The sequence below is a fragment of the Bradyrhizobium sp. WSM2793 genome, from assembly GCF_000379585.1.
Taxonomy (GTDB): domain Bacteria; phylum Pseudomonadota; class Alphaproteobacteria; order Rhizobiales; family Xanthobacteraceae; genus Bradyrhizobium.
Genome location: NZ_KB902802.1, coordinates 56479 through 111260, shown reverse-complemented (window position 1 = coordinate 111260; position 54782 = coordinate 56479). Strand labels below are relative to the sequence as shown.

At 64.8% G+C, this 54782-nt stretch carries 58 protein-coding genes and 2 tRNA genes (2 of these 60 only partly in view); 16 read left to right on the top strand and 44 right to left on the bottom strand.

All coding sequences use genetic code 11. The features are described from left to right. Positions 1-520, bottom strand: partial view of a DUF1326 domain-containing protein gene (locus A3AS_RS0130425; protein ID WP_018321273.1) — the 5' portion only. Its footprint begins 113 nt before the window's first position; only the first 520 of its 633 coding nucleotides appear in the window; the start codon lies at positions 518-520; its stop codon lies off the left edge, out of view. Between the two features lie 490 nt (positions 521-1010). Between A3AS_RS0130425 and A3AS_RS0130420 the strand changes: the two genes are divergently transcribed. Further along, positions 1011-5840, top strand: coding sequence for an NAD-glutamate dehydrogenase (locus A3AS_RS0130420; RefSeq protein WP_018321272.1), 4830 nt, complete (start codon positions 1011-1013; stop codon positions 5838-5840). A gap of 109 nt (positions 5841-5949) precedes the next feature. On the opposite strand, the gene A3AS_RS44040 is transcribed toward A3AS_RS0130420, so the two are convergent. From A3AS_RS44040 to A3AS_RS0130365, 10 genes are all read right to left on the bottom strand, one after another. Next, positions 5950-6444, bottom strand: coding sequence for a hypothetical protein (locus tag A3AS_RS44040; protein WP_018321271.1), 495 nt, complete (start codon positions 6442-6444; stop codon positions 5950-5952). A gap of 382 nt (positions 6445-6826) precedes the next feature. Next, positions 6827-6902 (bottom strand) — tRNA-Phe (locus tag A3AS_RS0130405). 175 nt (positions 6903-7077) lie between these two features. After that, the gene (gene yacG, locus A3AS_RS0130400) at positions 7078-7260 is read right to left on the bottom strand and encodes a DNA gyrase inhibitor YacG (protein WP_026202520.1); all 183 of its coding nucleotides are present in this window, start codon (positions 7258-7260) and stop codon (positions 7078-7080) included. 145 nt (positions 7261-7405) lie between these two features. After that, positions 7406-8035 carry a Maf-like protein gene (locus A3AS_RS0130395; protein WP_018321268.1) on the bottom strand — a complete coding sequence of 210 codons (630 nt, stop codon included), beginning with the start codon at positions 8033-8035 and terminating at the stop codon, positions 7406-7408. Between the two features lie 153 nt (positions 8036-8188). After that, on the bottom strand, positions 8189-8656 hold the full coding sequence (locus A3AS_RS0130390; protein ID WP_018321267.1) for a low molecular weight phosphatase family protein: 468 nt from the start codon (positions 8654-8656) through the stop codon (positions 8189-8191). A gap of 5 nt (positions 8657-8661) precedes the next feature. Beyond that, entirely contained in the window at positions 8662-9159 is a 498-nt protein-coding gene (locus A3AS_RS0130385) for a UPF0262 family protein (protein WP_018321266.1), read from the bottom strand. Further along, positions 9156-10451, bottom strand: coding sequence for a histidinol dehydrogenase (hisD, locus tag A3AS_RS0130380; RefSeq protein ID WP_018321265.1), 1296 nt, complete (start codon positions 10449-10451; stop codon positions 9156-9158). Before hisD ends, A3AS_RS0130385 begins: the two co-directional genes overlap by 4 nt. A 145-nt stretch (positions 10452-10596) precedes the next feature. Further along, complete coding sequence (locus A3AS_RS0130375; RefSeq protein ID WP_018321264.1) at positions 10597-11046, bottom strand: DUF2948 family protein; 450 nt, start codon at positions 11044-11046, stop codon at positions 10597-10599. 82 nt (positions 11047-11128) lie between these two features. Then, entirely contained in the window at positions 11129-11788 is a 660-nt protein-coding gene (locus A3AS_RS0130370) for an epimerase (RefSeq protein ID WP_026202519.1), read from the bottom strand. A gap of 26 nt (positions 11789-11814) precedes the next feature. Beyond that, positions 11815-12753, bottom strand: coding sequence for an SDR family oxidoreductase (locus tag A3AS_RS0130365; RefSeq protein WP_018321262.1), 939 nt, complete (start codon positions 12751-12753; stop codon positions 11815-11817). A gap of 84 nt (positions 12754-12837) precedes the next feature. On the opposite strand from A3AS_RS0130365, the gene A3AS_RS0130360 reads away from it, so the two are divergent. Beyond that, positions 12838-13479, top strand: coding sequence for a TetR/AcrR family transcriptional regulator (locus tag A3AS_RS0130360; protein ID WP_018321261.1), 642 nt, complete (start codon positions 12838-12840; stop codon positions 13477-13479). A 216-nt stretch (positions 13480-13695) separates the two neighbouring features. Here A3AS_RS0130360 and A3AS_RS0130355 read toward each other — a convergent pair whose 3' ends face one another. The 5 genes from A3AS_RS0130355 to A3AS_RS0130325 all read right to left on the bottom strand — a co-directional run bounded on the left by A3AS_RS0130355 (position 13696) and on the right by A3AS_RS0130325 (position 17824). Further along, on the bottom strand, positions 13696-14520 hold the full coding sequence (locus A3AS_RS0130355; RefSeq protein ID WP_018321260.1) for an alpha/beta fold hydrolase: 825 nt from the start codon (positions 14518-14520) through the stop codon (positions 13696-13698). Positions 14521-14650: 130 nt separating this feature from the next. After that, positions 14651-15160 carry a hypothetical protein gene (locus A3AS_RS0130345; protein WP_018321258.1) on the bottom strand — a complete coding sequence of 170 codons (510 nt, stop codon included), beginning with the start codon at positions 15158-15160 and terminating at the stop codon, positions 14651-14653. Between the two features lie 306 nt (positions 15161-15466). Beyond that, positions 15467-15775, bottom strand: coding sequence for an EthD family reductase (locus A3AS_RS0130340; protein WP_026202518.1), 309 nt, complete (start codon positions 15773-15775; stop codon positions 15467-15469). Positions 15776-15902: 127 nt separating this feature from the next. Further along, positions 15903-17609 carry a cyclic nucleotide-binding domain-containing thioredoxin-disulfide reductase gene (locus tag A3AS_RS0130330; protein WP_026202517.1) on the bottom strand — a complete coding sequence of 569 codons (1707 nt, stop codon included), beginning with the start codon at positions 17607-17609 and terminating at the stop codon, positions 15903-15905. A 26-nt stretch (positions 17610-17635) separates the two neighbouring features. Beyond that, on the bottom strand, positions 17636-17824 hold the full coding sequence (locus A3AS_RS0130325) for a hypothetical protein (RefSeq protein ID WP_018321256.1): 189 nt from the start codon (positions 17822-17824) through the stop codon (positions 17636-17638). 316 nt (positions 17825-18140) lie between these two features. Here A3AS_RS0130325 and A3AS_RS0130310 point away from each other — a divergent pair. The 4 genes from A3AS_RS0130310 (at position 18141) to A3AS_RS0130285 (ending at position 22127) form a co-directional block, all read left to right on the top strand. Beyond that, a tRNA-Thr gene (locus A3AS_RS0130310) sits at positions 18141-18215 on the top strand. A gap of 44 nt (positions 18216-18259) precedes the next feature. Then, positions 18260-18610 carry a RidA family protein gene (locus A3AS_RS0130305; RefSeq protein WP_018321254.1) on the top strand — a complete coding sequence of 117 codons (351 nt, stop codon included), beginning with the start codon at positions 18260-18262 and terminating at the stop codon, positions 18608-18610. Positions 18611-19407: 797 nt separating this feature from the next. Further along, positions 19408-19875, top strand: coding sequence for a nuclear transport factor 2 family protein (locus A3AS_RS0130300; protein WP_018321253.1), 468 nt, complete (start codon positions 19408-19410; stop codon positions 19873-19875). Between the two features lie 1043 nt (positions 19876-20918). Then, positions 20919-22127, top strand: coding sequence for a DUF418 domain-containing protein (locus A3AS_RS0130285; protein ID WP_018321250.1), 1209 nt, complete (start codon positions 20919-20921; stop codon positions 22125-22127). Between the two features lie 133 nt (positions 22128-22260). Here the strand turns inward: A3AS_RS0130285 and A3AS_RS0130280 are convergent, their stop codons facing one another. The 3 genes from A3AS_RS0130280 to A3AS_RS0130270 all read right to left on the bottom strand — a co-directional run bounded on the left by A3AS_RS0130280 (position 22261) and on the right by A3AS_RS0130270 (position 23962). After that, positions 22261-22737 carry a cyclic nucleotide-binding domain-containing protein gene (locus A3AS_RS0130280; RefSeq protein WP_018321249.1) on the bottom strand — a complete coding sequence of 159 codons (477 nt, stop codon included), beginning with the start codon at positions 22735-22737 and terminating at the stop codon, positions 22261-22263. Between the two features lie 61 nt (positions 22738-22798). Then, a complete protein-coding gene (locus A3AS_RS0130275; RefSeq protein ID WP_018321248.1) occupies positions 22799-23461 on the bottom strand; it encodes a ferric reductase-like transmembrane domain-containing protein in 663 nt (220 codons plus the stop codon). Positions 23462-23473: 12 nt separating this feature from the next. After that, on the bottom strand, positions 23474-23962 hold the full coding sequence (locus tag A3AS_RS0130270; RefSeq protein ID WP_018321247.1) for a twin-arginine translocation pathway signal: 489 nt from the start codon (positions 23960-23962) through the stop codon (positions 23474-23476). Between the two features lie 425 nt (positions 23963-24387). On the opposite strand from A3AS_RS0130270, the gene A3AS_RS0130265 reads away from it, so the two are divergent. After that, positions 24388-25395, top strand: coding sequence for an LLM class flavin-dependent oxidoreductase (locus tag A3AS_RS0130265; RefSeq protein ID WP_018321246.1), 1008 nt, complete (start codon positions 24388-24390; stop codon positions 25393-25395). A 29-nt stretch (positions 25396-25424) separates the two neighbouring features. On the opposite strand, the gene A3AS_RS0130260 is transcribed toward A3AS_RS0130265, so the two are convergent. The 7 genes from A3AS_RS0130260 to A3AS_RS0130230 all read right to left on the bottom strand — a co-directional run bounded on the left by A3AS_RS0130260 (position 25425) and on the right by A3AS_RS0130230 (position 31741). Beyond that, on the bottom strand, positions 25425-26948 hold the full coding sequence (locus A3AS_RS0130260) for a tannase/feruloyl esterase family alpha/beta hydrolase (protein ID WP_245283317.1): 1524 nt from the start codon (positions 26946-26948) through the stop codon (positions 25425-25427). Between the two features lie 183 nt (positions 26949-27131). Next, on the bottom strand, positions 27132-28007 hold the full coding sequence (locus A3AS_RS0130255; RefSeq protein ID WP_018321244.1) for an amidohydrolase: 876 nt from the start codon (positions 28005-28007) through the stop codon (positions 27132-27134). 14 nt (positions 28008-28021) lie between these two features. Further along, positions 28022-28417 carry a RidA family protein gene (locus tag A3AS_RS0130250; RefSeq protein ID WP_018321243.1) on the bottom strand — a complete coding sequence of 132 codons (396 nt, stop codon included), beginning with the start codon at positions 28415-28417 and terminating at the stop codon, positions 28022-28024. A gap of 25 nt (positions 28418-28442) precedes the next feature. Beyond that, positions 28443-29246, bottom strand: coding sequence for a 2-oxo-hept-4-ene-1,7-dioate hydratase (gene hpaH / locus A3AS_RS0130245; RefSeq protein ID WP_018321242.1), 804 nt, complete (start codon positions 29244-29246; stop codon positions 28443-28445). 3 nt (positions 29247-29249) lie between these two features. After that, on the bottom strand, positions 29250-30110 hold the full coding sequence (locus A3AS_RS0130240) for a fumarylacetoacetate hydrolase family protein (protein WP_018321241.1): 861 nt from the start codon (positions 30108-30110) through the stop codon (positions 29250-29252). A 44-nt stretch (positions 30111-30154) separates the two neighbouring features. Next, complete coding sequence (locus tag A3AS_RS0130235) at positions 30155-30772, bottom strand: flavin reductase family protein (protein ID WP_018321240.1); 618 nt, start codon at positions 30770-30772, stop codon at positions 30155-30157. A gap of 3 nt (positions 30773-30775) precedes the next feature. Then, on the bottom strand, positions 30776-31741 hold the full coding sequence (locus A3AS_RS0130230) for a tripartite tricarboxylate transporter substrate binding protein (protein WP_018321239.1): 966 nt from the start codon (positions 31739-31741) through the stop codon (positions 30776-30778). Between the two features lie 127 nt (positions 31742-31868). On the opposite strand from A3AS_RS0130230, the gene A3AS_RS0130225 reads away from it, so the two are divergent. The 4 genes from A3AS_RS0130225 to A3AS_RS0130210 all read left to right on the top strand — a co-directional run bounded on the left by A3AS_RS0130225 (position 31869) and on the right by A3AS_RS0130210 (position 35571). Next, positions 31869-32660: an IclR family transcriptional regulator gene (locus A3AS_RS0130225; RefSeq protein ID WP_018321238.1), complete on the top strand. Its 792-nt coding sequence runs from the start codon at positions 31869-31871 to the stop codon at positions 32658-32660. 257 nt (positions 32661-32917) lie between these two features. Then, on the top strand, positions 32918-34213 hold the full coding sequence (locus tag A3AS_RS0130220; RefSeq protein ID WP_018321237.1) for an O-acetylhomoserine aminocarboxypropyltransferase: 1296 nt from the start codon (positions 32918-32920) through the stop codon (positions 34211-34213). Between the two features lie 4 nt (positions 34214-34217). Further along, positions 34218-35000, top strand: coding sequence for an alpha/beta fold hydrolase (locus A3AS_RS0130215; protein ID WP_018321236.1), 783 nt, complete (start codon positions 34218-34220; stop codon positions 34998-35000). Positions 35001-35067: 67 nt separating this feature from the next. After that, entirely contained in the window at positions 35068-35571 is a 504-nt protein-coding gene (locus A3AS_RS0130210) for a DUF6496 domain-containing protein (RefSeq protein ID WP_026202515.1), read from the top strand. Here A3AS_RS0130210 and A3AS_RS0130205 read toward each other — a convergent pair whose 3' ends face one another. Next, a complete protein-coding gene (locus tag A3AS_RS0130205; RefSeq protein WP_018321234.1) occupies positions 35572-35775 on the bottom strand; it encodes a hypothetical protein in 204 nt (67 codons plus the stop codon). On the opposite strand from A3AS_RS0130205, the gene A3AS_RS47760 reads away from it, so the two are divergent. Next, positions 35774-35917 (top strand): hypothetical protein, encoded by a 144-nt coding sequence (locus tag A3AS_RS47760; RefSeq protein ID WP_157644432.1) that lies wholly within the window; start codon positions 35774-35776, stop codon positions 35915-35917. The two genes, A3AS_RS0130205 and A3AS_RS47760, sit on opposite strands and share 2 nt — an antisense overlap. Positions 35918-36260: 343 nt before the next feature. On the opposite strand, the gene A3AS_RS0130195 is transcribed toward A3AS_RS47760, so the two are convergent. The 9 genes from A3AS_RS0130195 to phnG are packed head-to-tail and all read right to left on the bottom strand — an operon-like array spanning position 36261 to position 43246. Further along, complete coding sequence (locus tag A3AS_RS0130195) at positions 36261-36872, bottom strand: pyridoxamine 5'-phosphate oxidase family protein (RefSeq protein ID WP_018321232.1); 612 nt, start codon at positions 36870-36872, stop codon at positions 36261-36263. Positions 36873-36894: 22 nt separating this feature from the next. After that, on the bottom strand, positions 36895-37491 hold the full coding sequence (phnN, locus tag A3AS_RS0130190) for a phosphonate metabolism protein/1,5-bisphosphokinase (PRPP-forming) PhnN (RefSeq protein ID WP_018321231.1): 597 nt from the start codon (positions 37489-37491) through the stop codon (positions 36895-36897). Continuing rightward, complete coding sequence (locus tag A3AS_RS0130185; RefSeq protein WP_026202514.1) at positions 37488-38645, bottom strand: alpha-D-ribose 1-methylphosphonate 5-triphosphate diphosphatase; 1158 nt, start codon at positions 38643-38645, stop codon at positions 37488-37490. Before A3AS_RS0130185 ends, phnN begins: the two co-directional genes overlap by 4 nt. An 11-nt stretch (positions 38646-38656) precedes the next feature. After that, positions 38657-39355, bottom strand: a complete 699-nt coding sequence (phnL, locus tag A3AS_RS0130180; protein WP_020508766.1) for a phosphonate C-P lyase system protein PhnL — start codon at positions 39353-39355, stop codon at positions 38657-38659. Between the two features lie 22 nt (positions 39356-39377). Further along, on the bottom strand, positions 39378-40175 hold the full coding sequence (phnK, locus tag A3AS_RS0130175) for a phosphonate C-P lyase system protein PhnK (RefSeq protein ID WP_018321228.1): 798 nt from the start codon (positions 40173-40175) through the stop codon (positions 39378-39380). Beyond that, complete coding sequence (locus tag A3AS_RS0130170) at positions 40168-41064, bottom strand: alpha-D-ribose 1-methylphosphonate 5-phosphate C-P-lyase PhnJ (RefSeq protein ID WP_018321227.1); 897 nt, start codon at positions 41062-41064, stop codon at positions 40168-40170. The genes phnK and A3AS_RS0130170 overlap by 8 nt, the downstream gene beginning before the upstream one ends. Then, positions 41061-42164 carry a carbon-phosphorus lyase complex subunit PhnI gene (locus A3AS_RS0130165; RefSeq protein ID WP_018321226.1) on the bottom strand — a complete coding sequence of 368 codons (1104 nt, stop codon included), beginning with the start codon at positions 42162-42164 and terminating at the stop codon, positions 41061-41063. The genes A3AS_RS0130170 and A3AS_RS0130165 overlap by 4 nt, the downstream gene beginning before the upstream one ends. A 4-nt stretch (positions 42165-42168) precedes the next feature. Further along, a complete protein-coding gene (gene phnH / locus A3AS_RS0130160) occupies positions 42169-42777 on the bottom strand; it encodes a phosphonate C-P lyase system protein PhnH (protein ID WP_018321225.1) in 609 nt (202 codons plus the stop codon). A 4-nt stretch (positions 42778-42781) separates the two neighbouring features. Continuing rightward, positions 42782-43246, bottom strand: coding sequence for a phosphonate C-P lyase system protein PhnG (gene phnG / locus A3AS_RS0130155; RefSeq protein WP_018321224.1), 465 nt, complete (start codon positions 43244-43246; stop codon positions 42782-42784). A gap of 119 nt (positions 43247-43365) precedes the next feature. On the opposite strand from phnG, the gene phnF reads away from it, so the two are divergent. Next, a complete protein-coding gene (phnF, locus tag A3AS_RS0130150; RefSeq protein WP_018321223.1) occupies positions 43366-44094 on the top strand; it encodes a phosphonate metabolism transcriptional regulator PhnF in 729 nt (242 codons plus the stop codon). 125 nt (positions 44095-44219) lie between these two features. Here the strand turns inward: phnF and phnE (A3AS_RS0130145) are convergent, their stop codons facing one another. The 4 genes from phnE (A3AS_RS0130145) to phnC all read right to left on the bottom strand — a co-directional run bounded on the left by phnE (A3AS_RS0130145) (position 44220) and on the right by phnC (position 47829). Beyond that, positions 44220-45068 (bottom strand): phosphonate ABC transporter, permease protein PhnE, encoded by an 849-nt coding sequence (gene phnE, locus A3AS_RS0130145; protein ID WP_018321222.1) that lies wholly within the window; start codon positions 45066-45068, stop codon positions 44220-44222. Next, entirely contained in the window at positions 45065-45949 is an 885-nt protein-coding gene (gene phnE, locus A3AS_RS0130140) for a phosphonate ABC transporter, permease protein PhnE (protein WP_018321221.1), read from the bottom strand. Before phnE (A3AS_RS0130140) ends, phnE (A3AS_RS0130145) begins: the two co-directional genes overlap by 4 nt. A 71-nt stretch (positions 45950-46020) precedes the next feature. After that, positions 46021-46956: a phosphonate ABC transporter substrate-binding protein gene (gene phnD / locus A3AS_RS0130135; protein WP_018321220.1), complete on the bottom strand. Its 936-nt coding sequence runs from the start codon at positions 46954-46956 to the stop codon at positions 46021-46023. Positions 46957-47019: 63 nt separating this feature from the next. After that, complete coding sequence (gene phnC, locus A3AS_RS0130130) at positions 47020-47829, bottom strand: phosphonate ABC transporter ATP-binding protein (protein ID WP_018321219.1); 810 nt, start codon at positions 47827-47829, stop codon at positions 47020-47022. A gap of 173 nt (positions 47830-48002) precedes the next feature. Between phnC and A3AS_RS0130125 the strand changes: the two genes are divergently transcribed. The 3 genes from A3AS_RS0130125 to A3AS_RS0130115 are packed head-to-tail and all read left to right on the top strand — an operon-like array spanning position 48003 to position 50581. Then, the gene (locus A3AS_RS0130125; protein ID WP_026202513.1) at positions 48003-48674 is read left to right on the top strand and encodes a chloramphenicol acetyltransferase; all 672 of its coding nucleotides are present in this window, start codon (positions 48003-48005) and stop codon (positions 48672-48674) included. After that, positions 48671-49864, top strand: coding sequence for an alpha-D-ribose 1-methylphosphonate 5-triphosphate diphosphatase (locus tag A3AS_RS0130120; protein WP_018321217.1), 1194 nt, complete (start codon positions 48671-48673; stop codon positions 49862-49864). Before A3AS_RS0130125 ends, A3AS_RS0130120 begins: the two co-directional genes overlap by 4 nt. Positions 49865-49882: 18 nt before the next feature. Continuing rightward, positions 49883-50581, top strand: coding sequence for a DUF1045 domain-containing protein (locus A3AS_RS0130115; RefSeq protein WP_018321216.1), 699 nt, complete (start codon positions 49883-49885; stop codon positions 50579-50581). A gap of 3 nt (positions 50582-50584) precedes the next feature. Here the strand turns inward: A3AS_RS0130115 and A3AS_RS0130110 are convergent, their stop codons facing one another. The 4 genes from A3AS_RS0130110 to A3AS_RS0130095 form a co-directional block, all read right to left on the bottom strand. Continuing rightward, positions 50585-51193 carry a hypothetical protein gene (locus A3AS_RS0130110; RefSeq protein ID WP_018321215.1) on the bottom strand — a complete coding sequence of 203 codons (609 nt, stop codon included), beginning with the start codon at positions 51191-51193 and terminating at the stop codon, positions 50585-50587. An 83-nt stretch (positions 51194-51276) separates the two neighbouring features. Beyond that, the gene (locus tag A3AS_RS0130105) at positions 51277-52677 is read right to left on the bottom strand and encodes a selenium-binding protein SBP56-related protein (protein WP_018321214.1); all 1401 of its coding nucleotides are present in this window, start codon (positions 52675-52677) and stop codon (positions 51277-51279) included. Between the two features lie 375 nt (positions 52678-53052). Next, positions 53053-53991 (bottom strand): dihydrodipicolinate synthase family protein, encoded by a 939-nt coding sequence (locus tag A3AS_RS0130100; protein WP_026202511.1) that lies wholly within the window; start codon positions 53989-53991, stop codon positions 53053-53055. A gap of 129 nt (positions 53992-54120) precedes the next feature. Beyond that, positions 54121-54782 carry the final stretch of a methyl-accepting chemotaxis protein gene (locus A3AS_RS0130095; RefSeq protein ID WP_018321212.1) on the bottom strand. 1420 nt of this gene lie beyond the right edge of the window, so 662 of the gene's 2082 nt are visible here — the last part of the coding sequence; its start codon lies off the right edge, out of view; the stop codon is at positions 54121-54123.

The following is a 54782-nucleotide window of genomic DNA, read 5'->3' as shown; positions in this document are numbered from 1 at the left end:
CCGCCCGATGTTCGAACCCCTCGGGCATGACCACCTGGATGCGGTGCGGATCACCGGTCACCGGATTCTTGATCGGCTCGACATCGGTCTCGAGCACGCCCCTGGCGACGAGTTTTGCGACGCGTCCTTCTTTGTCGAAGGAAAACTCGAACGGCGCAAACACCGGATCGTGGATCTTGGTCACGATCATGCTGACGATCTGAAAAAGCGTGCCTTCGGCCGAATGCTTGCCGGAAAAGATATCGAACAACGCCTGCCGCTGCTCCGCCGTGGCGCGTTCGTCGATGATGGGCTGGATTGTCCCGTTGCCCTCATGAAGTGGCCCAGGGAAATCGACCGTGATCGCAAAGCAGAGACCATCGAGCCTGGTCCCTTCGAAATGTCCGTTGGCGATCCGCATGGCGACCATTCCCTTGCAATAGCCTTGGGTCGGCCGTGCGTTGAAATCGCAGGGGCAGCCAAACGCGCAGGTGCAGTTCTTCATCCATTCGCCTTCGAGACGCCAGTCCGATGCAGCCATGGCACATCTCCCAATGTGAGCGGGGACGGGGCAGCCGTTGACGAATTTGTTCAGCGTTATGTCGAAGCGAAACGTAGAGCCGCGAGCGGGATCGAAATCCGATCAGAAGGCCGGCCTCGCAAAAAAGTCGGCTGGCGAGCTGCCGTTCACCCAATGGCGAAAAGCATACCAGCTGTGGCCCTACGCGTACAGCGAACGCATGCGGCGAAGCTAGGGGGCGTCCGAAACTGAGAGGGATGGTGCGCCACTCCGAACAAAACTGAGAACTCGTATGCCATTGAATACACTTATGATTTCTCGTGGCATCTGCGACCCGGCCGTGTCGTAGGCCTTTTTGCCGCGGTTCCGCGCGCCTTGGCCGCCGGAGTGGTAAGATCAGGTGCCGAGGGCAGATTTCGCGGCGCCGGATCTCGATCAAGATAACGGCGCTCGAAGCGATGAACTCCAGAAGCAAACTGATGATCGCGGTTGCGATCGGACGATGCGAGAGATGGAGGACGTTATGGAAGCGTGGCGTGACGACAAGGCCCGGTCGACCCTGATTCGCAATGCTGCGGCCAACGTGCAGCTAGGCAACGCGCCCCGGACTTTTGCCGAACTCCTGTTCGGCCACACCAATAGCGAGGATCTCGCCAACCACGACGCCGCTTCGCTGGCCTTCCTGGCCGAGCAGGCCTGGGAACATGTACAGCGGCGCACGGCGGGGCACGCCGATATCCGCATCGTCAATCCGACGATGCCGGATGGCCGCGAGATCTCCGTGCTCGAAATTCTCAACGACAATATGCCCTTCCTGTTCGATTCCACTTTGGCCGAGCTAGCCGAGCAGGGCATCGAGGTCGCCCTGGTCGCCCATCCGATCATCGCCGTGGAGCGCGACGAGCAAGGCAAGCTGATGCGCTTCCATGGCGAAACCCTGCCGGCGGGAGCAAGGGGCACGCGCGAAAGCCTCATCCATCTCCACATCGCCCGCATGGACGTCGACGCCGACCGCCAAAAGCTGGTCGATGGGTTGACCATGACGTTGAACGACGCGCGTGCCTGCGTCACCGACTGGAAGCCCATGCGCGCCCGCATCGAGGAGGCGATCAAGATCTTCTCCACCAATCCGCCGCCGCTGCCGATCGACGAGATCGCCGAAGCCAGCCAGTTCCTGCATTGGCTATGCCTGGACAATTTCACCTTCCTGGGCGTGCGCGAATATCGCTTCTCCCCCGACGGCGATGCGTCGGATGACATCACGACCGGCGAGGGCCTCGGCATCCTGCGCGATCCCGAGGTGAAGGTCCTGCGCCGCGGTCGCGAAATGGTGGTGATGACGTCGGAAATTCGCGAGTTCATGCGGGAGCCGAGCCTTCTCATCGTGATCAAGGCCAACGTGTCCAGCCGCGTTCATCGCCGCATCCGGATGGATTATGTGGGCATCAAGCTCTATAGCCCCGACGGCCGGCTCGAAGGAGAATTGCGCCTCGTCGGTCTGTTCACGTCCGGCGCCTATACCCGATCGGTCAAGCAAATCCCTTATGCCCGCCACAAGGTGGCGCAGGTGCTACAGCGCGCCGGCTTCGACCCGAACAGCCATTCGGGCAAGGCGCTGACGCATATTCTCGAAGATTATCCGCGCGACGATCTGTTCCAGATCGACGTCGACACGCTCTACAATTTCGTCATGGAGATCCTGATCCTCTATGAGCGCCCCCGGGTCCGGGCGCTGGCACGCGTGGACAAGTTCGATCGCTTCGTCTCCATCCTCTGCTTCATTCCGCGCGACAAATACGATACCGACGTGCGCACGCGCGTCGGCGCCTTCCTCTCGCAGGTCTACAAGGGGACCCTGTCGGCCTCCTACGTGTCCTTCCCCGAAGGATCACTGGCGCGCGTCCACTACATCATCGGACGATATGAAGGTAAGACCCCGGTCGTCGAGCGCGAGACACTCGAAGCCGGGATCAGCGCCATTGCCGAGACCTGGGCCGACAAGTTGAAGGTCGCGCTCGCAGCGTCTGCCGACGGCATGCGGGCGCGCATGCTCGCAAGCCGCTATGCCCAGGCCTTTTCCGGCGGCTACACCGAGATATTCAGCGCCGAACAGGCGATCGCCGACATCACCACCATCGAAAAGCTCACCTCAGCCCGACCGGTGACGATTTCGGTTTACCGCCTCGCGGGGGACGACGATCCCAGACGATTCGGCCTGAAGGTCTTCTCGGATGCCGCACCGCTGTCGCTATCCTATCGCGTACCGGTGATTGAAAATCACGGTTTGGACGTGGTCAACGAACGCACCTATCAGATCGTGCCGCGCACCAGTCAGGCGCCGGTATGGCTGCACGATATGACAATCGAGACCAGCGACGGCAAGCCGATCGCAATCAGCCGTGAATTCAACCACCGTCTGGAAGCCTCGATCATGGCGGTGGTCCACGATCGCGCCGAATCCGACGGGTTCAACGCACTGATCCTGCGCACAGCCCTGAGTTGGCGGGAAGTATCGACGATCCGCGCGTTGTCGCGCTACCTCCATCAGATCCGCGCTCCGTTCACCCAGGACTATATGTGGGAGACCCTGCGCAGGAACGCCGCGATTACCGCCAACGTCGTCGCCCTGTTCCAGGGCCGCCTCGATCCGCGCCTTGGACTCACGATTGCGGAGCGCTCGGCGCGCGAGATGGCTCTCGTCGCCGAGATCGAGGAGCAGCTCAAATCCGTCGCCTCGCTCGATGAAGATCGCATCCTACGCCGCTTCACCAATCTCGTGCAGGCAACCATCCGCACCAATTTGTGGCAGGTCGGTCAGGATGGACATCCGCATCCGGTGATCTCCTTCAAGTTCGACGCCCGCAAGATCGAGGCCCTGCCGGCACCGCGACCACTGTACGAGATTTTCGTCTACTCGCCCCGCGTCGAAGGCATTCATCTGCGCTTTGGCAAGGTCGCGCGCGGCGGTCTGCGCTGGTCCGACCGGCCGCAGGATTTCCGTACCGAGATCCTGGGCCTCGTGAAGGCACAACAGGTGAAGAATGCCGTGATCGTGCCGGTCGGCGCGAAGGGCGGCTTCGTGCCCAAGCGCCTGCCGTCACCCTCGGGTCGCGACCACTTCATGGCGGAAGGCACCGAAGCCTATCGTATCTTCGTTCGCACGCTGCTCGAACTCACCGACAATCTCGACGGCGACACCATCGTGCCGCCCGACTCGACTGTGCGGCATGACGGCGACGACCCCTACCTGGTCGTCGCCGCCGACAAGGGCACCGCCACCTTCTCCGACATCGCTAATGCGATCTCGGCCGAGAAGCACCATTGGCTCGCCGATGCCTTCGCCTCCGGCGGCAGTCAGGGCTATGACCACAAGAAGATGGGGATCACGGCGCGAGGCGCCTGGGAGGCGGTCAAGCGTCACTTCCGCGAGCTTGGCGCCGACATCCAGACCAAGCCGTTCACGGTTGCCGGCGTAGGCGATATGTCGGGCGATGTCTTCGGCAACGGCATGCTGCTATCGCCGGCGACGAAGCTCGTCGCGGCGTTCGATCACCGCGACATCTTCATCGATCCCTCGCCTGATCCGGCGGTCAGCCTCGCCGAACGCAAGCGCCTGTTCAGCCTGTCGCGATCGAGCTGGCAGGACTACGACAAGTCCCTGATCTCGCAAGGCGGCGGCGTGTTCTCGCGCTCGCTCAAGGCGATCCCGCTTGCGCCGGAAGTGCGCACACTGCTTGATCTCGACAAGCCGCAGGCCACGCCTTTCGAGGTGATGACAGCGATCCTCAAGGCCCGCGTGGACCTCCTGTGGTTTGGCGGCATCGGCACGTATATCCGCTCGTCCTCGGAAAGCGATGATCAGGCCGGCGATCGCGCCAACGATCCGATCCGCATCACAGGCGCCGATGTCCGCGCCCGGGTGATCGGCGAAGGCGCCAATCTCGGCGTCACCCAGCGCGGCCGTATCGAGGCGGCACAGAAGGGCGTGAAGCTCAACACCGACGCCATCGACAATTCGGCCGGCGTGAACACGTCCGACGTCGAGGTCAATATCAAGATCGCGCTGGCGCGCCCCGAGCGCGAGGGGCGCCTCAGTCCAGGCGACCGCAACAGCCTGCTCGCCGCGATGACCGAGGAGGTCGGCGCGCTGGTGCTGCGCAACAATTATCTTCAGACGCTGGCGCTTTCGCTGGCCGAACGGAAAGGGGTGGCCGAGATCAGCTTCCTCACCCGACTGATGCAGTCGCTAGAGCAGCGCGGCCTGCTCAGCCGCGCCGTGGAGTTCTTGCCCGACGATGCGGCGATCACTGAGCGTACGAGACGCAGCCAGCTCCTGACGCGGCCCGAGCTTGCCGTGTTGCTCGCTTACGCCAAGCTGACGCTGTACGACGACCTGCTTGCAACTGGCGTACCCGACGATCCCTATCTCGCCCGCGAACTATCCCAATATTTTCCGCGCCAGGTGCAGGAGCAATTCCCGACAGCGGTACAATTGCATCGGCTCCGGCGGGAGATCATCGCCACCAGTCTCGCCAATGCCGTGATCAACCGGGGCGGCCCGGCCTGTGTCGTGCGCCTGACCGACGAGACCGACGCCGATATCGCCACCATCGTCATGGCCTTCGTGGCGGTGGACGAATCCTACGGCCTCAAGCGGCTCAATGCCGGGATCGATGCACTCGACACCCGCATCGACGGGCAATTGCAACTCGGCCTCTACGCAGCGATCCAGGATCTCCTGCTCTCACGCATGGTCTGGTATGTGCGCAATGCTGATTTCAAGGCCGGTCTGGACGCCGTGATCGCACGCTTCGGCCCCGGAATCCAAGAGATCGCCGCCGGGCTCGACAAGACCCTGCCGCAGGATTCGCAGGCTGGGCGCACCAGGCGGCGGCAGGATCTGATCGATGCCGGTGTCCCGGCGGGCCTTGCCGCAGAACTCGCCGATCTCGATGCGCTCCTCTCCGCACCGGATATCGTCACCGTCGCGGAGCGCACCAACCGGGCCATCGGTGACGCCGCCACGACCTTCTTCGCCGCCGAGGCCGAATTCAGACTCGATCGGATCATCGCCGCCGCGCGCAGCGTGCCGGCCAACGATAATTACGAACGTCTCGCCATCGATCGTGCCGTTGGCCAGATCGCGGCCGCGGAAAGAGCACTGGTCGCCAACATGCTGGCAAACGGGGAATCCGGCCAGCAGGCCACCGGCGACTGGCTTGCGGCTCATCCTGAGGCGATGCGCGTTCGCCGCTTGGTCGAGGAGATCGCGGCCAGCGGCTTGACGCTCGCCAAGCTGACGGTGGCAGCCAATTTGCTGGGAGACCTCGTCCAGGCCTGAGTCCCGACGGCCGACCTCACTCGAAGCGATAGTCTGTGATGTCGACGCCAACGAGGCCGCCATGGGCCTCGATTGCCTGCTGCTGAAGATCACGCGTCTGTCCCCTCCCTCACTCGTCCAGGGTCGCGATCTCTGCCGGAAATCGCACCGCAAGGCGGCGCCAGTCGCCGCTATCGGTCGGCCAGGGCTCCAGTTCCTCGGTCTCAACTCTCGGCCAGGCGAGCAGGAACGGCATGTTCAGATAGGTCCACATGGCGCAGCCGGCGAAGTAGGCGAGTTGCAGTTCCGTCCACGGCGTTTGCAACTCATGGCCGGCAAAGCTCGCCCGCGGTTCAAGCAGCTCTTCGAGCACCGTTCCGTCGTCAGCTTCCAGAGCCACCCGGCTCGGCTCAAAGCGCGAGCGCCGATTGTCAGCGCCGAACGGAGCGTGTGACGCCCACTCCCTCTTCAGACCCGCGGTGACCTTGGTCCGCTCGAGGGTGACAGCCTGTCCCTTCAAGGACAGGACGCCGCCCTGCACGAGATCCGCCGACACCTGCTCGAACTGCCGCCACCGATCGAGGCCTCCATGAGCTTCGATGGCAATATCCTTGAGTTGCTTCATTATCGGGCTCCTGCGGAAGCCGCGCGGGATCGCGCGGCCTTTGTGGCGGGAGCCTAGGCGGTCGGCCAAGCCTGCCGAACGACTTAGATGCCTTGATTCCAGACACCGCCGCGAGCCGCGGTTTTCCAAATGCCTCTTCCACGCGTCGCTGCTTTGAAGGCGCCGGTACGATGCCGTTTCGAGCTGGTCGACGGTCAACAGATAGTGTCGATCGCGGAGGCCGGCGTGGAAGGGCGTGCGGAAGCGTGGTTCTGAACGCTGGATTTGACGTACATAGACTTAGCGAGCCCTAGGAAGAGAAATACGCGAGCGCGCTTCGCGCCGATCATCTGGCGAGGCGCAATCGTACAAGATCGTGCTCCAGCGTGGAAAAGCGTAAAAATGGTGCCCAGGGGCGGAATCGAACCACCGACACTGCGATTTTCAGTCGCATGCTCTACCAACTGAGCTACCTGGGCGTGCTCCAAGAGAGGGGCCAAAGCCCATCGAGCGGGCGGTTTATAGTGGGCCGGAAGCGGCCTGTCCACCCGGCTTCGCCAAGAGGCTTCGCCGGGCGCGGCCCGGCTGTGCACAAGCTGCCGCCGCTGGCGCGCGGCGCGTCGACCGGCCGAATAAGCCCATGAAATTATTTACTTATTCCACGTCATCCACGTCGTCGTCGCGGCCGGGGATGACGTAGGAGCCTTTCAGCCAGCGGTTCAGGTCGACGTCCCGGCAGCGCGACGAGCAGAACGGACGGGTGGCTTCCGATTGCGGCTTGCCGCAGATCGGGCAGGTTTTGAGCGGGCTGGCGGGCTTTTTGACGTGGTCGTCCATGATGTCGGCGGCTTGCACGGGGTGAAGGGGTTCAAGAGCCTGTCGGCAAACAGGTTCCTCGTACCGGCGGCGCGTGCGCCCCGTCAGGCTATTCTACTGTGCATGGGGTTGTTTTCGCGATTTTGTTGGGCTGCGGCTGGCCGGCTCACACCGCAGTGGCGTTGAGCCAGCCGAAGCGGATCGGAAAGCCCTCGCCGCCGAGCAGCGTGGTGGTCTCGTAGAGCGGCAGGCCGACGACGTTGCTGTAGGACCCCACCATCTTCACCACGAAGGAGCCGGCGATGCCCTGCACGGCGTAGCCGCCGGCTTTGCCGCGCCATTCGCCGGAGCCGATATAGGCCTGGATGTCGTCTTCCGAGAGGCGCTTGAAGCGGACGCGAGTCTCGACCAACCGCTGGCGGAACGCCTCGCGCGGCGTCACCAGGGTGATCGCGGTGTAGACGCGGTGGTTGCGGCCCGACAGCAGCCGCAGGCACTGCGCCGCCTCGTCCACGAGATTCGCCTTGGGCAGGATGCGGCGGCCGACCGCCACCACCGTGTCGGCGGAGAGGATGAAGGCGCCGCGCAGCTCGTCATCCAGCTGCACCGATTTGAGCGCTGCGTCCGCCTTGGCCCTTGCGAGGCGATTGGCACAGGCGCGCGGCAGCTCGCCCCGCTTCGGCGTCTCGTCGACGTCGGCCGGCCGGAGCGCGTCCGGCTCGATGCCGGCCTGGTTGAGCAGCGACAGGCGCCGCGGCGAACCGGAGGCAAGTACGAATTTGGGGCGGCCAAGCATCAGTGATTTGGGGGATGAGCAGGGGGTGAATTGCGCGCGGAACCTATCGGAAGGGGGCTGATTTCACAACCCGGGAACCCGAGCTTTGGTGATTCGAGGCTTCCGACAGCATGTGCCCACGGTGTGTGACGGCGGTGTTACGGGTGCCGAATGCTACCCGCTCGCCGCGCCCACCTTCGCAAAACGCCGGCGGATGCGCATCAACAGCTGGTCGCAGACGTCGCGATAGGCTGCCAGCTTCTGGTCGCGGCTGCCCTCGATGGTGGTGGGATCCTGCGTCGGCCAATATTCGACGTCGGCCGCCAGCGTCCGCGTCAGCTCCAGCGCCTTGTGGTGCGCCTCGGGCGAGAGCGTGATGATGAGATCGAAATTCAGCCCCTCCCAATCCTCCAGCTCCTCGAAGGTCTGCGGCTTGTGAGCGGAGATGTCCTGGCCGAGCTCGGCCATCACGGACACCGCGAACGGATCGAGCTCGCCGCGCCTCGCGCCGGCCGATTTCACGTAGAGGCCCTGCGGAAACATGTGCTGCAACAGGCTCTCGGCCATCGGCGAGCGCACGCTGTTCATCGCGCAGGCGAACAGCACCGATTGCGGATCGCGTGCGCGTGGCGGACCCGCCATCGCGCTTACCCCTTCCAATGAAGGACAGTAATGAGCGTGAACAGCCGGCGCGAGGTCTCGAAGTCGACCCGCACCTTGCCCTTCAGCCGCTCCTGCAGCGTACGCGATCCCTCGTCATGGATGCCGCGCCGACCCATGTCGATGGCCTCGATCTTGTCGGGGGTCGCGGTGCGGATCGCCTGGTAGTAGCTGTCGCAGATCATGAAATAGTCCTTCACGATCCGCCGGAACGGCGTCAGCGACAACAGATGCGCGACGACGGGCGTGCCGTCGTCGCGGCGGATGTCGAACATCAGCCGGTTGCCGGTGATGCCGATATGCAGTGTGAACGGGCCCTTCCCGTCGGCGCCATCGGGCGCGAACAGGTTCTGCTCGATCAGGTCGTAGATCGCGATCGCACGCTCATGCTCGATATCAGGCCCGGAACGGCCGATCGATTCTTCGTCGAGCGTGACGCCGACGATGCGATTGGTCGAGTCGTCCTGTTCGGGCAGCACTGTCATGACAGATTGAGACGCAATCCAATCGAACGCGAATGGGCGTCCAGCCCCTCCGCTTGTCCGAGCGTCATCGCGGCAGGTCCGAGCGCGCGCAGCTGATCCGGGCCGCATTTCAGGATCGAGGTGCGCTTCATGAAGTCGTGCACCGACAGCCCTGAGGAGAATCGCGCCGAGCGCGCCGTCGGCAGCACATGATTGGAGCCGCCGACATAGTCGCCGATCGCCTCCGGCGTGTGGGGCCCGAGGAACACCGCGCCGGCATTGCGGATCTTCGCAGCGAGCGCATCGGGATCAGCCGTCATGATCTCGAGATGCTCCGCGGCAATCGCGTCCGCGAGCGGAATACTGTCGCTTAAGTTCTTCACCATGATGATGGCGCCGAAATCGGCCCAGGACGCGCCGGCAATCGCGGCGCGCGGCAGCGTCTTCAACTGCGCCTCGACCGCCTTTTCGACGTCGGCGGCAAGGCGCGCCGAATCCGTGATCAGGATCGACTGCGCGCTGGCATCGTGCTCGGCCTGCGCCAGGAGATCGGCGGCGATCCAGTCGGCATTGCCGGTGTCGTCGGCGATCACCAGCACCTCGGAGGGGCCGGCGATCATGTCGATGCCGACCTTGCCGAACACCAGCCGCTTGGCGGCGGCGACATAGGCATTGCCGGGGCCGACGATCTTTGCGACCGGCGCGATCGTCGCGGTGCCGTGCGCCAGCGCCGCCACGGCCTGCGCGCCGCCGACGCGGTAGATCTCGGTGACGCCGCCGAGCGAGGCCGCCGCCAGCACCAGCGGATTGAGCTTGCCGTCGGGCGACGGCACCACCATCACCAGGCGCGAGACGCCGGCGACTTTTGCAGGCACCGCGTTCATCAGCACCGAGGACGGATAGGCCGCAGTGCCGCCGGGCACGTAGAGGCCGGCCGATTCGATCGCGGTATAGCGCCAGCCGAGCTCGACGCCGAGCGGGTCGGTGAAGCGCTCGTCCTTCGGCAACTGCCGGCGGTGATAGATTTCGATGCGGTCCCGCGCGAGCTTGAGCGCATCCAGCGTCGCGGCATCGCACGCCTTGTTCGCGGCCTCGATTTCGGCCGCGGTGACGCGAAGGCCGGATGCATCCAGCGTCAAGCGGTCGAACTTTGCGGTGGCCTCGAGCAGCGCGGCATCGCCCCGCTTTGCCACGTCGTCGACGATGGCGCGCGCGGCGGCTTCGACGTCGGCCGAGACCTCGCGTTTGGCGGCGAGGAAGGCCGCGAATCGCTGGTCAAAATCGGCGCTGCTGCGGTCGAGGCGAACGGGCATGTCTGGCTTGGCTTCTGGCTGGTCTTTGGGGCGGATTGGCGCACCAGGTCCCCTGCTCAATGGCGCGGCGGGGAAGCGGCGTCAACCCTCGCAAGCCGCCGTTCTGGCGCAGGCCTGAGCCGGTGCGGCTGGTATACAGGTCACCTCATCCCTCCCCTTCGATCTCCAACCCCGTTCCCAGCGCGTCGGCGCCGAGGTCGGTCAGCTCACATTCCAGGCATTCGACGTCGAGCCGGATGGCACCGCCCTCGGCGAACAAGAGCAGGGCGCTGCCGCCGGGCTCCTCGTCGCGCCCGTCCCGGGGATGAAATTCGATGCCGACGAGGTCCAGGACCTTGTCGGGAGCGGCGAGCTCGATATTGCGCGACTTGCAGGCGAGCACGCGGTCGAAGCGGAGCGCGGCGACCAGCCGGCGCGGCTCGGCCTCGCCCTCCAGCGTCTGCTCCCAGTCCAGCCGGCTCATCCCGACCACAAGCCGCTTCTCGCTCTGCCGCCAGATGATGTCGGAGGCCTGGACACGGGCATCCTGGACATGGGTCGAGATCACGGCGAGATCGTCGGCGTCGAGTGCGATCAGTTTGAGCTGGGGCGACATCGCCGACGCTTCTCCTTCGAAATGGACAGGGTTTAACGCGCACAGGCCCCGAAATTTCCGCTCAAACTAACGGGCCGGCAGGCTAGAGGCTATTGATATCCTCCATCTCCAGCACCTTCCGCGGATACCCCTCCCGGGCGACGCGGATCATGGCGCGGCCGATCTGCTCGGTCGAGGTGACGAGCCGCGGCGAGAGCCGGCGCAGCACCGACCAGAGCGGCCAGGTTGCGGTATAGACCGCCTGCACCCAAGCGGTCTTGGAACGGGCGCCGTGCAGCGGCTGGATCGCGCCGGGCCGGAACATGTAGGCGGCCCGGAACGGCAGCTTCAAGAGATCGTTCTCGGTCTTGCCCTTGATCCGTGCCCACATCCGCGAACCCTGCTCGGTGGAATCGGTGCCGGCGCCGGTGACGTAGGTGAAGACCATCTGCGGATTGAGGCGCGCCAGCGTCGTCGCAGCCGCAAGCGTGAGGTCATAGGTGAGATGGCGGTAGCGATCTTCGCTCATGCCGATCGAGGACACGCCGAGGCAGAAAAAGCAGGCATCGAAGCCGGTGAGCTGGGCCTCGATCGTCGAATAGTCCAGAAAATTGTCGTGGATGATCTCGGTGAGCTTGGCGTTGCGCACGCCGGTTGGGCTGCGGCCGACCACGAGCACGCGGTCGATGCCGGTGTCGACCAGGCATTCGCGCAGAACGCCCTGCCCGACCATGCCGGTCGCACCGAAGATGATGACTTGCATCGGGATGTTCCTGGCGGGCTCGCGGCTCATGCCGCGGCCGCGATCTCGTCGAAGGATACACCGGTCAACGTCGCCGAGACATCCCACAGCATGGCAGCGGTGGCGAAATCCTTCGCGTGTGGCATGATCCGCGCTGGCGCTGGCGCCCCCTTCATTTCGTAGAATCCGTTCGGGCCGTAATAGCCGCCAGGCTCTGCCGTGGGCGAAGTCGCGGCGAGCAGCGTCGGCAGCGCGCCCTCGGCGGCGGACTGGCTGAACAGCGGCTGGAGCAGCCGGCCGATCCGCCACTGGAACGTGTTGGCGCCCGGCCCGTTCGCAATCAGGTCGGTGCGCGCAAAGCCGGGATGCGCGGCAATGCTGCTCACACCCCAGCCGGCCGCGTCGCTGCGACGTTGCAATTCGAGCGAAAACATCAGCATCGCCAGCTTGGACTGGCAATAGGCGCGCCACGGACGATAGGAATGCTTGCTCTGCAGATCGTCGAAATTGATCGCGCCGGAGCGGTGCGCAAGGCTCGAGAGATTGACGACACGAGGCGCCTTCGCGCGGCGAAGCTGCGGCAACAGTTGCGCCGTCAACGCGTAGTGACCGAGATAATTGGTGCCGAACTGCATCTCGAAACCATCCTCGGTCTGCTGCCGCTTCGGCAGCGCCATCACGCCGGCATTGTTGACGAGGAGGTCGAGCTGCTCGTTGCCGGCGGCAAAGCGCCTGGCGAAATCGGCGACGGAGGCGAGGCTGGCGAGATCGAGAGGCTCAAAGGCGATCAACGCATTGGGAAACCGCTCGCAGATGCCTTCGATCGCCCGCAGGCCCTTTGCGTCGTTGCGTCCGGTGAGTATGACAATGGCACCGGCGCCTGCCAGCGCCGTCGCCGTCTCGTAACCGAGGCCACCCGTCGCCCCCGTCACGACGGCCGTCTTGCCGGCGAGAGAGGGGATGCCTGCCGTGGTCCAGTCGGTCATGCCATGTCTCCGTTCGGGGCTGGAACGAGGCCCGCGACCGGTCTAAATGTGCACTTAGTGCAATTTTGCAAGAGGTGAACCGATTTGAAGGCTTCGAAGGTGGTCCGGAAACGCGTCAAGTCATTGTCCGGGGACGGAAAATCCCCGGCCGCGCCCGGCCTGCGCCAGCGCAAGCGGCAACAGACCCGCGAGCGGTTGACCCGCGCGGCGATGGCGCTGTTCCTGGAGCGCGGCTTCGAGGCCACGACCATCGACGATATCGCGGCGGCGGCGGACGTGTCGCGCCGGAGCTTCTTCCACTATTTCGCGTCCAAGGAGGACGTGGTGGCCGCCTGGCAGGAGAATGCCGCCAGCGCGCTGGTCGCCGAGGTCGTCGCACGGCCCGCGGACGAATCCATGCTGACGGCGGCGGAGAATGCGATCGCGGCGGCGGTCAAGCGGCTCGATCCGGCGGAAGCAGCGGCGATGTCGCGACTCAAGCGCGACAATCCGGCACTGCAGGCGCGCGATCAGCTCAAATACGACAAGCTCGAGCGCGCGCTGGCCGAGGGCCTTGCCCAGCGCGGGCGAACCAAATCCGACCGGCTGCAGGCGCGGCTCGTCGCCATGATCGCCACCGGCGCGATGCGCGTCGGCGGCGAGAGCTGGATCGGCGAAGGCGCGCGGGAGAAGCCGGAGGCTTTCGTCAAGCGCACCTTCGATGCGATCAGGGCGATCTTGAAATGAGTGGTGCGTTCACCCTCCAGTATCGTAGCATGGGCAAAGCGACTTGTCCGCCGTAGCTCGTAGAGCGAAGGCGGAAGCGTGCCCACGTCTTCTTCGTAATCGATGGCGGGTGGTGGGCACGGCGCAATTGCGCCTTTGCCCACCCTACGATTTCGGACTCGCGAAGAGAGACCCCTCACCCGTCTCCGCAAGGAGAGGGGGTAGGAGTCATCCTGTTCACTCCCTGAAGAACGCCAGCAGGTCCGCGTTGATGGTTTCGGCGTGCGTGGTCGGCATGCCGTGCGGGAAACCCTTGTAGGTCTTCAGGATGCCCTTCTTGAGCAGCTTGGCCGACAGCGGCGCAGAATCGGCATAGGGCACGATCTGGTCATCGTCGCCGTGCATCACCAGCACGGGCACGTTGATCTTCTTCAGATCCTCGGTGAAGTCGGTCTGCGAGAACGCCACGATGCCGTCGTAGTGGGCCTTGGCGCCGCCCATCATGCCCTGGCGCCACCAGTTCTGGATCACCGCTTCCGAGGGTTTTGCGCCGGGACGGTTGTAGCCGTAGAACTGGCCGGCGGCGAGGTCGCGATAGAACTGCGTGCGGCTGGCCGCGAGCTGCTTCTGGAGATCGTCGAACACGCTCTTGGGCAGGCCGCCGGGATTGGCCGCGGTCTGCACCATCAGCGGCGGCACCGCGGACAGGATCGCAGCCTTCGCCACCCGGCTCTCGCCATGGCGCGCGATGTAGTGCACGACTTCGCCGCCGCCGGTGGAATGGCCGACATGGATGGCGTTCTTGAGGTCGAGATGCGCGGTCACGGCCGCGAGATCGTCGGCATAGTGATCCATGTCGTGGCCGTCGGAAACCTGCGACGAGCGGCCATGGCCGCGGCGGTCATGGGCGATGACGCGATAACCGTTGTTGACGAAAAAAATCATCTGCGCGTCCCAGTCGTCCGCCGACAACGGCCAACCATGGCTGAACACGATCGGCTGGCCACTTCCCCAATCCTTGTAGAAGATCTCGACGCCGTCTTTGGTGGTGATGGTGGGCATGGATTACTCTCTTTCGGTGAGGATCAGTGACGCTGCACGTGCGCAAGCAGGCGCCGGTGATGCGCAGATAGTCGCGCGAGACCGCGAATGCGATGCCGGGCATCAACAGGGAATGTTGAGAATCGTGTGATCAGGCAAACGCCATCGGCTTGAAGCGGCGCCAGGCGCCGATGGTGAGCACGATGAAGAACACCAGCACGATGCCCTGCACCGCCGCGAACACGGGACCCGACGGCGGCGCCGGCGCCACGGCCGGCGCGAGCGCGGCAAGGACCGGGACCTTGAGGAACGACTGGATCACCAGCACGAAAACGTTGAAGTAGAGCGAGATCATCGCGGTCACGACATAGACCGGACGCCAGACGCCGGCGAGCTTCATGCCGTACAGCGCGATGCAGGCGATGGCGAGCAGCACCAGCGAGATGATGCCGATGATGTGCGAGGGCAGCAGCTTCTCGAACGGAAACAGGAAGCCGGTGGCGCTGGTCAGGATCGTGAACAACAGGAAGATCGCGGTGAGGCCCGGCATCGACTTCGACCCGAGCAGGCCGAACATCACGACGAGGCCGGCGGCGATGGCGATCAGGCTGATGACGACATGGACCAACGTGAGGGCGGGCAAGCTCAAGCCGAGGACCATGACATCTCTCCTACTCGTCTGGCGTCAAGATTCAGGAGAGTAGTATTACGACCCTCATGGGATTGCCACCTGCGTTGTCGTCACATGCATGTGCGAAGCCATGCGTCATCGTGCGAATCGACAAACGCATGGCTGAATTTTTTGCACCGCTGTCACAAACGACGGCAGTTTGTGGTTCGTAGCGCGAATTTTGTAGCCCGGATGGAGCGCAGCGTAATCCGGGAATCGTGCCACAGGAAAGCAGGTCCCGGATTACGCTTCGCTCCATCCGGGCTACGAGATCTTCAACGAAAGTTGAATCGAGCCTCACACTTCCTTGGTGTCGAAGATCAGCAAATCGGCACCGCCGCTGGCGAATTTCGGCACGTCGGCGCCGGTGGCCTTGCCTTCCGGACTGCCGAAGGCTGCCTGGATGTCGCCCACGCTGTCGAAGGTGAGAATGGCAACGAGATGGATTCCGGAAGGACCTGCGGGAGATGCGACCGGTCCCTTGCTGACGGCGTATTTCTTCAGGCCGGGAAGTTTCTTGGCGAGCGGAATGTGCGTCTCGGCGTAGTACTTGTCGAAGGCAGCAGCATCCTTGGGTGTCTTATAGAGCACGACGACTTCAGCCATTTAGTCCTCCCGATTGATCTCTTGTTCGTTCCGCGGGCGATACGCCTCGCGGGTGCCGCGATAGTCCGCAGGACGCGGCACGATGGCAAGCCTCATTCGACTTGCCATTCGCTTGTCTTGTCCTTGACTAAAGCGCCGGTTTTGCGGCGTCGCCGAGATAGCCGTGCAGGGAGGCCACCACCTGGGCGCCCTCGCCGATCGCGCCGCCGACGCGCTTGACCGAGCCGGAGCGGACGTCACCGACGGCATAGACGCCGGGCACGGAGGTCTCCAGCGGCGCCACCAGCTTGCCCTGGTTCTGCTCGGACTGCGCGCCCGTGACGACGAAGCCGCCGCGATCGAGCGTCACGCCGCAGCCGTCGAGCCAGGCGGTGGCGGGATCGGCGCCGACGAACAGAAACAGATTGCGGATGTCAGCAGAATCCTCGTCATCGGACAGCCGGCTCTTCCAGCGGATGCGCCGCAGCAGCGCGGCCTCGTCGCCCTCCAGCGCGGTGATCTCGGTGTTGAACATCAATTCGATGTTCGGCGTCGCTTCGATGCGCTCGATGAGATAGCGCGACATGCTGGCCCCTAAGCCACCGCCGCGGATGATCATCAAGACTTTCTTGGCGTGCCCCGACAGGAACACGGCCGCCTGGCCTGCCGAATTGCCGGCACCGACCAGCGCCACCTCCTCGCCGGCGCAGAGCCGCGCCTCGACCGGTGAGGCCCAGTACCAGACGCCGCGTCCCTCGAACTTGTCGAGGTTTGCGATCTCTGGCCGGCGATAGCGCGCGCCGCTCGCGACCACCACCGCGCGCGAGCGCAAGGCATCGCAGCCGTCGAGCGCCACCGCGAATGCGCCGTCCTTGCGCGTGCAGTCGAGCGACTTCACCGTCACGGGAATCATGATGTCGGCGCCGAATTTCTGCGCCTGGGTGAAGGCGCGCGCTGTCAGGGCCTGGCCCGAGATGCCGGTCGGAAAGCCCAGATAATTTTCGATGCGCGCACTGGCGCCGGCCTGGCCGCCGAAGGCGCGGATGTCGAGCACCGCGACGGACAACCCTTCGGACGCCGCATACACGGCGGTGGCAAGCCCGGCCGGTCCGCAGCCGACGACCGCAACGTCGTAGATGCGGCCGTCCTTGGCGCCGCCGATCATGCCGATGGCGCGGGCAAGCTCGGTTTCGCTGGGGTTGCGCAGCACCGCACCGCTTGCGGCGACGACCAGCGGCCAGTCTTCGGGTTTGGGCGAATAGCGCGCGATCAATTCGCCCGCGTCGGGATCACGATCGGGATCGAGCAGATGATGCGGCTGACCGTTGCGAGTGAGAAAGCCCTGCAACCGCACCACGCCGGCGGAGTTCGACGGCCCGATCAGCACGGGGCCGCCGATGCCGCCCTGGATCAGATTGACCCGGCGCAGGATCAGCGCGCGCATGATGCGCTCGCCGAGATCAGCCTCGGCGACCAGCAGCGCGCGCAGCCGGTCCGGCGGCAACAGCAGCGTCTCGACATCGCCCTCGGCACGGCCGTCGACCAGCGCCGGCTGGCCCGAGAGCTGGCTGAGCTCGGCCAGAAATTGCCCCGGCCCCTGGTCGATCACAGGGGTGACGTGGCCGAGGCCATCGCGCTGGGTGATGGCAACGTGGCCCTTCAGCACGACGAACATGCCGGGCCCGGGCTTGCCGGTCTCGAACAGGAACTCACCGTCCGCATAGCTGCGGACCTCGCCGAAATGCCTGATCCGCTCGATCTCGGCCGGGGTCAGCGTCGGAAAGGTCTGCTCGGGGCGGGTGAAGCGCGACATCAGCGCTTCATCACCGGTTGGTTGCTGTCCGTTCTGCCCCATCGTCATTCTCACTCATTCCAAAATTCTTAGGTGCCGGCTTTCCCGGCGGTCCCCTCATTTAGGGAACCATCGTCATTCTGCGAGGGGTCCGTGCTTGCGGCGCGTTCGCGCGCCTGCAGCTTCCGCCGCTTCAGGTTTTCGCGCAGCGCCGCTTTCAGGCGGTCATCCCGGGACGTCCTCGCCTCGTTCGTGCTCTTGTCGGTCTCGTTAGCCATCACGGGTCCATCACATCGATCGGCGGCAGGATGCCACCGAATGGCGACAGCTCAAGAGGCGAGCGCGATCCATTCGTGCGAAACGCGAAATGGATCGAATCCGAGGCCTGGGGCAACTGGCCAGTTGGCGGGGGATATCGGGGCCCGATTCGGCGGGAAGTCGGTGATTTTGCGTCAAAATGGGCATTTTGGCCGCGATATCGGCCCGATTTTCTCGGTTTGACGGGCCTAGCAAGCTTGCACAGGAGGGGCGCTTGTGGCAGATATCGGCCCGCTTGGTAGCGCCCCTCGGGCGCCCGATTCTTCACCAGCACATGCTGCCGTAGCTCAGTGGTAGAGCACTCCATTGGTAATGGAGAGGTCGACAGTTCAATCCTGTCTGGCAGCACCATTTTTTCCCATTGCAGCGAGCCCGCAACACCCACGGATGCGATCGTGATCACACGTTCCCTGCCCTATGAAGGACTGCTCCACGAGATCGTCGAGCATAATGGCGTGCTTTATCTCGGCGGCATCGTCCCCGAGGATGCGGGGCTCGATATGACGGGCCAGGCCGACGATGTGCTGCGCCAGATGAAGACCCTGCTCGAGGGGGCCGGCTCCGATCTCTCCCGCGTTCTGCAGGTGACGATCTTTGTGGCTGATCTCGCCGACAAGGCGGCGTTCAACCAGGTGTGGAAGCGCTATTTCCCCGCGGACCATCTGCCGGCGCGTGCGGCCGTTGGCGTTGCGGATCTCGGCCCGGGCATCAAGCTGGAGCTGACGGCGATCGCCGCCCGCCGTTGACTGGAGCGACACGGGCGAGGCGAGAGCGCGCGGTCATTCCAGTGTTCACACATCAAGCAACGTTCTCGCGGCGCGAAGCGTCCGAGTTTTGCTATTTTCCTTGACCCTCTTCCTTGAAGAGGGCGCAGGGAAGACCGGGTGCCGGCTGGCACCCATGACCCGCTGCGCGAAGAATTTGCACACGCAAATGCGCAGGCGGACAACAGGTGGGCCGGAAAACACCCGGCCTTCCCTGCGCGATGGGTTGACGGCCTATGCCTGCTCTCCCCGGAGCCGAATTCCTTCTGGCCTCCGTCACCTCGCGAAAACCGATGCACCGCGTCCGGTCGGCCGATGCATCTTCGCGAAAGCTTGGCTGTAGCAACGACAGCCAGGACCACATGGTTTAGCCGTACGCGACTGCTTCGTTCGTCACACGGAGAAGGACCTCACGAGGTTCACCCGCCCTGGTCCCGCCTTCCCGTGCCCGACGCAGCCGCGTCCATCGCACCCCGGCCCACGTTCGTTGCGACGTACGATCGCCCCTCTCCTCGGGCCGGGATGGCGGGAATATGCCGCAATTCCGAATTTCGGTAAAGTGGAATATCTTTGCGGGAAGGGGTTGACGGGATTTGGGGTGTTTTGCCCGACGGGTCAGAAGCGTTGCGGTCAATACCGGGTTTGACCCGATGCAGGACTCCCAACCACCGGCCATGGCGTCTGAAATCACGTGGTATTTGGACCATCGTTGGGGTAATTTTCTGTTGCGACGGATAACCGCGAGCGGTTCTTCGCCGCGACATCGAGGGAGGACGATCATGACCTTCCGCGCACGAAGCCATCTGGCTCTCTTCGCTTCATTCCTGCTCCTGACTACGGCTGACGCGGTTCGCGCGGGCAGCGAGGACGAGGTGAAGGCTCTTTTCGCAAGATTTGTTGCCGCACAAAACGCTCATGACCTCAAGGAGGTTGGTGAGCTTTTGCAAGATTCAGCTCAGTTCTTGTGGATCACCCGTGGCGCCCCTGTCTGGGGTCGCGCCGCAGCCATCAAGCGCTTTGAGACTCTGTATCAAGGCACTTGGTCCCTCGACCCGAAAATGGACGAACTGAAGGTCATCGAATTGCAGACGGGGGTGGCGCAACTCTATGTGCCAATAACCTTTATGATTTCACCGCCTGGGCAGACTGCGCAGCCGACAAGGTTCCTGATGAATCAAGTGCTGGTGAAAACGGGCGACGGTTGGAAGATAACAAGCATCCTTCCAATTCCTGCGCCTCAGCCATAGACCAAATTCATTTGCCGAATGCTTCGGAACAATGGCGCCAGTTGGTTCGCATCTCATCAAGCGAGCCACAAGAACCGATGGCTCTCCGTCCGATTGGGCGCGGCGGCTCGGGGTGAACCGGGCGGCTTATAAGATGCCGTTGCACTGCACGTTGACCCCTCGTTTCATGGTGATAATCTTTGGCTCGCAGCCTGTCCGGGAGGACAAAATGGGATGGTTCGACCGCCTGTTTGTAAGGATGTCGGAGCCGACGACCCCTCTCTTTGCGAGATTTCGGCGGAAATCGAAGGCACCGACCGACCCTGATCTTCTGAAAATCGCCAAGGACCGGAAGGGACATATTTCCCGCAGAGCCGTCAGGGACGAGTATAATCGGCTGGTCTTGGAGAAGTACGCGCACGACAAGTCGTGACTGCCAAGATCCGATCTCTCAGCGGCGAAACATGATGGTTTCGCAAGGCTCTGTCCGCTGCGCACCATCAATTTTCGGCCATTCAGCTGCAGTGCCGCGAACCGCTCATCCGCCCGCGCAGCCGTTTGTTCGGGCCAAGGCACGATCGCTGCGCTCCGCCCATCCTGCGCGCTGATACCGGGCTCCGGCCGGTTTGGCTGCGCAGGTAAGGTTAATTCTTCCTTTCGATTGTCGGTAAAGTTTTATCTATTATCGTCTTTGTCGTGGATGACGAACCAGAGGCTTCGATAGTGTTTGCGTGCTGCCTGATCGTGACCGGGATTGCGTTGCTTCTCTCCGGCATCGTTGCCTTCGGCTTTCATAGAAACTCACTGCACGCGATGGCGTTGCTGTAACCGTATCAGGGCGCGGGCTCGCAGGATGGGTGTCGACCTGTCCGCCTTAGCTCAATGAGCGAAGGCGGAAGCGAAACCCATCAAATCCTTTCGAGGCGGTGACGAAACGTGATGGGTTTCGCAAGGGCTCTACCCATCCCACGCGCGAAGAGGTCTGCGCTTAGAGTGCCGGTGCAGGGGTCCATAGGCGAAATGAGGCTACCCAAATTCGTGCTACAATTTATAGTCGTGGCACAATGGTCTTGGCTCCGATCCACGAAAGCCTCCCCGGCCCCATAAGCCCTTCCGACCGCATTGAAAGCATCGATGCACTTCGTGGCGTGGCTCTGCTTGGCGTTCTGGCGATCAACCTGGTTACCGAATTCCGCGTCTCGATCTTCCAGCAGTTCCTGCCGGCTAAACAGCCTGCATCGTCCCTGGATCGAGCTGTCGAGACGGTCTTGATGCTGGCCGTGGACATGAAGGCGTTTGCGCTGTTCTCGCTCCTGTTCGGCGTGGGACTCGCAATCCAGTTCGAGCATCTTGCGGCGAACTCGCGTCGCGTGCTTCTGTTGTTTCGCCGTCTGCTTGTCTTGCTGATATTCGGATTGATTCACCTGTGCCTGATCTGGAATGGCGACATTCTCACCGAATATGCGATAGCGGGTCTCGTCGTTCTGCCGTTCCTGTTTGGTCCCCGCTGGCTCTTGCTGGCAGGCGCGGCCGCGTTTCTCGGGCTTTACCTGACGATGCAGGTATGGTCGCCGCCCGGGCTGTTCCCCAGCCTCGCGTCGATCCAAGGCAATGTGGAAGAGGCGAACCGCGTCTATGCAACTGGAAACTTCGGTGAGGTGCTGGCGTTCCGGCTTCGCGAAATCGCTTTGATCCTCCCGCTGCACATCTATGTCTTCCCTCGCACCCTGGGCCTGTTTCTATTGGGTGCATTTGTGTGGCGCAGCGGCGTCCTGCAAAAGCCGAATCACATCCTCCTGTTCACGGCTGGGGCCGGCTGCGTTGGTCTCGGTGCAGCCATTATCCTGCTGAGAGCAGGGAACGCGATGGCCGGCACGAGTTTCGGCGTACTGGCCACTCCCGCAGGCACGATCCTGCTTGCGCTCGGCTACGGTGCCATCATTATCGCTATCGCCAGCTCGGCCAGGGGGAAAGCGTTGCTGGGCTGGGCCGCGCCGCTGGGCCGCATGGCGTTCACGAACTATCTCGCCCAATCCGTAATCTTCGGGTGGATCTTCTATGGCTACGGCCTTGGGCTCTTCGGTCTTCTCGGCGCCGCCGAAGCGCTCGCGATCGGGTTCGTGGTCTACGTCGCCCAGGTCATCTTCAGCGGATGGTGGTTAGGTCGGCACCGATATGGTCCCGTCGAATGGTTATGGCGAACGCTCATGTACGGCACGCCACAGCCGCTTCTACGGGCTGGGCTCAACGACTCGGGCCAACGGGCGGCCTAAGTCCGTAGAATGGGTCAAGCGACTTGTCCGCCGTAGCTCAATGAGCGAAGTCGGAAGCGAAACCCGTCAAATCCTTTCGAGGCGCTGACTAAGCATGTGGGTTTCGCGAGTGCTCTACTCATCCGACGCACCATCAATTGTCGTTACCCGCCGCACGTCGGGCAAACCGCTCATCCGCCCGGCGCAAGCGCCGGCACAGCTCGCGATTGATGTTCTGCAGGACGATCACATAGGCGTGGATGTCGGCCTTGTAGCAGGCGTAGAGATTTTGGGCGGTCAGCTCGTACAGCACCGTCGGCACCTCCGCGACCACCGTTGCCGAGCGGTTTTGCATTTCGATCAGCGTCATCTCACCGAAGAAGTCGCCGCGCTCCAGTATCGAAATCGGGATGACGCTGCCCGCATTCGCCCGCTTGCTCACCGCGAGCCGGCCGGATTTGACGATGAACATCGAGCGCCCCGGCTCGCCTTCCGCCACGACGGTTGCGCCGGCGTCGAAGCTGCGCTCGACCAGCATGGACATCAGGAGGTCGAGACCTGGCTCCGGAAGACCGCCGAAGAACGGCGTCGCGAGCAGGAACGCTTCCAGATCGGGAGCACTGACAGCCATTGCGCAAGGATACGCCCCGTCGCCATCAGCGGCAAGCAGAGCGCCGTAGCCGAATAGAGCGTTAGAGTAATCCGGGGCCCTCGGCCGCGGACCGCGCGCCACTCTCCCCGCGCAGCGTCCGTCGCTTTCGCCAGACCTGCAGGTCGATCATGACTTTCACCGTCACCGCAAGGACCAACATGCACAGCACGACCTTCGAGATCGTCTCCATCGTGCCCTCGATCAGGAGGCAATGGACCACGCTGCCCACGACGATGACGATCGCCAGCGGAATATGAATGATGCGCCAGGTTCGCGGTCGCAGTTCCAACCGCCGGCGCAGGGACGCCAGCAGCGCAACAATGAAGATGGCCCACATGGCGACCACGCCGAAGGGGGAGAAAGGCGTCGGCGATGAGAAGGTGAGAGCGTCGATCATGTCGGGCGGGCTGGTGATCCAGAGGCCGGCAACGTGGATCACCACCGCGAAGGCGAGCGTGCCGCCGATCCAGTGATGGGCACGCCGCCCGCGATAGGCCGACAGCGGCGCCAGATATCCGCCGATCAGCAGCGGCTGAACCAGCACGAGACCGAGCGCGATAATCCCGGCGAATCCTGCGAGGATATAAACCGGTCCACGCCATGCGAGCTGCTCGCTCGTCGCAGCAGCTGCGATCGGAACGCCGATGGCCAGGGCGAGGGCAACCCAGATCAGGATCGCCCGGGCCAATCTCCACCCCGTCATTCGCTGGCCCGATCAGGCCGGCTGCAGGACGAAATGCGCTTCGAGGCTGGTTTCCTTGGCGCTCCGCATCACCGGCCGCAGGAAGACGGTTTTGAACTCGCCGCTGTCATAGGCGAGGTGTCCATGCGGCTGGCCGAAGATCGGAATGATCTGCGGCATCTCGAGCCGGAACTTGCCGTCCTTATCGGTGAGCGTGGCGCCGTGGCTCTGCGGCTCATGCTCCTGGCCTTCGACCGTGTGCGCCCAGATCTGGATACGCTGCCCGGCGAGCGGCGCGCCGTCACCGGCGCGGCGGACGGTGCCGCTCATCCAGAATCCACCCTTGCCGATGCGATCCACGATCGCCGCGCCCTTGCGGTAGTTGTTCGCACCACCCGACATCGTTTCGGTCGGCGCGAGGCCTGCCGCACGGGCCGGCAACAGGAGCCCGGACACGCCGGTTGCCAGAACGGCGCCACCGGCGGCGAGAAGATTGCGGCGGTTGAATACGACCGTGGTCATGTCAGTCTCCTCCGGGCGGTCGGCGCGATGGCGCGCCGTACGATGATTTCTCGTGCCCCGGACGCGGTGCAGCACGCAGTGATGAGCTGCAGAGCCGGGGCCTAGCCTGACGGGTTCCGGCTCTGCGGAGCAGCGTTTCACGCTGCACCGCGTCCGGGACACGCGACTAGCGGGCAATTGCTGCTTCAACGATACAACACCAGGCCTGAAACGCCCAGTTACGACGCAGGGCGCAACGGGTCGCAATAACAGTGTTGTGAACGGGTGCGCGGCCGCTCGAACAGCTTCGTAGCATGGGTCAAGCGGAGCGAAACTCATCTGGCTCGTTCGGCGGCGAAGGATGATGGGTTCGCAAGTGCTCTACCCTTCCTGCGCACGGACACTACATGTGGGTGGCACAGCTCCTTCTTGCCGGTACCCTCCCCATGATCCCCTTCTCCGTGCTCGACCTCGCGCCGATTTGTCAGGGCGGCGACGCCGCGCAGGCGTTCCGCAACTCGCTGGATCTCGCCCGGCACGCGGAAGGCTGGGGCTTCAAGCGGTTCTGGTTGGCCGAGCATCACAACATGACGGGCATCGCGAGCGCGGCGACGTCGGTGGTGATCGGGCATATCGCGGGCGGAACGAAGACGATCCGCGTCGGCTCCGGCGGGATCATGCTGCCGAACCATTCGCCGCTGGTCATTGCCGAGCAGTTCGGCACGCTGGAATCGCTCTATCCCGGGCGGATCGATCTCGGGCTCGGGCGCGCGCCCGGCACCGACCAGTTCACCGCGCGGGCGCTGCGGCGCGACCTCGCCACCAGCTCCGAGAACTTTCCGCATGACGTGCTGGAGCTGCAGGCGCTGCTTGGCGACGTGCAACCGAACCAGGCGATCCGCGCCGTGCCCGGCATGGGGACCAGGGTGCCGCTCTGGATTTTGGGATCGAGCACCTTTGGCGCGCAGCTTGCCGCGATGCTGGGCCTGCCGTTCGCCTTCGCCTCGCATTTCGCGCCGCAAATGATGATGCCGGCGCTGCGCGAATATCGCGCGCGCTTCGAGCCATCGGTGCAGCTCGACAAGCCCTATGCGATGATCGGCGTCAATTTGTTCGCGGCCGATAGCGACGCCGAGGCGCAGCGGATGTTCTCCTCGCTGCAGCAGGCATTCATCAACTTGCGCCGCGGCACGCCGGGGCCGCTGCCGCCGCCGGTGGACGACATGGACGCGCTGTGGTCGCCGGCGGAAAAGGCCATGGTCGGCCAGTCGCTGTCCTGCTCCGCGGTCGGCTCGCCCGATGTGATTGAGGCGAAGCTGAAGGCGCTGATCACTGATACCGGCGCGGACGAGCTGATCACCACCGGGCAGATCTACGACCACACCGCGCGGCTGCGCTCGTTCGAGATCGCGGCCGAGGTGCGGGACCGGCTGGCAAAGCAGCCGGCGGCGTGAGCCATGCGCGCCGCGAGCGTCGCGGCGGCTTAAGGGACGGCGCAGGTGAAGTTCTCGGCCTGCTCGATGCTGCCTTGGCCGAGATAGCGCGCCTGGCGCGGATAGGGGCACAGCGGCCGGCTGCGCTCCGGCCAGGGCGTCTTCGCACCCGCACGAGCTTGGATGCGCTCTGGGGCGCGGCCCTGCTCGACCCAATTCACCAGCGGGGTCAGCACGTCGAAGCTGTCGGTGGCAGGCCCTCCCGAACAATGGTTCATGCCGGGCACGAGGAAGAGGCGGGCGAAGTCGGCCGTTTCTTTTTCTCCGCCCACCGCATTCGTGAGGCGCTTGTACCAATCGAGCGTATCCAGCGCGGAGAACGTGGGATCGCTGACGCCGTGATAAAGCAGCAGCTTGCCGCGCCGCGCACGGAAGCCGGAGAGATCGACTGCGTTCGCCGAGATCGTCTGCACGGAGCTTTCCGGCATCGCCGCGCTCGTGCCGAAGATTTTCGCGTGGGCTTCCGTCACATCCACGGAGCGATAGAAATCGTAGACGGCGTCCGCTTCGCTCGCCAAGGGCGCGTGGGGCGGGGTCATATAGAGATAGGCCAGCGTCGCGCCAAAGGAGACGTTGAAGGCGTTGACGCGGCTGTCGGGTGCGTTGCCGAGAATCCAGCGCCGCCATCCCTCCGTGGCGATGCCGGAATCATAGGGATAGGGCGCATAGATCCTGCGGCCCTGTGCCGTGGTCGGTCCCTCGAAATAGTTCTCGACCGCTGTGACCTGCGCGGCGGAGAGACAGCTCGCGATCTTCTCGGCGGAACACTGCAGCGTGCGCGGCGAAAAACGACAGGCCGGCACATTGTCGATGATGCCGTCGGCAAGCCCGTCGGCTGCATCGCAGGATTGAACGATGGCCTTGGACAGCAAATCCATATCGGCCTGGGACAAGGCCTGCGCCAGGATGGGGCGGCCGTCCGCCGCTTTCGGTGCGATCGCCGCAAAGGCTTGCGTCACGGCGGCGCCCGAAAGCCCTTTCTCGGGCATTCGAAATGCCGGTGCACCGGCCGCCACGCCATCGAAGTGGTCGGGGAAGCGCTGCGTGATCGCCATGCCGTGCCGTCCGCCATTGGAGCAGCCCAGGAAATAGGAGTATTTTGGCAAGCGGCCGTAATAGGCCTGGATGAAGTGCTTCGCCTGCCGCGTCACGACGTCGTCGGCGCGATAGCCGAAATCGATCCGCGCCTGCGGATCGAGGCCGAAGCTGGCGCCGCCGAGAGGGCCCGGCGCGTTGGCGTGGCCGGCGTCGGTCGTAACCGTCGCGTAGCCCTGATTGAGCGCACTCGGCTGTCCGCCGCCGGGCTGTGCATCGCCGCTGCCGAGAACACCGTCGGTGCCGCCCTGTCCCTGGAACACGAAGCGGCCGTTCCATGCGTCCGGCAATCGGAGATGCAGGCCGATCGCAAACTTCTGGCCGTCGGCGCCGGTTCGCTCGTCGAGATAAGCGATCACCTCGCAATGCGCGGCGAGGCCGCCGGCCGATGGACGTGACTGCGCCTCGCTGACGCGCATCGTCGGACCGGACTCCTGGTGGAGCCGATCGCATGCGGTCACGGGCGGGACGGTGTCGCTTGCTGCTGCGATTGCGGTGGAGACAACACTTGCGATGCAAGCAAGCGCGGCCTGCCAAACCGGACGACGCAGCCTACGTGCCGAAACGATCAACATGCGGTCCCCCGACCGTGAATGCTCCGACTAGTCCGGAAAGCCGAACAGCTTGGCCGGATTGTGGACGAGAATCTTCTCCAGCTCCGCCTGGTCCGGCGCGTAGCGATACATCAGCTCGAGCAGATCGGCGTCGTTGGGCGGCTGCTTGACGGAGACCGGATGCGGCCAGTCGCTGGCCCAGACGCAGCGGTCGACGGCGGCCTCGATATAGGCGCGCGCGATCGGGATCACGTCGTCATAGGGCGCGCCGGCCTTCGAGGTCTTCTCGCCGAGCGAGAGCATCACCCAGAAATTGCCCTTCTTGAGCAGCTCGAGCATCTTGCGCAAATTCGGATCGCTCTTGCCGGCTTCCGGATCGGGGCGCGCCATGTGATCGATCAGCACGGGGACGTCGAGATTCTCGTATTTGGCGACGCTGGAGACGATGCCGTCCTTCTCCGGCTGGATCTTGACGTACCAGCCGAGCTCACGGATGCGGGCGATGGCGCGGGCGAAATCGGCATCCGACAACACCGCGCCGAGCTCCTGGCGGAAGCTGAAGCGCGCGCCACGCACGCCGGCGTCATGCAGCTTGGCGAGATAGGCGTCGTTCGCCTCCGCGAACACCAGTGCGTTGGCGCAGCCGCGATAGTTCGGGCCCATCGCGGCGAGGCCGTCGAGCACGACGGCATGGTCGGCACCGTAGGTCGTGGTCTGCACGATGATGCCGCGCTCGATGCCGAGCGCCTTGTGGACGCGCAGCGCGGCCTCCCAGGTCGCGGTCGGCATGCGGTAGGCCGCGCCGGGACGCTCCGGATATTTGTCGATGGGCCCGAGCACGTGGAACTGGCTGTCGACGGTCTTCGGCGGCGGGGCCTTGATGGGGCGGCGCGGATTGGGATCGAACGGCAGATAGGTCGGCATGCGCTAGAACTCCTTCAGTCGATCACGGCGGTGAAGTCGCACTGCACCAGCGCGCCGCCGTCCATATTGTCCATCGGCAGCGCGTGGCGCGCCGGGCGCGAATGCTCGTCCGGAAACATTTTTAGCCACTCGACATTGACCGGGCCGCGCTGCGTGCGGTCCTTCAGCCATACCGTCATCTTGATGATGTCGTCGGTGGTGCCGCCGGCGGCCTCCACCGTCGCCTTCATGTGCGCGAACATGTTTGCGCATTGGGCATCCAGGCTCTCCGGCATCGCGTTGGTCGCGGGATCGCGGCCGAGGATGACGCCCGACATCACGAGATTGCCGATGCGGCAGGCGTTCGGAATCGGGTTGACGTGCTTGAAGCCGCCGATGTGGATGCTCTTGCGCCGCGTGTGACCACTCATGGTGCGCTTCCTCTTTGTTATTGCTTCAGACGAACTGGCACGACACCGAGCCGAAGGCGCCATAGTCGGCATGAAACGTGTCGCCGCGCCGGATGTCGACGGGCCGCGTGAACGAGCCCGCCAGCACGACTTCGCCGGCCTTCAGATGCTCGTCATGCGGCGCGAGGCGGTTGGCGAGCCAGGCGATGCCGTTGGCGGGGTGATTGAGCACGCCGGCAGCAAGCCCGGTCTCCTCGACCTCGCCGTTGCGGAACAAGAGCGCGCCGATCCAGCGCAAATCCGCATCGAGCGGGCGGAACGGCCGGCCGCCGAGCACCAGCGCGGCATTGGCCGCATTGTCCGAGATCGTGTCCATCACTTTTCGCGTCTTGCCGGTCTCGGGATCGACGCGGTGCATGCGCGTCTCCAGAATCTCCAGCGCCGGCGTCACGTAATCGGTGGCGTTGAGCACGTCGAAGATGGTGCAATCGGGACCGCGCAGCGGCGCCTTCAGCACGAAGGCGAGCTCGACCTCGATCCGCGGTGCGTGGAAACGATCGAACGGAACAGGCGTGGCGTCGGCATAGAACATGTCGGCGAACAGCACGCCGTAATCCGGCTCGTTGATGCCGACCGCGTTCTGCATCGCCTTCGAGGTCAGGCCGATCTTGTGGCCCTTGATGATTCGGCCGCGGCCAAGCTGGAGCTTGGTCCAGGCGCGCTGGACGGCGTAGGCATCCTCGATGCTGAAATCGGGATATTCCTTCGTGAACATCGGAATCAGCGACTTGGTGCGCTCGGCTTCATCCAGGCGCGCGGCGAGGCGCTCGATCGTGGCGGCATCCAGCATGATCTATTGCTCCGCGGCCACGGTGTTCCGGAGCACGCCGATGCGGCTCGACTCGACCTCGACGACGTCGCCGACCTTCAGCCAGCGCGGCGGATCGAAGCGAACGCCCGCCCCCGTCGGCGTGCCCGTGACGATCATGTCGCCGGGCTTCAGCGTCGCGAAAGTCGAGAGATAGGAGATCAGATAATCGAACGGGAACATCAGCCGCTCGGTCGTGTCCTGCTGCCGCACCTCGCCGTTGACACGCGTGGTGATGTCATGAGGGCCGCGCGGGTCGAGCTCGTCCGACGTGACGATCCACGGGCCGATGCTGCCGGAGCGATCGAAATTCTTGCCCTGCGTGACGTTGAACTTGCCGTGACGCAGCCAGTCGCGAATGGTGCCCTCGTTGCACAACGTCATGCCGAAGATGTGCGACCATGCTTTTTCGCGCGGAATGTGACGGCCGCCCTGCCCGATCACGATGACGAGCTCGCCCTCATAGTCGAGCTGCTCCGAAACTTTGGGCTTCTCGAGCGGCTGGCCGGAGCCTGTCATCGACGACATGCTGCGCACGAACAGGCTCGGATATTTGGGCAGGTCCGAATTGTCCTTGTACTCGGCATTGCGCTCGGCGTAGTTGACACCGATGCACCAGAGCTTTTCCGGCGCCAGCACCGGCGGCAACAGGACGAGATCGTCGAGCGCATAGTCCGGCGTCGCGCCCGCGATCGCTTCCTGCGCGTCGGACAGCGCGTTGGCCGCGATCAGCGCCTTGACGTCGGAGAAGTCGCGGCCGATCCGCCTGGTCAGATCGATCACGCCGCCTTCGACGGCCGCGCCGTAGCGCGGCTCTCCGTCCACGAGATAGCTTACCAGTCGCATGGTCGTTCTCCAATTTGTGTCGAGCAGCGCGGCGGGCGGCGCGCTCAGTCTTTCGATTTGGGCGTCTGAAATACGGTGTTCAGCGTCACGATCTCGCCGAGGCGGGCGTAACGGGGCCCACCGATGCGGGCGATCGGGTCGAGCGCCTTGGTCTCGACCTTGCCGTCGTTCACGAGGCCGTCGCGCAAATGGAACATCACGACCTCGCCGACGATCAGCCGGCTCTTGGCCTCGCCGAATTCGAGGCACTGGCGGAAGCGGCATTCCATCGCCACAGGCGCGGCGGCGAGCCGCGGCACCTTGATGCGCTCGCTAGGTAGCGTCTCCAGGCCGAGATGCTCGACCTCGCTGATCTCAGGCGGATGTTCGACCGATGAGTCGTGCACCGCCGACATCAGGGGCGTATCGGCGATGTGGATGACGTATTCCTCAGTGTCGAGGATGTTGTGCGCGGTGTCCTTGTAGTCGGCGCCCTTGCGGCCGACGCTGATGGCCAGCATCGGCGGCTTCTGCGAGACGAAGGTGAAGGCGCTGAACGGCGCGAGGTTGAGCACGCCCTTGCTCGACAGGCTGGTGACCCAGGCGATCGGACGCGGCACCACGATGCCAGTCATCAGGCGGTAGATGCGCTCGGCGCCGAGCTCGGTCGGATCGATCCGCATCGATCAATCCGCCCTGATGTTGGCCTTGCGCACCACCGGAATCCACTTGGCGTCCTCGCGCTCGAGGTAGGCCTTGAACTCGTCCGGCGTCATCGGCGTGGCTTCGCCGCCGAGCTTTTCGAATTTGTCGACCACGGCAGGATCCTTCAGGATCGCAACCAGCGTCTCGTGCAGCTTCTCGATGACGGGCGCCGGCGTGCCGGCGGGCGCGAACAGGCCGGTGAAGGTCTGGCCGTCAAAGTCCTTGTAGCCGAGCTCGGCGAAGGTCGGCACGTCGGGCAGCGACTTCAGCCGGTGCGGCCTGGTGACGGCGAGCGCGCGGAACAGGCCGGCCTTGATGTGCTGGAGGCTGACCGTGAGCTGGTCGAATGCGAACTGCACCTGGCCGCCGAGCAGATCGTTGATCGCCGGCGCGTTGCCGCGGTAATGCGCGGTGACCCATTGCAGCTCGAGGTTCGACTGCATCAGCTCGCTGAGCAAATGGTTGGTGGTGCCGGGGCCAGGCGAAGCCATCGTCAGCTTGCCGGGCTCGCGCTTGGCGAGATCGAGGAATTCCTTCAGCGTCGTCGCCTGTACCGACGGATGCACCTCGAGCACCAGCGGCGTCATCGAGATGGTCGAGATCGGCATGAAGTCCTTTTTCCAGTTATAGGCTTCACGCTTGTTGATCTCGGTTGCGAACAGCACCGGACCATTTGCGCCGACGAACAGCGTGTAGCCGTCGGGCGCGGACTTCGCGAAGGCTTCGCCCGCGATCATGCCGCCGGCGCCGGCCTTGTTCTCGATGATGAAGGGCTGGCCGAGCTTTTCCTGAAGCTTGTCGGCGACGATGCGCGCGGCGCTGTCGACATTGCCGCCGGCCGGATAAGGCACGATCAGCTTGACGCTGCGGGCCGGCCATTGCTGGCCCGACGCGGGCCCCGCGAGCATCGCGGTGGCGGCAGCTATGGCAATCCAGATTAATCTCATGTTAACCTCCCGGCAGCGCTTGCAAATTCACGTCGAGTGCGGCGATGCGCGCGGCAGATCGACCGGGGCGCAATCTCCAGACGCGCGCTTGTCCTGTCGAGCGAATTGTGGCGTTCTTGTCCATATTATGGACAAGACGAAAATCGCCCGCAACGCGATATCCCCGCGGCAGGGCGCGCAGGCGATCCGGCGCGCGCTCGCAGTGCTGCGCATTCTTGCCGCAGGCCGCGAGGACGGTGTGCCATTGGCCGAGGTGATCCGGGCGACCGGCCTCACCCGTCCGACCGTGCACCGCATCGTCCACGTGCTGATCGAGGAAGGCATCGTCGAGCGGCACGAGCGGACCGGCCGCTACGCGATCGGCAACCAGGTGCCGGAGCTGGCGCTGGCACGGCCGCGGCCGTCGCGGCTGCTGATCGCCGCCAATCCATCGCTGCAACGTGCCTCCACCGAAATCGGCGACACGATGTTCCTGACGGTGCGCACCGGCAACGACACGCTGTGCGTCGACCGCAGGATCGGAATCTATCCGATCCAGGTGCTGTCGATCGAGATCGGCGCGCGCCGCCCGCTCGGCGTCTCCAGTGCCGGCGTCGCCATCCTCGCGGCGATGCCGGCGCCGGAGGCGCGAAAGATCGTCGCAGCGAACGAGAAGCGGTTCGAGGCTTACAAGACCGATATGGCGACGGTCCTCGGCGAGGTCACCGCCGCGCGACGGCTGGGATATGGCCTGAGGGAGATCGGCCTCGTGCAGGGCACGAAATCGATCTCGACCTGGATCAAGACCCCGGACGGGCGACCGGCTGCAGCCATCACTGTCTCCGCGGTGCGAACGAGGCTCGGCCCCCGCCGCGAGCAAGAGGTCGCGGAGATCTTGTTACGGGAGGCGCGGAGTATCGAGCAAGCGATCGGGGGATGAAGCGCAGACGGTGCTAGTTCTTCGTCTCTCCCGCCTGCGGGAGAGGCCGACGCGCGAAGCGCGGCGGGTGAGGGCTCTCGCCACGCAGGGACATTCTCCGCAATCAGCAACAATCCCGACGCGGAGACACCCCCTCCCCAGCCCTCCCCCGCAAGCGGGAGAGGGAGCGCACCGTCATCGCGGCTATCAATGGGCTGACGTCCCGCACAATTTTATGGCACAACGCCTCCTCCGCCGACCGACAACGAGGCCCCCGCATGCCCGCGCCGAAACCGCCTGCCTTCGAGACCCTGAGCCTGCATGCGGGCCAGCATCCGGATCCCGTGACCGGGGCCCGCGCGGTGCCGATCTACCAGACCACGTCGTACGTGTTCCAGGATTCCGATCACGCCGCCGCACTGTTCAATCTGGAGCGCGCCGGCCACATCTATACGCGCATCTCCAATCCCACCACCGGCGTGCTGGAGGAGCGACTCGCCGCGCTGGAGGGCGGAGTCGGCGCGATCTGCACCGCGAGCGGCATGGCCGCGTTGCATCTGGCGATCGCGACGCTGCTGAGCGCCGGCGACCACATCGTGGCGTCGAGCTCGCTCTATGGCGGCACCATCAACCTGCTGGCGCACACGCTGCCGCGCTTCGGCATCACCACCAGCTTTGTGAAGCCGCGCGATCTCGATGCGTTCCGCGCAGCGATCAAGCCGAACACCAAGCTCGTGATCGGCGAGACCATCGGCAATCCCGGGCTGGAAGTGCTCGACATTCCCAAGGTCGCTCAGATCGCCCATGAGGCAAAGATTCCGTTGCTTATCGACAACACCTTTGCCACGCCCTATCTCAGTCGCCCGATCGAGCTCGGGGCCGACATCGTCATGCATTCGGCGACCAAATGGATCGGCGGCCACGGCATCGCGATCGGCGGCGCGATCATTGACGGCGGCAACTTCAACTGGCGCTCTTCCGGCAAGTTCGGCGTGCTGACCGAGCCCTATGGCGGCTATCACGGCATCGTCTTCGACGAGCAGTTCGGCACCGCCGCCTTCATCATGCGCGCACGGACCGAGGGCCTGCGCGATTTCGGCGCCTGCCTGTCGCCCACCAACGCGTTCCAGCTCCTGCAGGGCGTCGAGACGCTGGGCGTCCGCATGGACCGTCACATGCAGAACACGCACCTCGTGCTGGAAGCCCTGAAGTCCAACAAGGCCGTCGACTGGGTGCTACACCCCTCGCTGGAGAATCACACGGACTATCAGCTCGCAAGGCAGCTCTTGCCGCGGGGCGCCGGCTCGATCATCTCCTTCGGTATCAAGGGCGGGCGGCCTGCAGGGCGCAAGTTCATCGAGTCCCTGCGCATGATCAGCCATCTCGCCAATGTCGGCGATGCCAAGACGCTGGTGATCCACCCGGCATCGACCACGCATCAGCAGATGGATGCCGAACAGCTCAAGGCGGCCGGCATCGGCGAGGAACTGGTGCGGCTCTCGGTCGGCATCGAGACCGCCAGCGACATCATCGACGATCTCGCGCAGGCGCTGCGCATCTCGCAGAAGGTCTGACACCATGAAGCTCTCCGTCAACGGCGCTGATGTGTTCGTCGCAACCGGCGGCCGCGACTTCGACAAGTCCCTGCCCGCGGTCGTCTTCCTCCACGGCGCCGGCTTCGACCATTCGACCTGGGCGCTGCATACGCGCTGGTTCGCCCATCACGGTTTTGGCGTGCTGGCGCCAGATCTTCCCGCTCACGGCCGCTCCAGCGGACCTTCGCTCGGCAGCATCGCCGAGATGGCCGACTGGACCGCGGCACTGCTCGATGCGGCAGGCGCCGCGAAGGCGCATCTGATCGGCCATTCCATGGGGTCGCTGATCTCGCTGGAGACGGCGGCCCGGCATCCCGACAAGGTCTCCGCGCTGAGCCTGATCGGCACCGCCGCGACCATGACGGTCGGGCCGGATCTGCTGAAGGCCGCCGAAGCCAACTCGCAGGATGCCAACGACATGGTCTCGATCTGGGGCCTCGGCTTCAACGCCGAGCTCGGCGGCAGCCTCGCGCCGGGCCTGTGGATGCATGGCGGCGCGCAGGCGGTGCTGAAGTCTTGCGAGCCCGGCGTGCTGTTCCGGGATCTGTCGGCCTGCAATGCCTACGCGAATGCGCTGACCGCCGCAGCGAGCGTGAAGGTGCCGACGACATTAATTCTCGGCGAACGCGACATGATGACCCCGGCGAAGGCGGGCAAGGCTCTTGCAGCCGCCATCCCGCATGCAAAGACCGTCATGGTGCCGGGCGCCGGGCATATGATCATGGCAGAGCGGCCGGACGAATTGCTTGCGGCCTTGCGGAACTGAGAAGGATCAATCGATCATTCTGCGCGTTGCGGTGAGACATCCCTGTACATCTTGAGGGAACTCACCCATGCCAAGACAAGAAGTGATCCGCAAAGCGAAGCGGGACAAGCGCGCGGGCAAATCGGCAAGCACGCAGGCGGGCGAATTCGTCAAGGACGAGATCGACAGGATCCGGAAAGGCAAGCACGGCGCACGGTCGACCAAGCAGGCCATTGCGATCGGCCTGTCCGAGGCGCGCCGCGCCGGCGTCGATCTGCCGCCGCCGCCCAAAGGACGAACCAAGAAATCGACACGCCGCAGCGCCAAATATGCTTACGAGGTCGGCCAAGGCAAACGCACGCCGAAGCGCCGGCCGAAAGTGTCGCGCGCGGTCGAGAACGTCCTGAAGAAAGAGCCGCGCTCGACCGCATCGCGCAGCGCGCTGTCGAAGCAGGGCAAGCGCGCCGCGAGCGGACGAACCGCGGCGTCGCGTTCGGCTGCCGCACGGAAGGCGAGCCAGACCAAGGGCGCCAAGGCCCGCTCCGCTGCCGCGAAGAAAGCGGCCCGCACCAGGGCACGCCGCCGGAGCTGATCAGCTCAGGCGATTGCGACGCTCCGAGAACACGGCGCGGGCCGCGCACTCCGCCTCGCGCGCCGAGCGGAACTGGCGGCCTTCGAGACTGTCGAACAGGCGCTCGGAGGAGAAGAAGCGGAAGCCGCGGGCATCCCTCGTGATGATGCCGGCGGCACGATCGTGGATCTCGATGATATAGGCGTTGGACTGGGTGTGGGACATGACTGCTCGTTCGCCGGAATTCCGGCGCTCCTGTCTGGCAATTGCGATGTGGATGTTGCTAGGACGCGGTCAGCAACAACAACAGGCACCCGTCGCCGCCGAGAAACAGCGCCGCGTCATGCATGCGAGCATGTCGTTCTGATTGCGCTGGCGATCGGTTCTCATGGTGCGGCTTGGACTCGAGGAGCAGTTTCGATGTGCGACTATCGAGCGATTGCCGCGATTGGTCAATGAAATGGCTATCCATATTTGCGGGCCGCGCGTGGTCGCGCTTCTCCCGCGGTGAGCAGTGGCAGCCGGATTTACCTCGCGCGGCTCGCTCCTTTCCTTCTCCCCTTGTGGGAGAAGGTGGCGCGAAGCGCCGGATGAGGGGTTCGTTCCGCAGGTTCAAATGAGAGAGACTAGCGCGCGGAGAGANCCCCTCNCCCGTCTCGCCGCTATGCGGCGAGCCACCCTCTCCCACAAGGGGAGAGGGGAAGAAAGTCTCACCACATCGTCGCAGCGGCGCGCTCGGGCCAGATGCGATCGTACTCCGCGCCGCCGACCTTGTTGTCGCTCATCTCGGCGAGGATCTGACCGGGCGTCGGCAGCGTCTTGGGATCGATACGCTTGTCGGGATTCCAGAGGTCGGAGCGGACGATGGCGCGAGCGCACTGGAAGTAAATCTCGGCCACCTTCATCACCATGACGCTGCGCGGCGCCTTGCCCTCGACGTTGAACGAGGCCAGCAGCTCGGGATCGACCGAGAGATGGGCGCGGCCGTTGGCGCGAACCGCATTGCCGGAGCCGGGGATCAGGAACATCAACGACACGCGCGGGTCGCGCACGATGTTGCGAAGGGAATCGACCCGGTTGTTGCCGCGACGATCCGGCAGCATCAGCGTCTTGGGATCATGGATACGGACGAAGCCGGGCAAGTCACCACGCGGCGAGCAGTCGATGCCTTCCGGTCCGATGGTGGCGAGCGCGGCGAACGGCGCCTTCTCGATGAAGACGCGGTAGAGCGGGGTGACGTGGTCGGCGACTTTCACGGTCGAGGCGTCGTTGGTGGCGCCGTAGATGGCCTCCAGCTGTTCGATCGTTTCAATCACCGACATTCCGTTCTCCTTGCTGTACTGGCTAATCGTGCCAGCCTTCATTCCTGATCACGCGCACGAGCTGGCGCGCATGATAGTCCACGCCGCCGGCATTGAGGATGGTGACATCAGCCTGCGCCGACCTGTCGTCGACGCTGCGGGTGAGACGCTCGGCGATGTTGCCGTCGCTTTGTCGCGCGCGGGCAGCCAGCCGTGCGGCCAGCACATCCGGCGGCGCCGTGATCGCAACCACCACGATGTCAGCATAGGCCTGGCGCAGTGCGCCGATCACGGTGCGCGAGACGTTGGCGACGACCGTGCGGCCGGCGCGGATATCGTCGTTGATGTCGAGCGGCAGCGCATAGGAATGCCCGTGCGCATCCCAATGCACGGCGAAATCGCCATGCTCGCACGCGCGGCGGAACTCGTCGGGGCCAAGCGCGACATTGTCTTCGTCGGCGGAGGATTCACGCGTCACGATTCGGCGCGGGAAGACAATGTCGTGATCGTCAGCGCAGGCCGCCTGCGCCAGCCGCAGCAGCGTGTCCTTGCCGGCGCCGCTGGGACCGACCACCAGCACGAGCCGTCCAGGTCCGATCGCGCCGGTCTGCTCGCCCGCTATGGTTGCGCTCTCGCTCATGCGACACGGTGTCCTTCGCGCCAGACACTGCGGACGACGGGAACGTGGCCCGCGACATGCACGCGAATGAGGTCGGCACGCTTGCCGATCGCGACCTCGCCGCGGTCGGTGAGGCCAACCGCCTCCGCCGGCGCCTTGGTCACGGTGCGGATCGCCGCGGGAAGGCCGATGGCGGGCACGTGCTCGGGCAATTGCAGCGCCCCCATCAGGAGGCTCGACGGGATGTAGTCCGACGACAGGATGTCGAGCAGGCCTTCGCGGGCGAGATCGACCGCGGCGATGTTGCCGGAGTGCGAACCGCCGCGCACGACGTTCGGCGCGCCCATCAGGATGTCGATGCCGGCCTCGTGCAAGCCGCGCGCGGCTTCGAGCGTGGTCGGGAATTCCGCCACCGACACGCGATCGCGCACGGCATCCGCAACGTTCTCCTCGGTGGTGTCGTCGTGGCTTGCGAGCGGGATCTTGTACTGATGCGCCAGCGCCACGATCTCGCGCATGTTGCTCGCGGCATAGAGCTTCTGATATTCGAAGCGCTTGGCGAACAGCTCGTCGAGCTCGGCATCGGTCTTGCCGCCGCCCTTGCCGCGATAATAGTCGCGCAGCTTGACCTCGTCACGGAACTGACGCTGGCCGGGCGTGTGGTCCATCAACGACATCAGCTTGACGTCGGGACGGTCGATCAGCTCCCTGGCCTCCTCGACCACGCTCGGCATCGGGATCTCGCAGCGCAGGTGCAGGAAGTGGTCGGCGCGCAGCAGGCTGGCGTCGCGCGAGGTCGTGATCGCGGCGGCGAGCACGCCGGCGCGGCCGTCGACCTCCTCGGCGCCGTCCTCGCGCCAGACCCGGAGCGAATCGAACACGGTGGTGATGCCCGAAGTCGCGAGCTGGCCGTCATAGGAGATCACGGCCGCGACCGGATTCCAGAACACCTTTGGCCGCGGCACGTAATGGGCTTCGAGATGGTCGGTGTGCAGCTCGATCAGGCCCGGCATGATCAAATCGCCGCCGGCATCCTCGGCGCCCGCAGGCGCAGTCCCATCGCCGATCTCGGCGATGCGCCCGTCGGCAAGAGCGAGCCAGCCCTGCTCGATCACCCGGTCAGCCAGCACGATCCTGGCGTTGGCGATCACAATGTCCTTCGGCTTGGCGTTCATTTCCATTTCCTTCAGGCCGCGGCGGCAAAGCTGGTGACGTCGACGATGCGGTCGGCAATCAGATGACGGATTTCGTCGTCATGGACAATGGCGACCATGGCGACGCCCTGGCGCTTCTTCTCGGCGACCAGCTCGACCACGACCGCGCGGTTGGCGGCATCCAGCGAGGCGGTCGGCTCGTCCAGCAGCAGTATCGGCAGGTCCGAGATGAAGCCGCGCGCGATGTTGACGCGCTGCTGCTCGCCGCCGGAGAAGGTCGCGGGCGGAAGCTGCCACAGACGCTCGGGGATGTTGAGGCGGTGCAGCAAATCGCCGCCGCGGGCTTGCGCGTCGGCGCGTGGCATGCCGTTCACGATCAGCGGCTCGGCGACGACGTCGATAGTGGCCACCCGCGGCACGGCGCGCAGGAACTGGCTGACATAGCCGATGGTGGCGCGACGGACGTTGAGCACCTGGCGCGGCTCGGCGCTGGCGAGATCGATCAGCGCGCCGCGGTGGCGGATGCCGATGCGGCCGCTATCGCAGCGGTAATTGCCGAAGATCATCTTCAGGATCGAGGACTTGCCGGCGCCTGACGGCCCCGACAGCACGACGCATTCGCTCGCGTTGACCTGGAAGGTCACGCCGCTGACGACAGGCAACTCGATGCCGCCCTGCAGGTGCATGGTGAAAGTCTTGTTGGCATCGGTGACGTCGATCATGGCGGTCATTGGAAAGCTCATATTGAAAGGTTCATGGCGGCAGGATCGAGGAGACGAGAAGTTGCGTATAGGGCTCGCGGGGATCGTCGAGAACCTGGTCGGTGAGACCGGTCTCGATGACGCGGCCGCCCTTCATCACCATCACGCGGTGCGAGAGCAGCCGCGCCACCGCGAGGTCGTGGGTGACGATGATGACCGCGAGGTGCAGCTCGGCGACGAGGCTGCGCACGAGGTCGAGCAGGCGCGCCTGCACGGACACGTCGAGTCCGCCGGTCGGCTCGTCCATGAACACCAACCGCGGTTCGGTGACGAGGTTGCGCGCGATCTGGAGACGCTGGCGCATGCCGCCGGAATAGGTCCGCGGTGCATCGTCGATGCGGGCGGTGTCGATCTCGACGCGGGTGAGCCAGTCGGACGCGGTCTCGCGGATGCGGCCATAGTGATTCCAACCCACCGCCATCAGCCGCTCGCCGACATTGGCGCCGGCCGAGACCGCCATGCGCAAGCCCTGCGCAGGATCCTGATGCACAAAACCCCAATCGGTACGATACAGGAAACGCCGCTCGGCTTCGCCGAGCGAGGCGAGATCGCGGGCGACACCGTCGCGCATCCGATAGGACACATGGCCGCCGCTGGCCGCGAGCTGGCCCGACAGGAGTTGCAGCAGCGTCGACTTGCCCGAACCAGATTCGCCGACGATCGCCAGCACTTCGCCGGGATACAGCGCGAAGGAGACGTCACGGCACGCGGCGATACGGCCGAAGGATTTGCTGAGGGAGGTCGCGACCAGCAGCGGCTGATCGTTTTCGAGCGCCGCGTGATCAACCATTGGTGCCTCCTTGCGCCTTCTCCTTGTACGGCGCGGCGCTGAGGCTGCCGTGATGGCCGGCGGCCTGGCGGCTCTCGCAATAGTCGGTGTCCGAGCACACGAACATCCGTCCGCCCTTGTCGTCGGTGACGATCTCGTCGAGATAGGAATTCTCCGCGCCGCACAGCGCGCAGGGCGCGTTGAAGCGATAGGGCTCGAACGGATGATCCTCGAAATCGAGCGACACCACCTTCGTGTAAGGCGGGATCGCATAGATGCGCTTCTCGCGGCCGGCGCCGAACAATTGCAACGCCGGGCAATTGTCCATCTTGGGATTGTCGAATTTCGGCGTCGGCGACGGATCCATCACGTAGCGCGCATTGACCTTGACCGGATAGGCGTAGGCGGTGGCGATGTGGCCGAAGCGGGCGATGTCCTCATAGAGCTTCACATGCATCAGGCCGTATTCGGCCAGCGCGTGCATGCGCCGCGTCTCGGTCTCGCGCGGCTCGAGGAAACGCAGCGGCTCCGGGATCGGCACCTGATAGACCAGCACCTGGTTTGCGTGCAGCGTCGCCTCGGGGATGCGGTGGCGGGTCTGGATCACCGTCGCTTCGTCAGTTGCGGTCGTCGTGGCAACGCCCGCGGTCTTGGCGAAGAATTTCCGGATCGAGATCGCGTTGGTGGTGTCGTCGGAGCCCTGGTCGATCACCTTCAGCACGTCGGCGGGACCGAGGATCGCAGCGGTCACCTGCACGCCGCCGGTGCCCCAGCCATAGGGCATCGGCATCTCGCGGCTGGCGAACGGCACCTGATAGCCGGGAATGGCGATCGCCTTCAGGATAGCGCGGCGGATCATCCGCTTGGTCTGCTCGTCGAGATAGGCGAAATTGTAGGCGGGCGCGTTCATTCCGCGGCCTCCTTCATGGCATCAGGCGCCTGGGCGTCAGTGAATTCCTTGCGCAGCTTGCGGAGCAGGCCGAGCTCGGACTGGAAGTCGACATAATGCGGCAGCTTCAGATGCTCCACGAAGCCGGTGGCCTGGACATTGTCCGAATGCGACATCACGAATTCTTCATCTTGCGCGGGGGCGAGTGCCTCCTCACCGAGCTCGCGGGCACGCAGCGCGCGGTCGACCAGGGCCATCGACATGGTCTTGCGCTCGCTCTGGCCGAAGGCGAGGCCATAGCCGCGGGTGAAGCACGGCGCTTCGGTCGCGGAGCCCTTGAACTGGTTGACCATCTGGCACTCGGTGAGCTCGATCGAGCCGAGCGGCACGGCGAAGCCGACATCTTCCGCCGAAAATTCCACCTCGACCTCGCCGAAGCGGATCTCGCCGGCGAAGGGATGGTTGCGGCCATAGCCGCGCTGGGTGGAATAGCCCATCGCCAGCAAAAATCCTTCGTCACCACGTGCGAGATTCTGCAGGCGCAAATCACGGTCCGCAGGAAAGTTCAGCGGCTCGCGGGTGAGATCGCCGACGCTGGCGCCGTCCTCGGCCTGCGGAGAGGATTCGATCAGTCCGTCGCGGCCGAGGATGTCGGTCACGCGCGGCGTCGGCGCCGTCGAGGCTTCCGCCGTTGCCGGAACCTCCGGCACAAAGCCTTGCGCGAGCGCGGGATCGAGCAGGCGATGGGTGTAGTCGAAGGTCGGCCCGAGGATCTGCCCGCCGGGAATGTCCTTGAAGGTCGAGGACACCCGCCGCTGCACGCGCATCGCGCCGGTGTCGACCGGCTCGCTCGCGCCGAAACGCGGCATCGTGGCGCGGAAGGCGCGAACCAGGAAGATCGCCTCGATCAGATCGCCGCGCGCCTGCTTGATCGCGAGGGCCGCGAGCTCGCGGTCATAGAGCGAGCCTTCGCTCATGACGCGGTCCACGGCGAGGCCAAGCTGCTCCGAGATCTGGTCGAGCGTGACCTCCGGAACGCCTTGGTCGCCGCGCCGCTTGTCTGCGAGCAGGCGATGGGCGTTCTCGATGGCGCGTTCGCCGCCTTTGACTGCGACATACATGCTTCTAGCTTCCCTTGCTCACGATTCGCGTGGTGCGGGGGATCGCGACCACGGCGTCATCGGCCACCAGCACCACATCGATGCCGCGCGGAAACAGCGCCTCGTTGATGTGCATACGCTCGAACAGATCGAACGGCTTGATCGACGCATTGAGCATGGCGGCGCCGTCGATGCCGGGACCGCGCAGCTCGAAGCTCCGTCCGGAGTCGAGGCTATCGACCTGCAGGATCACCGTGGTGGACCGATCCGGATATTCGCTGGTTCCGAGCGCGAAGCGTTCGAGCGGCGGCAGCGCACCGCCGTCGCTGATCAGCGCAAAACTCGCGATCGAGGAATCCTGCACCACGGGCGCGCCGGTGTGAAACTTCAACCATTTCACCACGTTCGGGCTCTCCGCCAGCCGCGCGTCGAGCCAGAGCGGCGTGTCGTGATCGAACAGCGTCAGCGCGATCGCGGCCGTGCCGCGCATCATCCTGTCGGGCGCCCCCGCCCCCGGTACGATGCGCTGGACCGAGCCCGGCCGCGCCATCGCGTCCATGACCGAGCGAAAGGTCGATTGCGCCGACAGCACCTTGTCGGCGAAGCCCGGCGGCAATTCCGCAATCGTGGTCATGATCTCACCCCTCACCGCGCACCATGGTGTAGAAATCAACCTTCGTCGCAGCGGTCTCGGCCGCCGCCTGCGCGCGGCCAGCCATAAGCTGCTCACGCAACGGGGCGATAACGTCCCGCTCCACCACTCCGCCAAAATCCCTCGACTGCACCAGGGCGTCGCACAAAGCGATCAGCCGCGCTTTCTCGCCGTCGCGCCCGAGCGTGTAGCCGAATCCGACCTCGCCGCTCGCAAGCCGCACCGCGGCGCGCGACACCGTGGCCTCACCGAGATTGAACGGCGCGCCGTCGCCGCCGACCCGGCCGCGCAGCATGACGAGACCGTTTTCGGGCGCGCGCAGGTCCTGATGGGCCGGGAGCGCCAAGTTGCGGAGGCGGGCGGCGATCTCGCCCGCCTCCGCGTGCGCCAGCACGGCCATGGCGGCTTGGCGCTGGGCTTGCTGGTTGTTGTGCAGGGTCACCTGATTCACCGAACCTTTGACAGAACTTGCCGCGCTGAAGTTGTCTATGATAATAGACAACTTAATACGGGAGCGCCATGACTGTTTCGTGACAAGTGCGTGATTTCTGGGCTAGGCTGGCCGGCGATATGAGCATGCAAGACACTGCGTCGTCCGGCGTCGCGCTATGGCGCCTCGTTGCCGACGGCATCGAGCGCGGCATCGCCGACGGCCGCTTTGCGGCCGGCGACAAATTGCCGGGCGAGATGGAGATCGCCGAAACCTATCGGGTGAATCGCCACACCGTGCGGCGCGCGCTGGCAGCGCTTGCCGAGCGCGGCCTGGTGCGCGCCGAGCGCGGCAGCGGAACTTATGTCGAAGCGCAGAAGCTCGCCTATCCCCTGCGCTCGCGCACGCGCTTCTCCGAGATCGTCGGCGCCGGTGGCCGCGAGCCGCGCGGTCAGTTGATCGAGGCGACCGACGATGTCGCGACCCGCGAGCTGGCGCGCGAGCTCGGCCTGAAGGCCGGCGCGCCCTTGGTGCGGATCGAGGCGATTCGCCTTGCCGACCGCACGCCGATTTGCGTCTCCACCACCTGGCTGTCCGCGGAATTGTTTCCCGGCGCCGGTGCCGTGTTCGCGGCGACGCGCTCGATGACGAAGCTGCTGGAGCATTATGGGGTGCGCGACTATCGCCGCGGCGCGACCCGGATCACCGCCGGCATCGTCGACGCAACCGACGCGGCCCGGCTCGATCTCGCGCTCGGACGGCCGATCCTAGTGGTCGATGCCACCGACCACGATCTCGACGGCAAGCCGCTGATGACCAAGCATTCGCGCTTCGCCGCGGAACGGGTGGAGTTTCTGGTGGAGTCGTAGGGCTCTCTCCAAGAAACCGGAGCCGTAGGGTGGGCAAAGGCGCACTTCGCGCCGTGCCCACGATCTTTCTCGATCGTTAAAAATCGTGGGCACGCTGCGCTTTGCCCACCCTACGGCACTTTTGATCAGGCCACGGCCCTGCGCCCAATGATCGCAAAGCGCAGCTTGCCCGAGATGAAATCGATCGCGGCGACCGCGACCAGGATCATCAGGATCAGGAACGACACCTTCTGCCATTCCAGCACGCGGATCTGCTCGGCGAGCTGCAGGCCGATGCCGCCGGCACCGACGATGCCGATGATGGTGGCCGAGCGGGTGTTGGATTCGATGAAATAGAGCACCTGGCCGGCGATCACGGGCAGCACCTGCGGCAACAGCCCGAAGCGGATCTCGTGCAGCGGGCTGCCGCCGGAGGCGCGGATGCCCTCGACCTGCTTCTGGTCGGCGCCCTCGATCGCCTCCGAGAACAGCTTGCCGAAGGCGCCGAAATCCGACACCGCAATGGCGAGCACGCCGGCGAACGGGCCGAGCCCGACGACGTTGATCCACACCAGCGCCCAGATCAGCGTGTCGACGCCGCGGATCGAATCCAGCACGCGGCGAACCGGGAAGCGCAGGATGCTCGACGGCACCACGTTGCGCGCGGCGAGCAGGCTGACCGGAAGCGCGAAGATTGCGGCGAGCGTCGTGCCGAGCAGCGCGATCGACAGCGTCTCGCCGAGCGCCTTCAGATAGATCGGCAGTGAGGAGCCGGGATCGGGCGGGATCATCATCAAGGTGATCCAGCCGAGCTGGCTGAGACCTGCGAAGAAGCGCGACGGCGAGAAGTCGAGATCGACGAGGCCATAAACGAGGACCGCGAACGCCGCGACGATCATCGCGGGTGTGGCAAGCCGCGCCGAGGCCGGCCGGTCGAACACATCCGGATAGCGCGCGCGAAGCTCTCGCGTGTCGATCGCTTGCCGCCTCGTCACGTCCGCGCCTCCTTGCCGAACAGGCGGCCGCGCAGCCAACCGGTGCTGATGTCGATGATGAAGACGGTGACGATGATGGTGAGCAGGATCGCGCTGACGTCCGAATAGTAGAATTTGCGGATCGCGACGACGAGTTCCTGGCCGATGCCGCCGGCACCGACGAAGCCCATCACGGAGGCTTCACGGACGTTGATCTCGAAGCGCAGCAGCGCGTAGCTCGCATAACCCGCGGTCACCTGCGGCACGACGGCGAACCGCATGCAGGACAGCCAGCTCGCGCCGGTCGAGCGGATGCCTTCGACCGGCTTCATGTCGGCGTTCTCGACGATTTCCGAGAACAGCTTTCCGAGCGCGCCGGTGGAGTGGATCGCGATCGCAAGCACGCCCGCCATCGGTCCGAGCCCGAAGGCGATCACGAAGATCAGCGCGAAGACGATGCCCGGAACGGTGCGGGCGAACTCGAGCAGGCGCCGGACGACGAAGCGCAGCCAGGGTGCGGGCGAGGTGTTTTCAGCCGCGAAGAAGTTCAGGCAAAATGCCAAGGTCGCGCCGATCAGCGTGCCGACATAGGAGATCAGCAGCGTCTCGCCGAGCATCTTCAGCCATTTGCGCCAGCCCCAGAGCCACTCGCCGACATCGGTCCAGACGCGCTGGCCGTTGTCGAGCGTGAGGATGCGATCGAAATAGCTGATGAAATTGCCGAAATAGGTGAAGAGCGTGCGCAGATTCACCTCCGCGCCGATTCCCGCGAGAGCCAGCGCGGCGCCGAAGACCGCGATCCCCAACAGCAGGCGGAGCCGCCTGCGCCCGACCGCCTGGCGATAAGCGGCGTTGAGCACGGCAAGCTGCTGCTCGGGGAGGATCGAAACCGCTGTTGTCATCGGCCTGAGATGAGTTCCGTCAAAGAAAGAGCCGGGTCCAGGGACCCGGCTCCAGTTGCATCGCCCTGAGATCAGGACGCCTTCTTCTTACGCAGCGCATCGACGAACTTGATCAGCTCGATCGTGCCATCCCAGTCCTTGGTGGTGGCGGGATGAAAGCCCTTCTTCTGACCGTCGGAGAGGCGGTCGAACGCGGCCTTGTCCTTGGCCGGTGCGTCGAAGAACGCCTTCGCGATGGCGGCCTTGGCGTCTTCCGGCAGGTCGGAATTGTAGGCATAGGGGCCGTTGATGATCGGCGCCGACTTGTGGATGATGCGGAAGTCGTCCTTCTTCATCGCCGAACCGTCGGCATTCTTCAGCATGCCCTTGGTCAGCATCTGCGCCAGCGTGGAATCGTCGTCGCTGGTCCACTGGTTGGCGGCGACGTCGACCGTGCCCTGCGACAGCGCCAGCATTGCGTTCTCGTGGCTGCCGGTGAAGACGACCTTGCCGAAATAGCCGTCGGCATCGGGGATGCCCATCTTGTCCAGCTCGAAGCGCGGCACGTTGTTGCCGGAGGTCGAGTTCGGATCGACGAGGCCGAGATTCTTGCCCTTGAGATCGTCGACCTTCTTGTAGGCGCTGCTCGCCTTGACGAAGAACACCGAGTAATAGCCGGTCGAGCCGTCGGCATTGATGTCGTTGGCGAAGGCGTCGGACTTGACGCCGGTCAGGCGGGCGCGGGCGAACGAGGCCGAGCCGTAGCTGGCGATGTGGATGTTGCCGGCGCGCTGGCCCTCGATGACGGCGGCGTAGTCGTTGGCGATGCGCAGCGTGACCTTCACGCCCAGTTCCTTGGAGAGATAGTTCACGAACGGCGCCCAGCGCTCGGTGACGCCGGAGGCGTTCTCGGCCGGGACGACCGCAAAGGTCAATTCGGGATATTTCGCCTTCCAATCGTCGGCGGAGGCGGAGGCGGTGAACGCGAGCGCGGCGGCGCCGGCAAGAATTAATCTGCGAGTGATCATGATACCCTCTTCATCCGTTGGGGTCGGTGGACGCAAAACTGGCAACAAAAGATGTGGCGCGGCTCAGGCGGCCGCGGCGGTTCCGAGCGCCGGAACGCCCTCGGGCGCCGGGACGGGCACGGTGCCCATGACGTCGGCGGCTTCGAGATCATAGAGCTCACGCGCAACGTGCTCGGTCAGCGCGGACGGCGCGCCGTCGAACACCACACGGCCCGCCGCCATGCCGATCAGGCGGTCGCAATAGCTGCGGGCGAGATCCAGCGAATGCAGATTGCAGAGCACGGTGATGCCGAAATGCTTGTTGATGCGCAGCAGCGCATCCATCACGATCTTGGTGTTGCGCGGATCGAGCGATGCGATCGGCTCGTCGGCGAGGATGATGTCGGGCTGCTGCACCAGCGCACGCGCGATCGCGACGCGCTGCTGCTGGCCGCCGGAGAGCTGGTCGGCACGCTGGGCGGCGAGCGATGCGATGTCGAACTGCTCGAGCGCCGACATCGCCAGCGCCTTGTCCTGCTCGGGCCACACTTGCGACAGTGAGCGCCAGGCCGGCATCGTCGCAAGGCGTCCCATCAGGACGTTGGTGAGGACATCGAGCCGGCCAACTAGGTTGAACTGCTGGAAGATCATGGCCGACCGCGCCCGCCACTGCCGTAGCTCCTTGCCGCGCAGCGCGGTGACGTCGATGCCGTCAAAGAGGATGCGGCCCTGCGTCGGCGTCGCGAGACGATTGATGGTTCGCAGCAGCGTCGACTTGCCGGCGCCGGACCGTCCGATCACACCGACGAAGCCGCCGGGGGAGATTTGAAACGAAGCGTCGTCCACCGCGGCTTTCGCGCCGAAGCGACACGTCAGACCTTCCACCACCAGCATGCGGGACTCCAGATTAGCTGGAGCCAACCGCTAACGCCCGCGCTTGACACTTGTGTGACACGGGCGTTGCGGTGCGGCGATCCTACACAGCTCATCCCCTGTCATCGCCATGTCATGACATCGTCATCAAGCCGCTCGAAGAGGAACGCCCGCCCTCGCGCATCGGATGCAACATGGCCGCCAAGATTCTCTCGGTCCAGCCGACCGTCGACCCCTCGGCCAAGCTGCACGAGACCAGGCTCGGCGCCTATACCGAGGTCGGCGCGCGCACCATCCTGCACGACGTCGCGATGGGCGATTACTCTTATGTCGTGAACGATTCCCAGATCACCTACACCACCATCGGAAAATTCTGCTCGATCGCGGCGATGACGCGCGTCAATCCCGGCAATCACCCGATGCACCGCGCGACCCAGGCGCATTTCACCTATCGCTCCAGCGCCTACTTCGAAGGCGAGAGCGACGATGCCGAGTTCTTCGACTGGCGGCGGCAGCACCACGTCCATATCGGCCACGACGTCTGGATCGGCCACGGCGCGATCGTGCTGCCGGGCCGCAACATCGGCACCGGCGCGGTGATCGCGGCCGGCGCCATCGTCACCAAGGACGTGCCGGCCTACACCATCGTCGCCGGCAATCCCGCCCGCATCGTGCGGCGGCGATTCTCCGAGGAGATCGCCGGACGGCTCGCGAAGCTCGCCTGGTGGGACTGGGATCACGACAAATTGCGCGAAGCGCTGCCCGATTTCCGCAAGCTCGGGATTGAAGATTTTCTCGCGACATACGAAGCACGAGCGACTCCCCAGACCAGATCCCTTACCAGCAAACGAAACGCGGTCGCGTGACAGACATTTTCCTTGAAGGCGGCCGGGCCCTGATCGGCGCCGAGCTTGTCGAAACGTCATTGGCGGTGTCGGGACAGGACATCGCGCAGGTCGATGCCTCACGGGGCCGGTCGCGGCTGATCATCGATGCGCGCAACCTGCTGGTGCTACCCGGCATCGTCGACCTGCACGGCGATGCCTTCGAGCGGCAGATGATGCCGCGCGCCGGGGTCGACTTCCCGATCGATGTCGCGCTCGCCGATAGCGACCGTCAGGCGATCAGCAACGGCATCACCACCGTCTTTCACGCCACGACCTGTTCGTGGGAGCCGGGCCTGCGCAGCGCCGACAACGCGCGCGGTCTGATGGAGGCCATCGAGCGGCAGCGTCCGCAATTCGCCGCCGACACACGCTTCCATCTGCGGCACGAGACCTACAATCTCGATGCCGAGGCCGAGATCAGCGAGTGGCTCAACGAAGGCCGGGTCGACCTGTTCGCTTTCAACGACCACATGGACGGCACCGTCGCCGACATGGCCAAGCCGCGCAAGCGCAACCGCATGGTGGAGCGCACCGGGCTGTCAGCTGAGGAATTCGACCGGCTGGTCGAACGCGTGGTCTCGCGCGCCGACGAGGTGCCGGCTTCGGTTGCGCGTCTGGCCGCCGCGGCGCGCGCGGCCGAGGTGCGGATGCTCTCGCACGATGATGCGACGCCGGCGATGCGCCAGGAGTTTCGCGATCTCGGCGCTGACATCGCGGAGTTTCCGATCAACGAGGAGACGGCGCGGGCGGCGGCAAGCCACGCCGACGCCATCGTCTACGGCGCGCCCAACGTCGTGCGCGGCGGCAGCCACACCGGCTGGACGAAGGCCTCCGACATGATCGCCAAGGGGCTCTGCTCGGTGCTGGCGTCTGACTATTATTATCCCGCGCAGCTGCTCGCCGCGTTCCGCCTCGCCGCCGACGGCGTGCTGCCGCTGACCGACGCCTGGAATCTGGTGTCCGCCGGGCCTGCGCGTGCCACTGGCCTTGCCGATCGCGGCGTGCTCGCGGAAGGACGCCGCGCCGATATTCTGCTGGTCGACGACACCGTGCCGCTGCGGCCACGGCTGATTGCGGTGATCGCGGGCGGAAAGCTCGTCCATCTCACCGATGCGACGCGGGTGCTAACTGCTATGGCGACGCAGCGCGAGACTGTCGTCGCGGCGTAAATTGGTTATGCTGAGGCGATGACAGGTTTCCCCCGCTACGCGATCTATTTTGCCGCCGGCAGTGATAGCGCCCTCTCCCGCTTCGGCGCCGAACTGCTCGGCTACGATGCCTACACTGGCAACGAACTGGCCTTTCCCGCCGACGCATTGCGCGTCGCGCCGGACTGGCGTGACGTCAGCGCCGATCCCCGCAAATACGGCTTTCACGCCACGCTGAAGGCGCCGATGGCGCTCGTATCAGGCAGGACCGAAGCGGAGCTGATGGCCGCCTGCGCCGCATTCGCCGGCAGGCCGCGGCCGCTTCCCGTGATCCGGCCGGTGGTCGATTCCATCAGCGGCTTCATCGCCGTCATTCCGGCCGAGCCGGTCGAGGCGCTCCAGCAACTCGCCGCCGATTGCGCCCGCGATTTCGATTCCTTCCGCGCCACGCTGTCGGCGGACGACCGCGCGCGACGCAAACCCGAGAAGCTGAGCGAACGGCAGCGCGACTATCTCGACCGCTGGGGCTACCCTTACGTGATGGAAGAATTCCGCTTCCACATGACGCTGACCGGGCGGCTGGATGCCGAGCGCCGCGGGCCGATCCTGGAGATGCTGCGGACGCGGTTTGCGGCGCTGGGGATCGAGAAGCTGGCGATCGACCGCATCGCGCTGTTTCGGCAGGATGATGCGTCGGCAAGATTCCACATCATCGACGAGTGGCCGCTGGCACAATAGACCTCAGCGCCAGCTCGCAAGATTCAAGCCGAGCGCCACCGCGCCAACCAGAACGAGGCTGGCCGCCCAGACCGCATCCAGATTGAACCAGCTTCGCGAGACGAACTTCAATCCAAGATGGCGGTAGACCAGCCACGCCAGACATCCGCCGGCGCCGACCATGGCGGCAACGTGCACCAGGGACACCAGCAGCGCCATCCCGAGACTTGTCTTGAAAAGACTTGTCTTCATCAACGCGCCGGCCGCCTCATGGCCGGCATCGAATTCGAAGGCCTGGCAGAGTCCGAGATAGATCGGCACGAGCATCAAGGCGGCGCCGTGAGCAATGGCGACGGCAAATGACCAGAGCGCCAATTGCGTCGGCGGAATTCGTGCCAGCGCGCGCGGATGACGGCGCGCGATCAGCCGATAGACGCCGAAGCCGACGACGAGAAGGCTCGCGCCAATCTGGATCGAACGCTGCCACTCGACCAGCACGAGCAGGAACGCGAATGGCAGCAGCACGAGAAATGTTGCCAGGAGATGCCCGGCCGACAGAGCCCACAACGCCCGGAAGAGTGCGGATGGGCTCTTGTCCATGAGCCCGGCCGAAACGGCGAGCGGCCATCCCATTCCCGGATTGACTCCGTGATAGAGGCCGCTCGCAACAAGCGCGAGCCACAGCCAGCCAAGCGCCGGGCTCGCGTGCCCCCAATCTAGACCGACGGGTAGCAAAAGGAGTCCGTCGAACAATCGCCGCCCTCCAGCCTGATCTGGTGCGCACGATAGCCGTCCGGGAAGCTCACGAAATAGTCCTTGTCGAGCTCGAGGCCGCCGTTGCGACCGACATTGGCCATGACTTCCACACCCGGAACCCCATCGGGATAGAACTGGTCGTCCCAGGTGGAATAGAGCGAATTGGTCCAGTACACGCGCCTGCCGTCGCGGCTGATCTCGACCATTTGCGGGCCGGCCGCAAAGGCCTTGCCATTCGGATGCGCTGTACGGCGTGCGATGCCGCCGATGTGGACGGAGCCCGCAAGCTTCGGCTTTCTGGGATCGCTGACGTCGTACTGGCGCATTTCACCGGTGCCCCAGCACGAGACGTAGAGAAACCGGTCATCCATCGACAGGTCGATGTCGGTGACCAGCGGTGGCACGGCGCCAAATCCCTGCAGCAGCGGCGGGAGCTTCTCCTTTGGTGCGGGTTCGGGCGGGATCGTTGCCGTCTTCTCGGCATGGAATTTCCCGCCTTCGCGCCACCAGGTCCAGATCGATGCTTCGAGATTGGTGGTGTCGACCACGACGCCCACGAAACCGTATTCGCGAACCGGATCGTGCGCAGGCCGCACCTCCAGCGCCATCTGATGATTGGCGCCAAGGTCGATGGTCTGCACATTGCGCCGGGCGCGGAGATCCCAGAAGTGGAGACGATGGCCGTATTTATTCGACAGCAGATCCTCCGGGACGATCCCGTTCTCGAACTGCGGCGGCAGCGCCCATTCGCTCGTCACCATGTAATCGCGCGGCAGATTCCACCAGAAGTCATAATGCAGCGTCTGCGGGCCACGGTCGATCTCCCATCGTCCGAGGACCTCGAACGTCTCGCAATCCATGATGAAGACGCCTGGAGGCCCGTTGGTGCCGTCCTTACCGCCGCCACCCAGCGTGCTCACGTAAATGCCGTCCGGCCCGCAATGGATGGTGTGCGGCCGCGAGTAGCCGGTCTTCTTGAAGATTTCCTCGGGCTCGATGATCTTGTGGATCTTGGCTTTGGTCGGATCTGGCTTGGTATCGATGATGTAGATCCGCGACGAACGGATTCCGGGGATGATGAGATAGCGCCGCTCGATGAAGGCGTGTCCGGCGAGCGGCGACAGGGCGGAGGAGCAGGCATTCCAGCCGAAGTGATGAAATTCGTCGCCCTTATTGGGCATCGTCACGGTGTGGACGATCTGGCTGTAGGTCGGCGATCCCGGCTTGACGTCGATGACCGCGAGAGCATCCGGCTTCGAGAAATCCGGACTGAGCAGCAACGTGTAGGCAAAGTTCTCCGCAGGTGCTTCCATCGCAAGCCTGGGCGATGCGTGAAAGGTGGGGTCCGGCCTCATCGTCATGGCACTGCCTCCCTGATCTGTCGGTTCGCGCCAACCTGGCTCGGGATAACGGCATTATGAAGAGGTGTTACACGATGGCTCGAGATGCTCCGCGGGGCCTGGTTGGCGACGTATATTACTTCATCGCCGGGCCGCGGGAAGCGGCTCGAATCGCGCAAATTCGACGCCGTCAGGCGAAAGGGGCGGATGAGATGAGGCGAGCGCGCAACTCCCCTTCGGGGTCGTTCCGGCAAAGCCCGGGACGACAGCTGAAATATTCAGCCTTCGTAGGGTGGGCAAAGCGGAGCGTGCCCACCACCTGTCGCCGTCAGTAAAGATGGTGGGCACGGCGCTCCGCGCCTTTGCCCACCCTACGACAGCGACGCGTTTGGCCCGTTACTTCCCCCACCGCAGCGCCAGCGCGTCGCGTTCCTTGGCGAGTTCCAGCAGGCCCGCGCGCGTGGCCGGATGCAGCGGCTGGAGCGGATGGCGCACCGCGTCCGACTTGATCACGCCGCCGGCCTGCATCATCGCCTTGCATGCGATCAGGCCGCATTGACGGTTCTCGTAATTGATCAGCGGCAACCAGCGCTCATAGGCGGCCTTCGCTTCCTCGCGCTTGCCGGCGAAATAGGGATCGATGATCTGGCGGATACCGTCGGGATAGCCGCCGCCGGTCATCGCACCGGTGGCACCGGCATCGAGATCGGCGAGCAGCGTGATCGCCTCCTCGCCGTCCCAGGGTCCCTCGATGTCCTTGCCGCCCGCCTCGATCAGGCTGCGGAGCTTTGAGGCCGCGCCCGGCACCTCGATCTTGAAATAACGGATGTTGGCGAAGTCGCGCGCCAGCCGCGCCAGCAGGTCGACCGACAGCGGCGTGCCCGCGACCGGCGCATCCTGGATCATGATCGGAATGGAGATGGCGCCCGAGAGCACCTTGAAGAATTCGACGATGCCCTTCTCAGGGACCCGGAAGGTCGCGCCATGATAGGGCGGCATCACCATCACCATGGCGGCGCCGGCGGCTTCGGCTTGCTGGCTGCGCGCGGCGCAGACCGCCGAGCTGAAATGCGTGGTGGTGACGATCACGGGAACCCGGCCCGCGACATGCTCCAGCACCGCATGCATCACGGTCTCGCGCTCGGCATCGGTGAGCACGAACTGCTCGGAGAAATTGGCGAGGATGCAGAGGCCGTTCGAGCCGGCATCGATCATGAAATCGATGCAGCGGCGCTGGCCCTCGAGGTCGAGCTCACCACGCTCGTCGAAGATGGTGGGTGCGACCGGGAACACGCCGCGATACGGGCGCTGGGCCTTGTGTGGGGTGACCGGCATCGAACTCTCCATCCCTGATCTGTTTTACGTCTGGCGCCGCATAGTTGATGCGGCGGCACAGATGTAGCCGCCGCGCGGACCGGCGGCAATGCCGAACCCACGACGTCAGGTTGGAAGAATGAGGCGAAACTACGCGGTCTTGACCGCGCCCAAAAAGCCCTCGACTGCGACGCGGAGGCGGTCGGCGTCGGCTGACATCTTCTTGACGGATTCCGACAACACCGTGCCGGCGTTGCCGGTCTCCTGGTTGAGCCTGGCGACGCTGCCGATGGTATCGGTGACTTCGCGCGTACCCTGCGCGGCCTGCTGGAAATTGCGCGAGATCTCGGTGGTGGCCGCGCGCTGCTGCTCGACGGCGGCGGCAATCGCCGTCATCTTCTCGTCGATGCCGCTGATGGCGCCGCCGATGGCGCGGATCGCGGTCACGGCCTGGCCAGTGGCGCCCTGGATCTCCTCGACCTGACGCGAGATCTCTTCCGTCGCCGTCGCCGTCTGTGCGGCGAGGTTCTTGACCTCGCCCGCGACCACGGCAAAGCCCCGGCCCGCTTCGCCGGCGCGCGCGGCTTCGATGGTGGCGTTCAAGGCCAGAAGATTGGTCTGGCCGGCGATGGCGTTGATCATCTTGACGACTTCGCCGATGCGGCTTGCGGTCTGGTCGAGGATCTCGACCGTCGCGTTGGTCTGCTCGGCCTGCGACACGGCTTCGCGAGCCTCGCGGGCGCTCGACTGCACCTGCGCGGAGATCTCGCCGACCGATGCGGAGAGTTCCTCGGTCGCCGCCGCGATGGTCT

Bases quoted from the DNA above. Each gene is read 5' to 3' on its own strand.
- phnD (WP_018321220.1), bottom strand. From the start codon at position 46,956: ATGATCACTCGCAGATTAATTCTTGCCGGCGCCGCCGCGCTCGCGTTC.
- A3AS_RS0130330 (WP_026202517.1), bottom strand. From the start codon at position 17,609: ATGGGGCAGAACGGACAGCAACCAACCGGTGATGAAGCGCTGATGTCG.
- A3AS_RS0130270 (WP_018321247.1), bottom strand. From the start codon at position 23,962: ATGACCACGGTCGTATTCAACCGCCGCAATCTTCTCGCCGCCGGTGGC.
- A3AS_RS0130215 (WP_018321236.1), top strand. From the start codon at position 34,218: ATGAAGCTCTCCGTCAACGGCGCTGATGTGTTCGTCGCAACCGGCGGC.
- phnE (WP_018321221.1), bottom strand. From the start codon at position 45,949: ATGACAACAGCGGTTTCGATCCTCCCCGAGCAGCAGCTTGCCGTGCTC.
- A3AS_RS0130395 (WP_018321268.1), bottom strand. From the start codon at position 8,035: ATGCTTGGCCGCCCCAAATTCGTACTTGCCTCCGGTTCGCCGCGGCGC.
- A3AS_RS0130370 (WP_026202519.1), bottom strand. From the start codon at position 11,788: ATGCAAGTCATCATCTTCGGTGCGACCGGCATGGTCGGGCAGGGCGTT.
- A3AS_RS0130420 (WP_018321272.1), top strand. From the start codon at position 1,011: ATGGAGGACGTTATGGAAGCGTGGCGTGACGACAAGGCCCGGTCGACC.
- A3AS_RS0130260 (WP_245283317.1), bottom strand. From the start codon at position 26,948: ATGCGCGTCAGCGAGGCGCAGTCACGTCCATCGGCCGGCGGCCTCGCC.
- A3AS_RS0130210 (WP_026202515.1), top strand. From the start codon at position 35,068: ATGCCAAGACAAGAAGTGATCCGCAAAGCGAAGCGGGACAAGCGCGCG.
- A3AS_RS0130300 (WP_018321253.1), top strand. From the start codon at position 19,408: ATGACCTTCCGCGCACGAAGCCATCTGGCTCTCTTCGCTTCATTCCTG.
- A3AS_RS0130255 (WP_018321244.1), bottom strand. From the start codon at position 28,007: ATGCCGACCTATCTGCCGTTCGATCCCAATCCGCGCCGCCCCATCAAG.
- A3AS_RS0130220 (WP_018321237.1), top strand. From the start codon at position 32,918: ATGCCCGCGCCGAAACCGCCTGCCTTCGAGACCCTGAGCCTGCATGCG.
- A3AS_RS0130100 (WP_026202511.1), bottom strand. From the start codon at position 53,991: ATGCCGGTCACCCCACACAAGGCCCAGCGCCCGTATCGCGGCGTGTTC.
- phnC (WP_018321219.1), bottom strand. From the start codon at position 47,829: ATGCTGGTGGTGGAAGGTCTGACGTGTCGCTTCGGCGCGAAAGCCGCG.
- A3AS_RS44040 (WP_018321271.1), bottom strand. From the start codon at position 6,444: ATGAAGCAACTCAAGGATATTGCCATCGAAGCTCATGGAGGCCTCGAT.
- phnK (WP_018321228.1), bottom strand. From the start codon at position 40,175: ATGGTTGATCACGCGGCGCTCGAAAACGATCAGCCGCTGCTGGTCGCG.
- A3AS_RS0130115 (WP_018321216.1), top strand. From the start codon at position 49,883: ATGACAGGTTTCCCCCGCTACGCGATCTATTTTGCCGCCGGCAGTGAT.
- A3AS_RS0130170 (WP_018321227.1), bottom strand. From the start codon at position 41,064: ATGAACGCGCCCGCCTACAATTTCGCCTATCTCGACGAGCAGACCAAG.
- A3AS_RS0130280 (WP_018321249.1), bottom strand. From the start codon at position 22,737: ATGGCTGTCAGTGCTCCCGATCTGGAAGCGTTCCTGCTCGCGACGCCG.
- A3AS_RS0130250 (WP_018321243.1), bottom strand. From the start codon at position 28,417: ATGAGTGGTCACACGCGGCGCAAGAGCATCCACATCGGCGGCTTCAAG.
- A3AS_RS0130340 (WP_026202518.1), bottom strand. From the start codon at position 15,775: ATGGCTGAAGTCGTCGTGCTCTATAAGACACCCAAGGATGCTGCTGCC.
- A3AS_RS0130230 (WP_018321239.1), bottom strand. From the start codon at position 31,741: ATGAGATTAATCTGGATTGCCATAGCTGCCGCCACCGCGATGCTCGCG.
- A3AS_RS0130185 (WP_026202514.1), bottom strand. From the start codon at position 38,645: ATGAACGCCAAGCCGAAGGACATTGTGATCGCCAACGCCAGGATCGTG.
- A3AS_RS0130105 (WP_018321214.1), bottom strand. From the start codon at position 52,677: ATGACGATGAGGCCGGACCCCACCTTTCACGCATCGCCCAGGCTTGCG.
- A3AS_RS0130110 (WP_018321215.1), bottom strand. From the start codon at position 51,193: ATGGGATGGCCGCTCGCCGTTTCGGCCGGGCTCATGGACAAGAGCCCA.
- A3AS_RS0130195 (WP_018321232.1), bottom strand. From the start codon at position 36,872: ATGTCGGTGATTGAAACGATCGAACAGCTGGAGGCCATCTACGGCGCC.
- A3AS_RS0130240 (WP_018321241.1), bottom strand. From the start codon at position 30,110: ATGCGACTGGTAAGCTATCTCGTGGACGGAGAGCCGCGCTACGGCGCG.
- A3AS_RS0130355 (WP_018321260.1), bottom strand. From the start codon at position 14,520: ATGCCCACCATCACCACCAAAGACGGCGTCGAGATCTTCTACAAGGAT.
- A3AS_RS0130285 (WP_018321250.1), top strand. From the start codon at position 20,919: ATGGTCTTGGCTCCGATCCACGAAAGCCTCCCCGGCCCCATAAGCCCT.
- A3AS_RS0130225 (WP_018321238.1), top strand. From the start codon at position 31,869: ATGGACAAGACGAAAATCGCCCGCAACGCGATATCCCCGCGGCAGGGC.
- phnN (WP_018321231.1), bottom strand. From the start codon at position 37,491: ATGAGCGAGAGCGCAACCATAGCGGGCGAGCAGACCGGCGCGATCGGA.
- A3AS_RS0130365 (WP_018321262.1), bottom strand. From the start codon at position 12,753: ATGACCGACTGGACCACGGCAGGCATCCCCTCTCTCGCCGGCAAGACG.
- A3AS_RS47760 (WP_157644432.1), top strand. From the start codon at position 35,774: ATGACTGCTCGTTCGCCGGAATTCCGGCGCTCCTGTCTGGCAATTGCG.
- A3AS_RS0130325 (WP_018321256.1), bottom strand. From the start codon at position 17,824: ATGGCTAACGAGACCGACAAGAGCACGAACGAGGCGAGGACGTCCCGG.
- A3AS_RS0130345 (WP_018321258.1), bottom strand. From the start codon at position 15,160: ATGGTCCTCGGCTTGAGCTTGCCCGCCCTCACGTTGGTCCATGTCGTC.
- hpaH (WP_018321242.1), bottom strand. From the start codon at position 29,246: ATGCTGGATGCCGCCACGATCGAGCGCCTCGCCGCGCGCCTGGATGAA.
- phnF (WP_018321223.1), top strand. From the start codon at position 43,366: ATGAGCATGCAAGACACTGCGTCGTCCGGCGTCGCGCTATGGCGCCTC.
- yacG (WP_026202520.1), bottom strand. From the start codon at position 7,260: ATGGACGACCACGTCAAAAAGCCCGCCAGCCCGCTCAAAACCTGCCCG.
- phnH (WP_018321225.1), bottom strand. From the start codon at position 42,777: ATGACCACGATTGCGGAATTGCCGCCGGGCTTCGCCGACAAGGTGCTG.
- A3AS_RS0130275 (WP_018321248.1), bottom strand. From the start codon at position 23,461: ATGACGGGGTGGAGATTGGCCCGGGCGATCCTGATCTGGGTTGCCCTC.
- A3AS_RS0130375 (WP_018321264.1), bottom strand. From the start codon at position 11,046: ATGTCGCCCCAGCTCAAACTGATCGCACTCGACGCCGACGATCTCGCC.
- A3AS_RS0130265 (WP_018321246.1), top strand. From the start codon at position 24,388: ATGATCCCCTTCTCCGTGCTCGACCTCGCGCCGATTTGTCAGGGCGGC.
- phnL (WP_020508766.1), bottom strand. From the start codon at position 39,355: ATGACCGCCATGATCGACGTCACCGATGCCAACAAGACTTTCACCATG.
- A3AS_RS0130385 (WP_018321266.1), bottom strand. From the start codon at position 9,159: ATGACAGTGCTGCCCGAACAGGACGACTCGACCAATCGCATCGTCGGC.
- A3AS_RS0130390 (WP_018321267.1), bottom strand. From the start codon at position 8,656: ATGGCGGGTCCGCCACGCGCACGCGATCCGCAATCGGTGCTGTTCGCC.
- A3AS_RS0130165 (WP_018321226.1), bottom strand. From the start codon at position 42,164: ATGTATGTCGCAGTCAAAGGCGGCGAACGCGCCATCGAGAACGCCCAT.
- hisD (WP_018321265.1), bottom strand. From the start codon at position 10,451: ATGCCCGTTCGCCTCGACCGCAGCAGCGCCGATTTTGACCAGCGATTC.
- A3AS_RS0130205 (WP_018321234.1), bottom strand. From the start codon at position 35,775: ATGTCCCACACCCAGTCCAACGCCTATATCATCGAGATCCACGATCGT.
- A3AS_RS0130125 (WP_026202513.1), top strand. From the start codon at position 48,003: ATGGCCGCCAAGATTCTCTCGGTCCAGCCGACCGTCGACCCCTCGGCC.
- A3AS_RS0130235 (WP_018321240.1), bottom strand. From the start codon at position 30,772: ATGCGGATCGATCCGACCGAGCTCGGCGCCGAGCGCATCTACCGCCTG.